This window comes from Streptomyces sp. NPDC047917 (genome assembly GCF_043204345.1).
GTDB lineage: Bacteria > Actinomycetota > Actinomycetes > Streptomycetales > Streptomycetaceae > Streptomyces > Streptomyces sanglieri.
The window spans coordinates 715,742-772,746 of record NZ_JBIDCA010000001.1 but is presented as its reverse complement, the minus strand read 5'-3'; the positions used below and the strand labels follow the sequence as shown (position 1 = coordinate 772,746).

45 protein-coding genes, 1 tRNA gene and 1 pseudogene (1 of these 47 cut by a window edge) are annotated in these 57,005 nt (G+C 72.0%); 13 read left to right on the top strand and 34 right to left on the bottom strand.

Annotated elements, in window-relative coordinates:
• Nucleotides 1-9: 9 nt before the first annotated feature.
• Nucleotides 10-375: a YbjQ family protein gene (locus ACGF8B_RS03420; protein WP_342284300.1), complete on the top strand. Its 366-nt coding sequence runs from the start codon at nt 10-12 to the stop codon at nt 373-375.
• Between the two features lie 60 nt (nt 376-435).
• On the opposite strand, the gene ACGF8B_RS03415 is transcribed toward ACGF8B_RS03420, so the two are convergent.
• Nucleotides 436-1,194 (bottom strand): MerR family transcriptional regulator, encoded by a 759-nt coding sequence (locus ACGF8B_RS03415; protein WP_392734302.1) that lies wholly within the window; start codon nt 1,192-1,194, stop codon nt 436-438.
• A gap of 136 nt (nt 1,195-1,330) precedes the next feature.
• Here ACGF8B_RS03415 and ACGF8B_RS03410 point away from each other — a divergent pair, with 136 nt between their 5' ends.
• From ACGF8B_RS03410 to ACGF8B_RS03400, 3 genes are all read left to right on the top strand, one after another.
• Nucleotides 1,331-2,617: an ion channel protein gene (locus tag ACGF8B_RS03410; protein WP_392734300.1), complete on the top strand. Its 1,287-nt coding sequence runs from the start codon at nt 1,331-1,333 to the stop codon at nt 2,615-2,617.
• A 125-nt stretch (nt 2,618-2,742) separates the two neighbouring features.
• Nucleotides 2,743-3,366: an NAD(P)H:quinone oxidoreductase gene (wrbA, locus tag ACGF8B_RS03405; protein ID WP_392734299.1), complete on the top strand. Its 624-nt coding sequence runs from the start codon at nt 2,743-2,745 to the stop codon at nt 3,364-3,366.
• A 13-nt stretch (nt 3,367-3,379) separates the two neighbouring features.
• Nucleotides 3,380-4,804, top strand: a complete 1,425-nt coding sequence (locus ACGF8B_RS03400; protein ID WP_392734297.1) for a glutamate decarboxylase — start codon at nt 3,380-3,382, stop codon at nt 4,802-4,804.
• Nucleotides 4,805-4,827: 23 nt separating this feature from the next.
• On the opposite strand, the gene ACGF8B_RS03395 is transcribed toward ACGF8B_RS03400, so the two are convergent.
• From ACGF8B_RS03395 to ACGF8B_RS03380, 4 genes are all read right to left on the bottom strand, one after another.
• Nucleotides 4,828-5,448 (bottom strand): PadR family transcriptional regulator, encoded by a 621-nt coding sequence (locus tag ACGF8B_RS03395; protein ID WP_392734472.1) that lies wholly within the window; start codon nt 5,446-5,448, stop codon nt 4,828-4,830.
• A gap of 18 nt (nt 5,449-5,466) precedes the next feature.
• Nucleotides 5,467-6,018, bottom strand: a complete 552-nt coding sequence (locus ACGF8B_RS03390) for a DinB family protein (protein ID WP_392734295.1) — start codon at nt 6,016-6,018, stop codon at nt 5,467-5,469.
• 100 nt (nt 6,019-6,118) lie between these two features.
• Complete coding sequence (locus tag ACGF8B_RS03385) at nt 6,119-7,576, bottom strand: aldehyde dehydrogenase family protein (RefSeq protein ID WP_392734293.1); 1,458 nt, start codon at nt 7,574-7,576, stop codon at nt 6,119-6,121.
• A gap of 54 nt (nt 7,577-7,630) precedes the next feature.
• The gene (locus ACGF8B_RS03380) at nt 7,631-8,512 is read right to left on the bottom strand and encodes a helix-turn-helix transcriptional regulator (protein ID WP_259927850.1); all 882 of its coding nucleotides are present in this window, start codon (nt 8,510-8,512) and stop codon (nt 7,631-7,633) included.
• A gap of 308 nt (nt 8,513-8,820) precedes the next feature.
• On the opposite strand from ACGF8B_RS03380, the gene ACGF8B_RS03375 reads away from it, so the two are divergent.
• On the top strand, nt 8,821-9,339 hold the full coding sequence (locus ACGF8B_RS03375; protein WP_392734290.1) for an ATP-binding protein: 519 nt from the start codon (nt 8,821-8,823) through the stop codon (nt 9,337-9,339).
• Between the two features lie 60 nt (nt 9,340-9,399).
• Here the strand turns inward: ACGF8B_RS03375 and ACGF8B_RS03370 are convergent, their stop codons facing one another.
• Nucleotides 9,400-9,642, bottom strand: a complete 243-nt coding sequence (locus ACGF8B_RS03370; protein ID WP_037690973.1) for a DUF397 domain-containing protein — start codon at nt 9,640-9,642, stop codon at nt 9,400-9,402.
• A gap of 253 nt (nt 9,643-9,895) precedes the next feature.
• On the opposite strand from ACGF8B_RS03370, the gene ACGF8B_RS03365 reads away from it, so the two are divergent.
• Nucleotides 9,896-10,396: a hypothetical protein gene (locus ACGF8B_RS03365; RefSeq protein ID WP_392734288.1), complete on the top strand. Its 501-nt coding sequence runs from the start codon at nt 9,896-9,898 to the stop codon at nt 10,394-10,396.
• 19 nt (nt 10,397-10,415) lie between these two features.
• On the opposite strand, the gene ACGF8B_RS03360 is transcribed toward ACGF8B_RS03365, so the two are convergent.
• Nucleotides 10,416-12,596: an FUSC family protein gene (locus ACGF8B_RS03360; protein ID WP_392734286.1), complete on the bottom strand. Its 2,181-nt coding sequence runs from the start codon at nt 12,594-12,596 to the stop codon at nt 10,416-10,418.
• Nucleotides 12,597-12,876: 280 nt separating this feature from the next.
• Nucleotides 12,877-14,058, bottom strand: coding sequence for a DUF2786 domain-containing protein (locus ACGF8B_RS03355; RefSeq protein WP_392734284.1), 1,182 nt, complete (start codon nt 14,056-14,058; stop codon nt 12,877-12,879).
• 197 nt (nt 14,059-14,255) lie between these two features.
• Here ACGF8B_RS03355 and ACGF8B_RS03350 point away from each other — a divergent pair, with 197 nt between their 5' ends.
• The 4 genes from ACGF8B_RS03350 to ACGF8B_RS03335 all read left to right on the top strand — a co-directional run bounded on the left by ACGF8B_RS03350 (nt 14,256) and on the right by ACGF8B_RS03335 (nt 19,996).
• Nucleotides 14,256-15,263, top strand: coding sequence for a DUF1259 domain-containing protein (locus tag ACGF8B_RS03350; RefSeq protein ID WP_392734282.1), 1,008 nt, complete (start codon nt 14,256-14,258; stop codon nt 15,261-15,263).
• A gap of 208 nt (nt 15,264-15,471) precedes the next feature.
• Nucleotides 15,472-16,677 (top strand): cytochrome P450, encoded by a 1,206-nt coding sequence (locus ACGF8B_RS03345; protein WP_342284314.1) that lies wholly within the window; start codon nt 15,472-15,474, stop codon nt 16,675-16,677.
• Nucleotides 16,678-17,134: 457 nt separating this feature from the next.
• On the top strand, nt 17,135-18,193 hold the full coding sequence (locus ACGF8B_RS03340; RefSeq protein WP_392734279.1) for a type III polyketide synthase: 1,059 nt from the start codon (nt 17,135-17,137) through the stop codon (nt 18,191-18,193).
• A 108-nt stretch (nt 18,194-18,301) separates the two neighbouring features.
• The gene (locus ACGF8B_RS03335) at nt 18,302-19,996 is read left to right on the top strand and encodes a bifunctional 3'-5' exonuclease/DNA polymerase (RefSeq protein WP_392734278.1); all 1,695 of its coding nucleotides are present in this window, start codon (nt 18,302-18,304) and stop codon (nt 19,994-19,996) included.
• Here the strand turns inward: ACGF8B_RS03335 and ACGF8B_RS03330 are convergent.
• The 3 genes from ACGF8B_RS03330 to ACGF8B_RS03320 form a co-directional block, all read right to left on the bottom strand.
• Nucleotides 19,959-20,171 (bottom strand): hypothetical protein, encoded by a 213-nt coding sequence (locus tag ACGF8B_RS03330; RefSeq protein ID WP_392734276.1) that lies wholly within the window; start codon nt 20,169-20,171, stop codon nt 19,959-19,961. The two genes, ACGF8B_RS03335 and ACGF8B_RS03330, sit on opposite strands and share 38 nt — an antisense overlap.
• A gap of 153 nt (nt 20,172-20,324) precedes the next feature.
• On the bottom strand, nt 20,325-21,158 hold the full coding sequence (locus tag ACGF8B_RS03325; RefSeq protein WP_392734275.1) for a carbohydrate-binding protein: 834 nt from the start codon (nt 21,156-21,158) through the stop codon (nt 20,325-20,327).
• Nucleotides 21,159-21,335: 177 nt separating this feature from the next.
• Nucleotides 21,336-22,706, bottom strand: a complete 1,371-nt coding sequence (locus ACGF8B_RS03320; RefSeq protein WP_392734274.1) for an alpha-lytic protease prodomain-containing protein — start codon at nt 22,704-22,706, stop codon at nt 21,336-21,338.
• A gap of 180 nt (nt 22,707-22,886) precedes the next feature.
• Here ACGF8B_RS03320 and ACGF8B_RS03315 point away from each other — a divergent pair, with 180 nt between their 5' ends.
• A complete protein-coding gene (locus tag ACGF8B_RS03315; protein ID WP_392734272.1) occupies nt 22,887-23,567 on the top strand; it encodes a phosphotransferase in 681 nt (226 codons plus the stop codon).
• Between the two features lie 71 nt (nt 23,568-23,638).
• Here the strand turns inward: ACGF8B_RS03315 and ACGF8B_RS03310 are convergent, their stop codons facing one another.
• The 3 genes from ACGF8B_RS03310 to ACGF8B_RS03300 all read right to left on the bottom strand — a co-directional run bounded on the left by ACGF8B_RS03310 (nt 23,639) and on the right by ACGF8B_RS03300 (nt 26,101).
• Nucleotides 23,639-23,764: a hypothetical protein gene (locus ACGF8B_RS03310; RefSeq protein ID WP_392734270.1), complete on the bottom strand. Its 126-nt coding sequence runs from the start codon at nt 23,762-23,764 to the stop codon at nt 23,639-23,641.
• A gap of 247 nt (nt 23,765-24,011) precedes the next feature.
• A complete protein-coding gene (locus ACGF8B_RS03305; protein WP_392734268.1) occupies nt 24,012-25,115 on the bottom strand; it encodes a winged helix DNA-binding domain-containing protein in 1,104 nt (367 codons plus the stop codon).
• The gene (locus ACGF8B_RS03300) at nt 25,112-26,101 is read right to left on the bottom strand and encodes an MDR family NADP-dependent oxidoreductase (RefSeq protein WP_392734266.1); all 990 of its coding nucleotides are present in this window, start codon (nt 26,099-26,101) and stop codon (nt 25,112-25,114) included. Before ACGF8B_RS03300 ends, ACGF8B_RS03305 begins: the two co-directional genes overlap by 4 nt.
• A 128-nt stretch (nt 26,102-26,229) precedes the next feature.
• Here ACGF8B_RS03300 and ACGF8B_RS03295 point away from each other — a divergent pair, with 128 nt between their 5' ends.
• A complete protein-coding gene (locus ACGF8B_RS03295) occupies nt 26,230-27,207 on the top strand; it encodes a helix-turn-helix transcriptional regulator (protein WP_392734265.1) in 978 nt (325 codons plus the stop codon).
• 132 nt (nt 27,208-27,339) lie between these two features.
• Here the strand turns inward: ACGF8B_RS03295 and ACGF8B_RS03290 are convergent, their stop codons facing one another.
• From ACGF8B_RS03290 to ACGF8B_RS03220, 15 genes are all read right to left on the bottom strand, one after another.
• Entirely contained in the window at nt 27,340-30,303 is a 2,964-nt protein-coding gene (locus ACGF8B_RS03290; protein WP_392734263.1) for a hypothetical protein, read from the bottom strand.
• 2 nt (nt 30,304-30,305) lie between these two features.
• The gene (locus tag ACGF8B_RS03285) at nt 30,306-32,153 is read right to left on the bottom strand and encodes an HSP90 family protein (RefSeq protein ID WP_392734261.1); all 1,848 of its coding nucleotides are present in this window, start codon (nt 32,151-32,153) and stop codon (nt 30,306-30,308) included.
• Between the two features lie 91 nt (nt 32,154-32,244).
• Nucleotides 32,245-33,237, bottom strand: coding sequence for a hypothetical protein (locus tag ACGF8B_RS03280; protein ID WP_392734259.1), 993 nt, complete (start codon nt 33,235-33,237; stop codon nt 32,245-32,247).
• A gap of 521 nt (nt 33,238-33,758) precedes the next feature.
• Nucleotides 33,759-34,286, bottom strand: coding sequence for a hypothetical protein (locus ACGF8B_RS03275; protein WP_392734257.1), 528 nt, complete (start codon nt 34,284-34,286; stop codon nt 33,759-33,761).
• A 241-nt stretch (nt 34,287-34,527) separates the two neighbouring features.
• A tRNA-Thr gene (locus ACGF8B_RS03270) sits at nt 34,528-34,601 on the bottom strand.
• A 118-nt stretch (nt 34,602-34,719) separates the two neighbouring features.
• Nucleotides 34,720-36,264, bottom strand: a complete 1,545-nt coding sequence (locus ACGF8B_RS03265) for an alpha/beta hydrolase (RefSeq protein WP_392734255.1) — start codon at nt 36,262-36,264, stop codon at nt 34,720-34,722.
• A gap of 133 nt (nt 36,265-36,397) precedes the next feature.
• A complete protein-coding gene (locus ACGF8B_RS03260) occupies nt 36,398-37,603 on the bottom strand; it encodes a DNA polymerase III subunit delta' (RefSeq protein WP_392734253.1) in 1,206 nt (401 codons plus the stop codon).
• Nucleotides 37,604-37,882: 279 nt separating this feature from the next.
• Nucleotides 37,883-41,044 carry a dTMP kinase gene (gene tmk / locus ACGF8B_RS03255; protein WP_392734251.1) on the bottom strand — a complete coding sequence of 1,054 codons (3,162 nt, stop codon included), beginning with the start codon at nt 41,042-41,044 and terminating at the stop codon, nt 37,883-37,885.
• Between the two features lie 243 nt (nt 41,045-41,287).
• On the bottom strand, nt 41,288-44,152 hold the full coding sequence (gene topA, locus ACGF8B_RS03250) for a type I DNA topoisomerase (protein ID WP_392734249.1): 2,865 nt from the start codon (nt 44,150-44,152) through the stop codon (nt 41,288-41,290).
• Nucleotides 44,153-44,564: 412 nt separating this feature from the next.
• Nucleotides 44,565-44,762 (bottom strand): hypothetical protein, encoded by a 198-nt coding sequence (locus ACGF8B_RS03245; protein ID WP_124719537.1) that lies wholly within the window; start codon nt 44,760-44,762, stop codon nt 44,565-44,567.
• 415 nt (nt 44,763-45,177) lie between these two features.
• On the bottom strand, nt 45,178-46,692 hold the full coding sequence (locus ACGF8B_RS03240; protein WP_392734247.1) for a methyltransferase: 1,515 nt from the start codon (nt 46,690-46,692) through the stop codon (nt 45,178-45,180).
• A 196-nt stretch (nt 46,693-46,888) separates the two neighbouring features.
• Nucleotides 46,889-47,506, bottom strand: a complete 618-nt coding sequence (locus tag ACGF8B_RS03235) for a small secreted protein (RefSeq protein WP_392734245.1) — start codon at nt 47,504-47,506, stop codon at nt 46,889-46,891.
• A gap of 412 nt (nt 47,507-47,918) precedes the next feature.
• Complete coding sequence (locus ACGF8B_RS03230) at nt 47,919-50,366, bottom strand: sodium-translocating pyrophosphatase (RefSeq protein ID WP_392734244.1); 2,448 nt, start codon at nt 50,364-50,366, stop codon at nt 47,919-47,921.
• Between the two features lie 353 nt (nt 50,367-50,719).
• Nucleotides 50,720-51,202 (bottom strand): ATP-binding protein, encoded by a 483-nt coding sequence (locus ACGF8B_RS03225; RefSeq protein WP_392734241.1) that lies wholly within the window; start codon nt 51,200-51,202, stop codon nt 50,720-50,722.
• Between the two features lie 412 nt (nt 51,203-51,614).
• Nucleotides 51,615-51,968 carry an STAS domain-containing protein gene (locus ACGF8B_RS03220; RefSeq protein WP_003967428.1) on the bottom strand — a complete coding sequence of 118 codons (354 nt, stop codon included), beginning with the start codon at nt 51,966-51,968 and terminating at the stop codon, nt 51,615-51,617.
• Between the two features lie 78 nt (nt 51,969-52,046).
• Between ACGF8B_RS03220 and ACGF8B_RS03215 the strand changes: the two genes are divergently transcribed.
• Entirely contained in the window at nt 52,047-54,620 is a 2,574-nt protein-coding gene (locus ACGF8B_RS03215; protein ID WP_392734239.1) for a DEAD/DEAH box helicase, read from the top strand.
• A 43-nt stretch (nt 54,621-54,663) separates the two neighbouring features.
• On the opposite strand, the pseudogene ACGF8B_RS03210 reads toward ACGF8B_RS03215, so the two are convergent.
• The 5 genes and pseudogenes from ACGF8B_RS03210 to ACGF8B_RS03190 all read right to left on the bottom strand — a co-directional run.
• Nucleotides 54,664-54,882: pseudogene (locus ACGF8B_RS03210) on the bottom strand (Rv3654c family TadE-like protein); the annotation flags it as partial.
• Nucleotides 54,883-55,094: 212 nt separating this feature from the next.
• Nucleotides 55,095-55,523 (bottom strand): TadE family type IV pilus minor pilin, encoded by a 429-nt coding sequence (locus tag ACGF8B_RS03205; protein ID WP_392734238.1) that lies wholly within the window; start codon nt 55,521-55,523, stop codon nt 55,095-55,097.
• Nucleotides 55,510-55,725: a DUF4244 domain-containing protein gene (locus ACGF8B_RS03200; RefSeq protein ID WP_371099623.1), complete on the bottom strand. Its 216-nt coding sequence runs from the start codon at nt 55,723-55,725 to the stop codon at nt 55,510-55,512. The genes ACGF8B_RS03205 and ACGF8B_RS03200 overlap by 14 nt, the downstream gene beginning before the upstream one ends.
• A 42-nt stretch (nt 55,726-55,767) precedes the next feature.
• Nucleotides 55,768-56,580, bottom strand: a complete 813-nt coding sequence (locus ACGF8B_RS03195; RefSeq protein ID WP_392734236.1) for a type II secretion system F family protein — start codon at nt 56,578-56,580, stop codon at nt 55,768-55,770.
• A protein-coding gene (locus ACGF8B_RS03190; RefSeq protein WP_392734234.1) for a type II secretion system F family protein crosses the window boundary here: on the bottom strand, nt 56,577-57,005 show its 3' end. Its footprint extends 435 nt past the window's final position; 429 of the gene's 864 nt are visible here — the last part of the coding sequence; its start codon lies beyond the right edge, outside the window; it ends in the stop codon at nt 56,577-56,579. Before ACGF8B_RS03190 ends, ACGF8B_RS03195 begins: the two co-directional genes overlap by 4 nt.

The following is a 57,005-nucleotide window of genomic DNA, read 5'->3' as shown; positions in this document are numbered from 1 at the left end:
TGCCACACGATGGGCATTGAGGATTACGGCGGCGGGCAGACGGACCGGTCGGACGTCCTGGTCGTCACGACGAACGACGTGCCGGGCTTCCAGGTGACCCGGGTGATCGGGGAGGTGTTCGGCCTCACGGTCCGCTCCCGCCATCTGGGCAGCCAGATCGGTGCCGGGCTCAAGTCCATGATCGGCGGCGAGCTGAAGGGGCTGACCAAGACCCTGGTCCAGACCCGCAACCAGGCGATGGAACGTCTCGTCGAGCAGGCGAAGGCACGCGGTGCCAACGCGGTGCTGATGATGCGCTTCGACGTGACCGAGGCGGCCGACGTGGGCACGGAGGTGTGCGCGTACGGAACGGCGGTCGTGATCAGCAGGAGCTGAGCGGGCGGGGCCACGGGGGCGGGGGCGGTCGTCGTCCGGCCGCCCCCGCCCCCGTGGCGGTCACGCCAGGCGCCGGGCGTTGGCGTCGATCGCGTCCCGCAGATGCTCGGCCAGGCCCGGCCGCATCGAGTCGTAGAACGCCCGGAACCGCTCGTCGGACACGTACATCCCGCCGAGCCCCCGGTGCATCTCGGCGGAGCACTCGTAGAACCACTTGCCGATGTGCAGCCGGTGGGCCTCGGCCAGGTCCATCGCCCGCTCACCGGTGGCCGGCTCCCCGGCCTCCACCAGCGCGGCGTAGGCGGCGCTCCACTCGGCGACCTCCGCCTGCATCCGCTTCCAGTCGTCCTTGGTGTACCGGGCGGCCCGGCGCTGCGACTCGGCGTAGGCGTCGGTGCCGCCCCAGCGGGCTTCGGCCTCCTCGGCGTGCTCCTCGGGGTCCTTGCCCCCGAAGACCTCGAACTTCTCCTCGGGCGTGAGGTTGATGCCCATCTTCCGTGCCTCCATTGCTGTCTCGACGGCGTCGGCCATCCTTCTGAGCTCGGTGATCCGGTCGGAGAGCAGTCGGTGCTGGCGCCGCAGATGTTCCTGCGGGTCCGCTCCCGGATCGTCGAGCAGTACCGCGATCTCGTCGAGCGGGAAGCCGAGTTCCCGGTAGAACAGGATCTGCTGGAGCCGGTCGAGATCGCCGTCGTCGTAACGGCGGTGCCCGGCCCGGCTGCGCCCGCTGGGCGAGAGCAGTCCGATGCCGTCGTAGTGGTGCAGGGTGCGCACCGTGACTCCGGCGAATCCGGCGACCTGTCCCACGGGGTACTCCATGGCTCCCCGCTCCCTTCTCCGATCGGGTACGTCCTGAGCCTCGGCCCTGACGTGACGTGAGGTGCAAGTCCGAATCGGCACCACCCTCGGTGCCATCTGATGAGTTATGTTCCTTTTACGCCGTTATGGTGAGCCGGTGGCCACCGAATCCCCCGCCCTCGCCGGATCCGCCCCCGAGCCCACCCCCGTACGGCGGCTGCTGCCCGTCATCGTGCCCGCACTGGCCGTCGGGGTTCTCTGCGCCCTCGTCCTGCTCGGCATCAGCCTGCTCGCGGAGAGGCTTCAGGACGTGCTCTGGGGGACGCTCCCCGACGCGCTCTCCGTCGGCCGCTACTCCGTGCTCTGGACGGTCGTGATGCTCACCGCGAGCGGGCTGGTGGTCGGGCTGCTCGTCCGGGCGGTGCCCGGTCACGCGGGCCCCGATCCGGCGACCACCGGGCTGGTCGATCCGCCGCTGCCGCCGGGGGTGGTCCCGGGGCTGCTGCTGGTCACGGTCCTGACCCTGGCGGGCGGGGTCAGCCTCGGTCCGGAGAACCCGATCACGGCCGCCAACATCGCGCTGGCCTGCTGGCTCGGCCGCCGCTTCCTGCCCGGCACACCGGCGGCGATGTGGCTCTCGCTCGCCGCGGCCGGCACCATCGGGGCACTCTTCGGCACCCCGGTCGCCGCCGCGCTGATCCTGTCCGAGATCCTCGCCTCCCGCGCCGAACCGGGCGCGCTCTGGGACCGCCTCTTCGGCCCGCTCGCGGCGGGCACCGCGGGTGCGCTCACCATGACCCTGCTGGCCCATCCGAGCTTCGACCTGTCACTGCCGCCCTACACCCGCACGAACTGGGACGACCTGCTCTCCTCCGTCGTCGTCGCGCTCGCCGGGGCGGTGCTCGGCCTGCTGGCGGTGTACGCCTTCCCGTATGTGCACCGGTGCTTGTGGGCGCTGAGGCACCCGGTCCTGGCGCTGACCGCCGGCGGGCTGCTGCTCGGCCTGCTGGGCGCGCTGGGCGGCCGTCTCACCCTGTTCAAGGGGCTCGACGAGGTGAAGGAGCTGGCCGCCGACCCGAGCGGGTGGCCGGCCGGGCAGTTCGCGGTCATGGCCGTGGTGAAGACGGCCGCGCTGGTGATCGCGGCGAGCTGCGGTTTCCGGGGCGGTCGGATCTTCCCCGCCGTCTTCGTGGGCGTCGCGCTGGGGCTCTGCGCCCATGCCCTGGTCACCTCGGTGCCGGTGGCACTGGCGGTGACCTGCGGGGTGCTGGGGGTGCTGCTGGCCATCACCCGGCAGGGCTGGCTGAGCCTGTTCACCGCGGCGGTGCTGGTGGGCGACGCGGCGGTACTGCCGCTGCTGTGCGTCGCCTCGCTGCCCGTGTGGCTGCTGGTGACCGGGCGGCCGCAGATGCAGCTGCGCGAGGACGGTACGCCGCTGAAGTGAGCCGGGGTGCCGTCGAAGTGAGCCGGAGTGCCGTCCGACGCGCCGGATGCCCACCCCTTCCGTATCGTCGCAACCGTATGGATTCGTCCGGATTCATTCCGTCAGGTCCGTCGGAGGTTCGCGCCATGCCCACGCCCGTCAACGTCGCCGTCATCTACTACTCGTCGACCGGAACCGTCGCCACGATCGCCAAGGCCGTCGCGCAGTACGCCGAGAAGGCCGGTGCCGAGGTGCGGCTGCGCAAGGCCGGTGAGCTGGCCCCGCAGGCGGCCATCGACTCCAACCCGGCCTGGGCGGCCAACGCGAGGGCCACCGCCGACATCGCCGAGGCCTCGCCCGACGACATGATCTGGGCGGACGCCGTGATCCTCGGATCGCCGACCCGGTTCGGCAACGTCACCTCCCAGCTCAAGCAGTTCCTCGACACCCTCGGCGGCCTCTGGCAGGCGGGCCACCTCGCGGACAAGGTCTACAGCGGCTTCACCTCCACCAGCACCGCGCACGGCGGCCAGGAGTCCACGCTGCTCGCGCTCTACAACACGATCCACCACTTCGGCGGCATCCTGGTCGCCCCCGGCTACACGGACCCGTCGAAGTTCGTCGACGGCAATCCGTACGGCACCTCGCACGTGGCCGGCCAGGGCGACATCCCGGTCGGCGAGCAGACCCTGACCGCCGCCCGGGTCCAGGCCGAGCGGGTCGTGAAGTTCACCCGGGCCATCAAGGACGGCCTGGCCGCCGAGCACTGAAAGGGCCGCCCCGATGCCACTCCACAAGGGCTCGCCCCAGAGCACCGAACCCTCCGACCCCCGCCGCCGGCTCGCCCTCAACCCGTTCTACGGGGAGGCCGACCCGGCCGCGGGCATGGAGTCGGCGCCGCCCCGGCACCGGCTGCCCGACGGGCCGATGCCGCCGTCGACCGCGTACGGCCTGGTCCATGACGAGCTGATGCTCGACGGCAACTCACGGCTCAACCTCGCCACCTTCGTCACCACCTGGATGGAGCCCCAGGCCGGGATCCTGATGGGCGAGTGCCGCGACAAGAACATGATCGACAAGGACGAGTACCCGCGCACCGCCGAGCTGGAGCGGCGCTGTGTGGCGATGCTCGCCGACCTCTGGAACGCCCCCGATCCCTCGGCCGTCGTGGGCTGTTCGACGACCGGTTCCAGCGAGGCCTGCATGCTCGCCGGAATGGCGCTGAAGCGCCGCTGGGCGGCCAGGAACGCCGACCGCTATCCCGCGTCAGCCCGGCCTAACCTGGTCATGGGCATCAATGTGCAGGTCTGCTGGGACAAGTTCTGCAACTTCTGGGAGGTCGAGCCGAGGCTGGTCCCGATGGAGGGCGACCGCTTCCATCTCGACCCGCAGGCCGCGGCCGACCTCTGCGACGAGAACACCATCGGTGTCGTCGGCATCCTCGGCTCCACCTTCGACGGCTCCTACGAGCCGATCGCGGAGCTGTGCGCGGCACTGGACGCCCTCCAGGAACGCACCGGCCTGGACATCCCCGTCCACGTGGACGGGGCCTCCGGGGCGATGGTGGCGCCGTTCCTGGACGAGGACCTGTCCTGGGACTTCCGCCAGCCGAGGGTGTCCTCCATCAACACCTCCGGGCACAAGTACGGCCTGGTCTACCCGGGCGTCGGCTGGGTGCTGTGGCGTTCGCCCGCCGAACTGCCCGAGGAGCTGGTGTTCCGGGTCAACTACCTGGGCGGCGACATGCCGACCTTCGCGCTGAACTTCTCCCGGCCGGGCGCGCAGGTGGTGGCGCAGTACTACACCTTCCTGCGGCTGGGCCGGGAGGGCTACCGGGCCGTCCAGCAGGCGTCCCGGGACGTGGCCTGCGGGCTCGCGAAGCGGATCGGGGCGATCGGCGACTTCCGGCTCCTCACCCGGGGCGACCAGCTGCCCGTCCTCGCGCTGACGACCGCACCGGACGTGACGGCCTTCGACGTCTTCGACGTGTCACGACGGCTGCGGGAACAGGGCTGGCGCGTACCGGCGTACACCTTCCCGGCCAACCGGCAGGACCTGGCGGTGCTGCGGGTGGTGTGCCGCAACGGCTTCTCCTCGGACCTCGCCGAACTGCTGCTGGAGGACCTGGACCTGATCCTTCCCGACCTGCGCCGCCAGGCTCACCCGCTGAGCCACGACCGGGAGATGGCCACCTCGTTCCACCACTGAGGCGCCGGCCGGCCGGCCGGGGCTCAGCGACCCGTCGCGTAGGGGTTCTCCTGCCCCTCGGCGAGCACTCCGACGAAGGGTTCGCCCTCCCCCGCGAAGGTGTACGCCCCGCCCTCGATGCGGGCGATCAGTCCGCGCGTCCACTCGGCCCCGGCGTCCGCCGAGTGGACCCACATGTTCATGATCTCGCCGATGTGGCCGATCGACTCGGGCCCGTCCTGAGGCGTGTAGTACTCCGTGACCGTGGCCCGCCAGGCCGCGAGACCGGCGACCCGCTCCTTGAGCAGCGCGACCGCCTCGGCCCGCTCCAGGTCGACGATCCCGCCGAGCGCCGCCGACAGCACGTCCGGCTTCTGGTCGTACGAGGTCAGCGCCGCGCGCAGCAGCGTGAAGTACTCCTCGTCGCCCCGCCCGGTGATCTCGTACTCGGTACGGGGCGGGCCGCCCGCCGTGCTCGGGGCGGTCTCGTGGGCGAGCAGCAGTCCCTGCTTCGCCATCTGCTTCAGTGCGTGATAGACCGACCCCGGCTTGGCGTTGGACCACTCGTGCGCGCCCCAGTACTCCAGGTCGTTGCGGACCTGATAGCCGTGCGCCCGGCCGTGCTGGCGCACGGCGCAGAGGACCAGCAGCCGGATCGCGGACATCTCACGCACCCCTTCTACTCAACTTTGATTAGAGTAGCCCTTCGCCTCGGCGATCAGCTCGAACGCGGTCCGGCCGTCCAGGGACTCCCGGATGATGTCGGCGTGCCCGGCGTGCCGGGCGATCTCCTCGACGAGATGGGCCAGCAGCCACCGCATCGAACACCGCTCCCCCTTCGGGAACCAGGGAGCCTCGGGCAGCGGGAAGGTGTCGCTCATGTCGGGCACCGAGCGGATGAACTTCTCGGTCTCGGCCGCGATGCCGTCCCAGAACTCCAGCATCTGCGCCACGGTCTCGTCGCCGACGAGCCGGAAGCTGTCCGCCCAGGTCTCCTCGACGCGGGCGCCCTCGTTCGGCTGCTGCTGAGCCATCCGCAGCCAGTTCAGCTCGGTCTCGGCCACGTGCTTGAGCAGCCCGGAGAGCGAGAGTTGGCTGACACTGGGGCGGCTCGCCGCCTGCTCCTCGGTCAGTCCGATCAGGGAGCGCCGGATCGCCCCGCGCTGGGCCTCGACGAAGGAGAGGAGCATGCCGCGCTCGTCGCCGGAGGTTTCCGAGGGAACGTGAGTGACCATGATGACCGCCTCGATGCTTTGTGCCGGTTCTGCCTGACACCGAACAAGCTACGGCCCGATGCGGTCAGCTTCTGTCCTCGATGACGAGGAGGCACGGAAATCAGAAGGGGAAGGCGGTCCGGCCGTGCTGGACCGAGATCCACCGCTGGGTGGTGAAGGCCTCGACGGTCGCCTCGCCGTTCAGCCGGCCGAGGCCGGAGGACTTCTCGCCGCCGAACGCCACCAGCGGATCGTCCTGCACGGTCGAGCCGTTGACGTGGAACATCCCGCTGACGATCCGCCGCGCGAACCGCACCCCGCGTTCGGTGCTGCCGGTGTGCACCGCACCGCTCAGCCCGTACGGGGTGTCGTTGGCGATCCGTACGGCCTCGTCCTCGCCGTCGAACGTCAGCAGCAGCGCCACCGGGCCGAATATCTCCTGGGACAGCAGCGGTGAGCCGTCGGGGAGCCCGGTGAGCACGGTCGGCTCCACGAGGTTGCCGCGGGTCCGGCCCCGGACGAGCGCGGTGGCCCCCTCGGCGATCGCCTGGTCGACCAGCGCGGTCAGGGCGTCGGCCTGGAAGGTGCTGATGACCGGGCCGATCCGGGTCTCCGGATCGCGCGGGTCACCGGTCTTCAGCGCGGCCACCGCGGCGGTGAACCTCTCGGTGAACTCCCGCTCGACACGGCGGTCCACCAGGATCCGGTTGGCGGCCATGCAGACCTGCCCCTGGTAGACGAAGCGGCTGTGCACCGCGGCGTCGACCGCGTAGTCGATGTCCGCGTCCTCCAGCACCACCAGGGCGCTGTTGCCGCTGAGTTCGAGGATCGTCCGCTTGAAGTGCCCGGCCGCGACCGCACCGACATGGCGGCCGACCCGGTCCGAGCCGGCGAACGAGATCACCCGGGGCACGGGATGCTCGATGAACGCGTCGCCGATCTCGGCGACATCGGTGATCACGACGTTGAGGAGTCCGGCGGGCAGTCCGGCGTCCTCGAAGATCTTCGCGATCAGGGTGCCGCCGGATATCGGGGCGTTCTGGTTGGGCTTGACGACGACCGCGTTGCCGAGCGCGAGAGCCGGTGCGACGGACTTCATCGCCACCAGGAACGGGAAGTTGAACGGGCTGATCACACCGATGACGCCGACGGGCAGCCGGTAGAGGCGGTTCTCCTTGCCGTCCGCAAGGGCGGGCAGCAGGCTGCCGGGCGGGCGCAGCGCCTGACGGATCGCGTCGCGCAGGAATTCCCCGGCGACCCGGACCTCGTACTCCGCCTTGACCCGGGTGCAGCCGATTTCGTCGATGATCGCCTCGACGATGTCGTCGTGCAGTTCCCCGGTGACGCGCAGCGCGCGTTCCAGGATTTCGCGACGCTCGTACGCTCCGGTGGTGGCCCAGGCGCGCTGGGCACGTTCGGCGGCGCGGTAGGCCAGGTCGACCTCCCGCGCGGTGGCAATGGTGATCGCGGCGAGTTTCTCCCCGTCGAAGGGATTGAAATCGATGATGTCCCACGAGCCGGTTCCGGTCCGCCACTCACCGTCGATGTATTGGTCGGCCAGCTCGTAGAAGAAGGACATGCAGATCCCTTGACTCAGGTGCAACTCCCGTCGAACCGTCATCGTACTGACGAATCAGGTGAGTTGGAGTAGACCACGGAGCAGATCGCGGCTCTCCTCGGGCCCCGGGCTGTCCTCGTGGAGCCGCACCATGGCCTTTTCGTACTGCGCGACTTCTTCGGCCTTGTCCAGATAGAGCGCACTTGTCAGCTGCTCCAAATAGACAATGTCCGACAGATCGGATTCAGGGAATCGCAGCATCGTAAAAGAACCGCTCTCGCCGGCATGCCCGCCGAAACTGAAGGGCATGACCTGGAGAGTGACGTTGGGCTGTTCCGACATTTCGATCAGATGCCGCAATTGCCCGCGCATCACTTCGCGGTCGCCGTACGGCCGGCGCAGCGCCGCCTCGTCCAGTACGGCGTGGAGATGGGGGGCACGTTCGGAGACGAGGGCCTTCTGACGCTCCAGCCGCAGCGCCACCCGGCGGTCGATCTCGACGGCGGGCGCGGCGCCCATGCCCCGGGTGACGACCGCGTGCGCGTACGCCTCGGTCTGCAACAGCCCGTGGACGAACTGGACTTCGTACACCCGGATGAGCGATGCCGCTCCCTCCAGTCCGATGTATGTCTGGAACCAGCCGGGCAGCACATCGCCGTAACTGTGCCACCAGCCCGCCACGTTGGCCTCACGGGCCAGGCCGAGCAGGGCATCGCGCTCCGCCTCGTCCGTGACTCCGTAGAGCGTGAGCAGATCCTCGACGTCCCTGGCCTTGAAGCTCACCCGTCCCAACTCCATGCGGCTGATCTTCGATTCGGAGGCCCGGATGGAGTAGCCGGCCGCCTCACGGGTGATGCCGCGCGAGTCGCGCAGCCGCCTGAGCTGCGAGCCCAGCAGGATGCGCCGCACCACAGATCCACTCGACTCGCCTGCCGCCACTGGCCCGGTCCTCCCCATCGCTTCCCTGGCATCGGGGCTCCCCCCTGAACCCCAAGTGCCGGATTCTGCCACCAAAACGCTTCAGCCCGTACTCATTCGATTACGGAAATGAGAAGCCTTCCAGAAAGCTGTGAAAATACGCGCAGGAAGAAATGACCAAGAACCGGCACGGGTTCGGACAGGTCAGGCGCGTGCACGTGCATCTGCCCTTGCATCTGCCCTACGCATTGGGAACCATGGGGCTCGCGCACCTGCGTGCTCGTTCGTGTTGTGCCGCTGTACCCCCCGCAGTTCTGATACAGCCGCGAATCCCGGGAGTGCCTCGCATGGGGACGAATGGATCGACGATGCTCGCGCCGTTACGGCAGGGGCTTCCCCCCATCGATCCCTCAGGCGTCTCCGGATCGGCCACCTGCACACTGCCCGCCCGCTACGAAGCCGTGGGCGGGGCAAGGCGGTTCACCCGGACGACGCTGACCGGATGGGGGCTCGCCGACCGGTTCGACGACGTCGCACTGGTGGTCTCCGAACTCGTCACCAACGCCCTGCGGCACGCCCTGCCCTCGGACGGCGCCGGGCCGGAGTCCCAGGACCCCCCGGTACGGCTGCATCTGATGCGCTGGAGTTCGCGGCTGGTGTGTGCGGTGCGCGACCCCAGCCAGGAGAGCCCGATCGCCTCCGAGGCACCGGACTGCGCGGAATCCGGCCGCGGCCTCTTCCTCGTGGAGTCCTTCAGCGACTCGTGGGGCTGGCATCCCTCGCCGGTGGCCGAGGGCCCGAACGCGCCGGCGTCGTCGCGCGGCAAGGTGGTCTGGGCACTGTTCCGGCTCACCGACGGCATCTGATCCGTCCGGCCGCGACGAGCGGCCGGCGGTCCGGGCCGGACACCGGCCCGCGGGGAGCGCTCAGCCGCCCGCTATGAGGTGGTCGAACTCCCCGTCCTTCACACCGAGCAGCAGTGCCTCTATCTCGGCCGGCGTATAGACCAGCGCCGGCCCGTCGGGGTGGCGCGAATTCCGCATCGCCACATCTCCGTCGGGCAGTTTCGCGAACTCCACGCAGGAACCCTGGGAGTTGCTGTGTCTGCTCTTCTGCCAGACGACTCCGCGAAGCTCTGTGGCCGCCATGCCGTTGTACACGTGGTGCACAGGACGCTCCCCGAGTTGCAAGGTGCAAGTGTCAACTGTCTCGGATCATAGCTCTGTTCAAATTTCCCTGCATGCGCAGATGCATGCGCGGATGCACGTGCACGCGGGGTGTTCCCGTGATTACAGCTTTACTCCGTATGTACAGACGCAGCGGACGCCGTTTCGGCTGCGTCTACCCCGGGTCGGGCTCTCCATCCCGCCGGAACCCGCTGATAACTTGGCCCGGTCTTTCGTCAACGAGGGGGAATTACAGATGCACAGGCTCGTACGGACCGGCGTGGTGATCGCTGCCGGAATCCTCTCCGCCGCGGCACTGACCGGCTGCGGCAGCGACAGCGAGAAGAGCGACACACCGAGCGGATCCACCGCTTCGGACCAGCCCGGCGGATCGTCCGGCGAGTCGTCCGGCGACGACAACGGGTCCGCGACGAACGCGGCGGCGCTGGAAGGCGGTTGGGCCGGGAGGACCGGTGGCAAGGCGGTCGTCCTGTCGGTGTCGTCGGGCAAGGCCGCGCTCGTCACCGAACAGCACGCCTGCACGGGCACCGTGCAGGGCACGGGCAAGGTGACGCTCACGCTGAAGTGTGTCGACGGCGGCGACGACCGCACCGCGGGGACCATCGAGTCCAACGACGGGAAGACCGTCGTGGTCTCCTGGGCCGGCGGGATCGAGGACACCCTGGCCAAGACCGACCCGGGCGCCCTGCCGTCCGGTCTGCCGGACCTGGCCGACCTGCCGACCACGGCTCCCTGACGCCCGGCGCCCGGTCCGGTCAACCCGCCTCCTTCTCGGGTGGGTTGTCCGCCCCGGGCGCCGCCTTCGGCTTCGGCTTCGGTTTTCCGTCCAGTCCCCGGGAGAACTCCTCCAGGGCTTCGAGGAGCAGATGGGCCCCTTCCCGCACGAAGGGGTCCGTCCGCCCCTCGTCCGCGAGCTGCCGCGCGTCCCACTCCGCCAGCGCCTCGCGCACCTCGGTCCAGTCCGGCACCTTCCGCTCCCGCACCGCCTTCGCCCCCTGCTCGGTGGCCCGGCGCAGCGCCTCGGCCAGGTGCGCCGCGTCCGGTTCGGGGGTGGCGTTGCCGCCCGGCAGGTGGGCCTCCAGGAGCATCGCGGCCCGGCCCAGCTGGGCCAGCGCGTGCTGGGTTTCGTCGGCGGCGGCGCGGGACAGGCCCCGGTTGCGCACCGGTTCGTGCTGGGCGGTGGCCAGCGCCTCCTGCCAGGCGACCCGGGCCTCACGGGTGTCGAGCAGCGCGGAGCGCACGTCGTCGTGGCCGCGCTCGGCCGGTTCGGCGTACTGGTCGACGACCGAGGCCGCGTACCGCCCGTCCGCCTTCAGCCAGTCGCCGAGCCTGCCGCGCAGCCTCGGGGTCTCCCAGGCCGGGTACAGGGCGTACGAGGTCATCGCGAGCAGGCCGCCCGCGAGGGTGAGGACGACCCGTTCGAGCACGGTCTGCGACCAGTCGTCGCCCGCCATCCCGAGCAGGAAGACGACGTACGCCGAGACGCAGGCCTGGCCGACCACGTACCCCGTGCCCATCAGCAGGTACATCAGCAGGGCGCAGAACACGGAGAGCACCGCGGCCGTGGTCACTCCGGGATGGGCGGTCTGGACGATCGCGGTGGCGAGCGAGACGCCGACGATCGTGCCGCCGAACCGGGCCACCGACCGCCCGTAGGTCTGGGAGAACTCCGGTCGCATCACCATGACGGCGGCCATCGGAGCCCAGTAGCCGTGGCCAAACGGCAGCGCGGTGCCGATGAGATAGCCGACGGCCGCGACGACGGACACCCGGACGGCGTGCCGCAGGATCGGTGACCCCGGGCGCAGCTCCGCGCGCATCGCCCTGCCGACGACGGGGACCAGCCGGAGCAGGGTGGGACGGCGGCGGTGCGGGGCGGGGGGTGTCCCGTCCGAGGGGGCCTTGATGGCCTCGGCGGCCTCCTCCGCCCTGGCGTCCTGTTCCTTCGTCCCCTCGCCCTCGGCCGTCTCGATGACGTCGGAGAGCAGGGCGCCGAGCCGGTCGGCGGCCCGGCGCGGCGGGCCGGTGAGCAGCGTTCCGGTGTCCGGGGTCTTCAGCGTGGCGACGGCGGACGGGGCCAGCTCGACCGGGTCGCCGTGCCGGATCGCGCGGGCCGCCGAGTCGAGCACCGATCCGGCGGCGGCGAGCAGCTCACGGACCCTCTCCCGCTCCGGTCCCTCGTCCGGCACTCCCAGGGACGGATCGGCGAGCGAGGCGAGCACCGGTCTGATCCGTTCCGCGACCCCTCGGGAGCCCCGCAGTTCGGGCGGCCGGCGGCGGGCCTGGCGCGGGGTGACCGCCGCCGCGCTGCGGGCCGTCATCAGCGGTACCGGGTCGAAGGGGGCGAGCGGGTCGTGGCGCAGCCGCCGGGCGTAGTCGGCCTCGGCGGCCAGCGCGTCGGCGAGGGCGTCGCGCTGGGCGCCCCATCTGCGTACCGGGAACAGGACGATCAGTGCCGCCTGCACGATCCCGCCGAAGAGGATCATCACGGCGTGCACGGCCGAGTTGGCGACGGAGGTGGGCAGGGTGACCGTGACCAGCATGATCGCCACGTTGGACGCCGCGATGATGCCGGCGGTCGGGCCCGCCGCCCAGGCCAGTCCCGCGACGAACGTCCAGAGGACCAGCAGGGCGAGGAACAGCGGCAGCCGGGAGCCGGTGAGATAGCCGAGGAACGTCGACACGGCGAGGCTCGCCCCGGAGACCAGGGCGAGTACGGGCCGGGGGCGCCAGCTGCGCTGGAAGGTGGCGATGGCCGCCTGGAACGCGCCGAACGCGGAGCTCGCCGCGACCACCGGGCCGAAGAACGCGAGGCTGACCCCGATGACCAGGGCGAGTCCGGCCGCACCTCGGACCGCGATGAGCGGTTCGAGACGGCGCCGCTCGATCGACAGCCCCGAGCGGGCGGTCTCCTTAAGCGCCCGGAGCCAGCTCATGCCGAGAGCCTAACCGGAATTCCCGATTGGCCCGAGTTGTCGGGAGTGGGACATGGCCGGGGCGGGAGGCCGTCCCGGCCGCGGTCCAAGGGCTGTCCCGCAATTCCTGGTGGAACAGTGCGCGGCGTCGGATGCGGTGCATCGCAAGGCGTAGGGACGCCTGAATACTGGATGTATTCGGGCGTTCCGACAACGCGGCGAGGTGCCGTAGCTGTCGTCGTGCGCCCGCCAGGAATTGCGGGACAGCCCTTGGGGTCGCCCCGCGGTACTCGCCGATCCCTCAGCGGTCGCCCCGGCCGCCCCGGAGCTCCGGGCCGTTGCCGCCCGTCCGGGCCCGGTCCGCCGCCGCCGTGCCGTGGGTCCATCCGTCCAGGTCGGTGGCGCCCCGGACCCGGGTGGTCGTGGTCTCGGGGAACATCCGTTCGGCGGTGTCCGTGACAGCCATGTCGCGGGCGGCGAGGACCGGGAGCAGCGCGGGGTCGCCGGGCCCCACCGGTCCGGTCCCGGCCCCGGCGGCGGTGACGCGGGCGGTGTCGGCGGCGAGCCTGCTGCCCAGCCGCTGGGCGTACGCCATCAGGAACGACTGCCGGAACGTCTTGGTCCGCCGGCGTCCGCCGGCCCGCTGGCCCGCCTCCGCCTTGGCCATCGCCACCGTGCCCTGGACCAGCAGGGAGGTGTACAGCAGCTCCACGGCGTCCAGGTCCGGCTCGAAGCCGACCACCGTGGAGAAGCCGAGGTCGCTGTTCCACACCGCGCGGCAGCGGTTCGCGGCGGCGACCGCGTCGAGCAGGATCGCCTTCGCCGTCTCGTACGGCGCGTCCACCCCGATCCGGCACGCCCCCGGCGCCTCCTTGCTGTGCGTACGGGCGGCGAGCAGGGCCTCGTCGATGGAGTGCCGGGCCATCAGCTCCTGCGCCTTGGTGGTGAGGGCCTCCGCCTCCTCGGGGAAGCCGGTCGCCTCCGCCTTGGCGAGCAGGGCGCGGATCCGGGTCAGCATCCGGGGCTCGTCGTGCGCCGGCGGCAGGTGGAGCCCGTGCGGGGAGGCGCCGGGCGGCGGCCCGACCGGCTCGATCGACGGGAGCCGCAGCAGCAGCCGGTACAGGCCGAGCACGGCGGACGCGTAGGAGAAGCGGTCCGGCCGGTTGCGGGGCGGCGCGGCGGGGAGCGCGTCGAGCTGGCCCTGCCAGCGGGGCGGCAGCCGCTCGTACCGGGCGGTCTCCGAGACGATCAGCCCGGCGGCGAGTCCGGCCGCCGTCTCGTCCAGGTCGCGGCGGACCAGGCGTACGACATCGGCGGGCTGCCAGCCGCGCTCCCAGGACCGGCGGACGAACTCCTCACCGCGCCGGAACAGTTCCGCGTCGGCCGCCGGGCCGGCGGCGAGCAGGGAGGCGCCGGTGTCGAGACCGGCGTCGCCGTCCGAGTAGAGGGCCGCCGCGAATGCCTGGTCGATCACCGGTTCCATGAGGTCAGGGTAGGCAGGGTGGTGCGGCGGGGTACGACCGGCCGGACCCCAGGGACGGACGGTCCCGACCGGGCCCGGCCGGAAGGCGCGCTTAGTCCATCCAGGCCCACCCGCTGACGATGTATCCGCTTTCATCCTTTCATCATGATTTCGCATGCTTTCATCTCGCCATGAAGGCGACCAATGGAGGCGATCGGATGATGACCGGAGACCGGCAGCAGGACCCGCGCGGCGCACGGGCGATCACGTCACGGCGGCGCGTGCTGACAGCCGCCGCGCTCGCGCCGGTACTGACCGCGACGAGCCCCGCCCCCGCCCGCGGCCTGTCCACCGGGACGACCGGGGCGGGGCACGGAAAGCGGGTGAAGCCGGTACCGACGGAGCTGGGCCACTGGGCGGGCGTCGCGAAGGCGCTGGGCCGCGAGGGCAACATGCTGCGCGGCACGATGTACCACACGGGCTTCCCCCGGCGGGATCTGCTGGTGGTCTCCGACGGCGTCGTCGTCACCCCGGGGCTGGCACTGGGCACACACGTGGCCTTCGTCCGCTACGCCGACGGCAGCACGATGGTCATGGGCGACGTGGTGGTCACCGAGGACGAGCTCCAGCACGTGATCGACGCGTGGCAGGCGCACGGGATCGAGCAGACCGCGCTCCACAAGCACCTGCTCGCCCAGACCCCCGACCTCTGGTGGGCCCATGTCCACGGGCACGGCCACGACGCGGTGGCCCTGGCCCGCGGGCTGCGCGCGGGATTCGACCGCACCGGCACCCCGCCCGCGGTGGCCCCGGACCGGTCGACCCCGGTCGACCTGGACATCGCCCGGATGGAGGCGGCGCTGGGCGCGAAGGGCTCCGTCGAGGACGGGCTCTACAAGATCCTCTTCGTGCGCCGCGAGACCGTCGCGGACGGCCATCTGATCCTGCCGCCCGGCCTGGGCTCGACCAGCGCGTTCAACTTCCAGCCGGTCGGCGGCGGCCGGGCCGCGCTCAGCGGCGACTGCGTCATGCGCGCCGACGAGGTCCCGCACGTACTGAAGGCGCTGCGGAGCGGCGGGATCAAGCTCGTCGAACTGCACAACCACCATCTGTCGGAGGACCCCCGCCTGTTCTTCACCCACTTCTGGGCGGTGGACGACGGCGTGCGGCTCGCCCGTGCGCTGCGCCGCGCGGTGGACGCCACCGACGTCGTACCGGGCGGCTGAGACCGGTCACGGACCGGCGGTCACCGCCCGTCCCGCCGGCCGCCGGACCGGATTGCGCCGGTCCAGCGACCGGCATCGTCCGATCCGTTCTGCATATGGACCAATCGGCCCGGGACGGCGCGTGGCCCAGAGGACGACCGGGCACCCATGTCCCGTCCAGGCCCGCGATTTCGTGAACCACCCGTCAGATCCCCCTCTGGAGCTCCGCATGGAACCAGTAGCCGGCGCACGGCACTGCCCGTTCGACTACGCCGAGGCCCTCGAATTCGACCCGGTGCTCAGGCACTTGATGACCGAAGAGCCCGTCTCCCGCATCCGCCTCCCGCACGGCGACGGCGAGGCATGGCTCGTCACCGGTTACGACGACGTGCGTACGGTGACCACCGACCGGCGCTTCAGCCGTACCGCCATCATCGGCCGGAACTTCCCGCGCATGACCCCCGAACCGATCGTGCAGGACGAGGCGATCAACGTGATGGACCCGCCGGGAAGCAGCCGGCTGCGCAGCCTGATCTCCAAGGGCTTCGCCCCCCGCCACCTGGAGCGCATGCGGGTGCGCACCCAGCACGTGGTCGACGAGCTGCTGGACCGGATGGAGGAGCACGGCGCCCCGGCCGACCTGTTCGAGCATCTGGCCGCCCCGCTGCCCCTGACCACCATCTGCGAGGTCCTCGACATCCCGGAGGCCGACCGCGCCCAACTGCGCGCCCACGCCCGGACGATGATGGACACCACCGTGGAGAACAAGCCCGCCGCGGTACGCGCCAAGGCCGATCTCCGCTCCTACTTCGAGACGTTGACCGCCGAGCGGCGCGCCGACCCGGGCGACGACCTGATCAGTGCGCTGGCCACCGCCCGCGACGGGGACGAGATCCTCAACGACCAGGAACTGACCGTCATGGCCATGGTCCTGCTCATCACGGGCCAGGACACCACCACGTACGAGATCGGGAACATCGCCTACACGCTGCTCACCAGGCCCGACGAGCTCGCCATGGTCCGCGACCGCCCCGAGATGCTCCCGCAGGCCATCGAGGAGCTGCTGCGCTTCATCCCCTTCCGCAAGGGCGTCGGCATCCCCCGGGTCGCCCTGGAGGACGTGGAGCTGAGCGGCGTACGGATCCGGGAAGGGGACATCGTGCACGTCTCCTATCTGACGGCCAACCGCGACGGCCGGAAGTTCGACCGCCCCGACGAGCTGGACCTGGAGCGGCAGGGACCGTCCCACATGACCTTCGGGTGGGGCGGGCACCACTGCCTCGGTGCCCCGCTCGCGGCCACGGAGCTCCAGATCGCCATCGGGACGCTGCTGAAGCGCTTCCCCGCGCTGAAACTGGCGGCTCCGGCCGAGGAGGTGCGCTGGAACAGGACGTCGATCTGGCGCTATCCCCTCGAACTGCCCGTCACCTGGTGACCGGGCGCTCCGACAGCCGTCATCGATGATGCGTCGGCCCCCGGCCGGCGGCAACCGGGACCGTTCCGGGCCGCCGGCCGGGGGCCGGCCCCGTTCCGGCCTCTTCCGGGCCCCGACCGGCGCCGGGCGCCCTCCGCGGCGCCCTCCGCGGCGCCCGCGCAGCGCCCCCGGCGGGTGCTCGGCGTGCGGCCCCGACCCGCCTGCCGTACCGTGATTCCGACGGCCACCCAAGCCGTGGCGGATCCACTTCCGCCCACGCACGGCTAGAACGTCAGTCTTCGACGGTCGGCCCGTCCGCGCCCGTTCCAGGGGTACCTGACCCGGCGCCGGAATCCACCAGTGAATCCACATCCGCGCAACGTCGCGCGTGCGGAACCGTGGTGGCCGCCTCCGGCCGGGAAGCCCCGGAACCCTTCGGGCCCGGCCGTGTTGGACCATGCCCGCTAGGAGGAGTTCCATGGCGGTTCTCTGCAAGCCGGCCATCGCGGTTCCCGAGTACGTCATCACCAACGAGGAAACCCTCGACCTGGCTCAACGGTTGCACGGCGACCACCCGCAGATCGACCTGGTCCTTCGTCTCATCGAACACACCGGGGTGCAGAAGCGGCACCTGATCCAGCCGATCGACAAGGTCTTGCAGCATCCGGGCTTCGACGCCCGCAGCGTCACCTACGAGGAACACACCAAGGCCCGGGTGCCCGAGGTGGTGCGCCGCGCGCTCGACCAGGCCGAACTGGAGCCGAGGCAGATCGACTTGATCGTCTACGTCTCCTGCACCGGCTTCATGATGCCGCCGCCGACCGCGTGGCTCATCGGCGAGATGGGCTTCAGGCCGGAGACCCGGCAGCTGCCGATCGCCCAGCTCGGCTGCGCCGCGGGCGGCGCGGCGGTCAACCGGGCCCACGACTTCTGCACCGCGTACCCCGACGGCAATGTGCTGATCGTGGCCTGCGAGTTCTGCTCGCTCTGCTACCAGCCCACCGACCTGGGTGTCGGATCGCTGCTGTCCAACGGGCTGTTCGGCGACGGCATAGCCGCCGTCGTGCTCCGGGGCAACGGCGGCACCGGGGTCCGTCTGGAACGCAACGGCTCGTACGTCATCCCGGCCACCGAGGACTGGATCTCCTACGCGGTCCGGTCCACCGGGTTCCACTTCCAGCTCGACAAGCGGGTGCCCGGCACCATGGAGCCCCTCGCACCGGCCCTGGAGGCGGTGGCCGAGGAGAACCAGTGGAACGCCGGAAAGATGGACTTCTACATCATCCACGCGGGCGGCCCGCGCATCCTGGACGACCTGAGCCACTTCCTGGACGTGCCGCCCGAGGCGTTCCGCTTCAGCCGGGCCACGCTCACCGAGTACGGCAACATAGCCAGCGCCGTGGTGCTCGATGCCCTCGGCCGCATGTTCGACGAGGCATCGGCCCTCGACGGCCACCGGGGTCTGATGGCCGGCTTCGGCCCCGGCATCACCGCCGAGATCTCGCTGGGCACCTGGACGAGCGAGTCCGAGTCCTGACACTTTCCGGTCCCCCGGTCCCGGAGCCCGCCAGGCATCTGCGGGCCGGGGGGACACGCACCGCCCGCCCACCGTCCGCTGTCAGTGCCGGGTGCCAGACTCGAAGGCATGACCGAACGGTGGGCCCTGGCCATGACGGAGACCGGCGGCGCCCTCCTCGCCCCGCTGGGCCCCACCGGCCTGCCCGCCGCCCCCGTCGTGGCCGAACCCGACCTGGTCGCGGCGGTCCGCTCCCGCCCCGGCGTCACCCGCTGGGTGTGGCGGTCCAGCGCCGAGATCTACCCGCGGCTGCTCGCGGCCGGCGTCCCCGTGGACCGCTGTTACGACATCGAGGTCGCCGAATCCATCCTCCTCGCCCACGAGGGGCGGCTCGGTGAGCCCCGCTCCGCGGCCGCCGCCCACGCCCGCCTGCGCGGCGCCCCCGTACCCCCCGACCCTCCGGCCCGCTCCGCCGAGCCGGGCTCGCAGTCCTCGCTCTTCGAGCCCAGCTCCGGCACCCGGCTCCCCTTCGAGGACCTGCTCCAGGTGTACGCCGACCAGCTCCGCAGGCACGACGCCGCCGCGCACCCGGGCAGGATGCGTCTGCTCACGGCCGCCGAGTCGGCCGGCATGCTGGTCGCCGCCGAGATGAACAGATCCGGTCTGCCCTGGCGCGCCGACGTCCACCGGCAGGTCCTGGACGAGCTGCTCGGCGAGCGCTACGCGGGTGGCGGCGAGCCCCGCAGACTGGCCGAGCTGGCCGACGAGGTGTCCGCGGCCTTCGGCAGACGGGTCCGCCCCGACCTCCCCGCCGACGTGGTGAAGGCGTTCGCGCAGGCCGGCATCAAGGTGAAGTCCACCCGCCGCTGGGAGCTGGAGGAGCTGGACCACCCGGCGGTGGAGCCCCTCGTCCAGTACAAGAAGCTGTACCGGATCTGGACGGCGCACGGCTGGAGCTGGCTCCAGGACTGGGTGCGCGACGGCCGCTTCCGCCCCGAGTACCTGCCGGGCGGCACGGTCAGCGGCCGCTGGACGACCAATGGTGGCGGGGCGCTCCAGATCCCCAAGGTGATACGGCGGGCCGTCGTCGCCGACGAGGGCTGGCGCCTGGTCGTCGCGGACGCCGACCAGATGGAGCCCCGGGTGCTCGCGGCGATCTCCCGCGACCGCGGCCTGATGGAGGTGGCGGGCCACGACGGCGATCTGTACACGGCACTGTCGGACCGGGCGTTCCACGGCGACCGGGACCATGCCAAGCTCGCGCTGCTGGGCGCCGTCTACGGCCAGACCTCGGGCGACGGCCTGAAGAATCTGGCCGCCCTGCGCCGGAGGTTCCCGCTGGCCGTGGCCTATGTCGACGATGCCGCGAAGGCCGGCGAGGACGGCCGTCTCGTGCGGACCTGGCTGGGCCGGACCAGCCCTCCCGCCGTCGGGAGCGGGGCCGACGAGGAGGCCGGCATCCCGCAGGAGAGTGCCGGCCTGCCCTTGGCCGACGGCGGGTTCACCCCCGGTTACGCGTCGTCGAACGCCCGCGCGCGGGGCCGCTTCACGCGCAATTTCGTGGTGCAGGGCAGCGCGGCCGACTGGGCGCTGCTGCTCCTGGCCGCACTGCGCCGGTCGCTGGGCGCGGCGGGTCTGCGGGCGGAGCTGGTCTTCTTCCAGCACGACGAGGTGATCGTGCACTGCCCCCGGGAGGAGGCGGAGACCGTCGTGGAGGCGATCCGGGCGGCCGGTGAGCTGGCCGGGCGGACCGCCTTCGGTGAGACACCGGTGCGTTTCCCGTTCACTACGGCGGTGGTGGAGCGTTATTCGGACGCGAAGTAGTGCCCGGGGCGGACCCCGGTGCGGTGCCCGGGCCCTCGCCGAACCCCGCGAGCCCGTGGTCGTAGTGCGCCGGACGCAGATGCTGATGCCGGTGCCGGGCGTTGAGCAGATGGATGACGAACGCTGCGATCGCGATCATCGCGAGGACGACCACGACCGTGACCAGGGTGTCCATGCGATACCGGCCCCCTTCGATGCGCAGGCCGACACGAGCGGCTCACCGGGAGCCGTACGCCTCCAGGCTACTCCGCTGTCCGGAGCGCGCCCCCGGGGAGGAGTCCCCGGGAGCGCGCCCGCGCAGCGGCGTACCCCCCACTGAGCTGCCTGTCTACCCGCGTTCCCACAGCGCGGGGACGTTCGGCGGTTCCCAGCCGGCCATGGCCGAGTGCGCCTGCAGACAGCGATACGTGGCGCCGCCGTACGTGACGCGGTCTCCCGCGCTGTAGAGCGTCCCGGCCGCCCAGGTGGAGCCGGGCGGGTCGGTCGGCGGATCGGTGGGCGGAACGGTCGGCCCCTGGTCGACGTCGAGGACGAAGTCGAACGTCCCCTCCCGCCCCGAGCCGATCTCCCGGACGTTCATCAGGAGCGCCGGGTCGAAGATCGAGTCGGTGTTGTTGCGCGGTTCGTCGGGGAAGTACAGCTGGGTGGTCAGGATGCCCGAGCCGGGTGCCTGGACCTTCACATGGATGTGACGCGTGCGCCCCGGGTACAGCCCCGGCACGATCGTGGTCAGGCTGAAGGCCCCGGCCTGGTCGGTGAACTGGTGCCCGCGGAAGGCGAATCCGCTCATGTCGTACGCGCCGTTGGTGTCGGCCTGCCAGAAGTCCAGCAGCGCTCCGGGGACGGGCTTGCAGCTCCGCCCGAAGACATAGCCGCTCACGGTCAGCGGGACGCCGGGCGTGCCCGCGGTCACCAGGCTCGTACGGAGCGGGGAGTTGGGCTTGAAGTAGGGCCCCTCGATCTGCTCGTGGGTCGGGCCGTCGCCGTCGTCGCAGTTCGGCGTGGGCGCCAGCGGCCGGCCACTGGTGCCGGCGTCGCGGGCCAGCGCGACGCCGCCGCCCGCGAGCAGCGGGACGGCTCCGGCCACGAGCGCGGCCTTGAGCAGTGTCTTGCGGCTGATCCGGCGGTCGTCGCCGGGGCCTTCGGTCGGTTCTGGGGTCATGGCTGATTCCTCGGGTGGGGGAAGGGCACGTGCATGACACGGAGCAGGAGCGGGAGGTGCGCGCCGCCCGGCCGGGAGGCGTGGAGTTGGGCCGGGCGGGCGCGGTCATCGGCGGCGGCCCCGTCGGGGCCGCCGGACCGGCCGGTCGGCGGAACCGGCCGGGGTGCGGGCCGGCCGTCAGACGCGCTGCCAGAGGGCCGGGACGTCCGGCGGCGTCCAGCCGGGCTGCGCCTGGTGCGGCTGGAGGCAGCGGTAGCTGTCGGAGCCGTAGGTCACGATGTCGCCCGACGCGTACGTCGTACCGGCCGCCCAGGTGCCGCCCGGCTCGGTCGGCGGGTCGGTGGGGTCGGGCGGGGTGCCGTTGGTGACCAGGGTGAGTCCGTACGCCTGGAGCGCCGGGTTCACCGGCTGGAAGTACGTCGTACCGCCCTGGGAGCAGTTGCCGGAGCCGCCGGAGGTGACGCCCTGCGCCTGGCTGCCCGAGATGAACGAGCCGCCGGAGTCACCGGGTTCGGCGCACACATTGGTGCGGGTGACACCGGAGACGGTGCCCTCCTGGTAGGTGACGCTGGTGTTGCGCTGCTGGACCGTCCCGCAGTGCCAGCCGGTCGTCGAGCCGGAGCGGCAGACCGACGCCCCCTCCAGCGCCTCGGTGGACCCGGTGACCGTCACATCGCCGTTGCCGTAGCCGTTCACCAGGGCGCGCGGCGTCCAGCCGGTGTTGGTGGCGACCCAGGAGTAGTCGCGGCCGGGGAAGGTGGAGCCCTGGAAGGAGCCCTGGGCCTGCTGGTTGTACCCGCTGGTACTGACCCCGGGCGTCCCGCAGTGACCGGCGCTGACGAAACCGGACTGGCTGCTGCCGCGCTTGACGGGGAAGCCTATGGAGCAGCGCCCCGAGCCGTTCATGTAGTACGCGTCACCGCCCCGGAGATCGGTGAGCGTACGGGGCCGCTCCGCGGACCGGCGTACCGTCACCACGTCGCGCGCCACACCCGCCTCGGCGAGGAGCCCGTCGGCGGCCGAGGCGCGGGCGGCCTGTACGACGACCCGGTTGGTGGCCACGTCGACGTACCAGACGGGCACCCCCTCGGGGGCCCGGCGCAGCGCGACGCGGTCCAGCGCGGCCTTGGCGGAGTCGAGTTCGGCCTGGCTGTGCTCGACGACCACGGGCCTGGCACCGGCCTCCCGGATCCGGGCGGCGTCCGAGGCGTCGGTGGTGGCCACGGTCAGGGCCGCGTCGTCGCCGCTCACCCGGGCCCCGGCGAAGTCCGCGCCGAGGGAGTGCTTCAGCCCGGCGGCGACGGCCGCCGCCCGGGCCTCGTGGCCGATCCGGCTGCGCGCCTGGTCGGCGGTCAGTCCGAGGTCGCGCCGCATGGCCTTCAGCAGACCGGGCGAGAGCTGCCCGGTCTCCGTGGCGGTGGGGGTGCGGAACTGCGAAGCCGGATCGGCGGATGCACTGCCGGTCAGGCCGGCCAGCGCGAGCGCACCGACGGCCACGGTGGCGGTACACGCGGCCAGGGCACGTCTGCGGAGCACGGAGCTCTCCACGGAACTCTCCTTGACTTCGGGGGAATTGCCGTCAAGGTAGCCGCGTACACGTCATCCCCAGGAGATCCCGTTCACCCCCTCACTTCGCGTTATGGGGCCCTGGCCGGCCGCGACGCCTCGCTGCTCCGTGGTCGCGCCGGGGAGGTCCACATACGCCGCCGATCCCCGTAGGTTCGCCCCATGCGAATAGGTGAGCTACTGGGTTCCGGCCGATCCGCCGATGTGTACGCGCTGGACGACAAGTGGGTGCTGCGCCACTACCGCGACGGCATGGACGCCACTCACGAGTGGGTGGTCATGTCCTACCTCGGCGCACACGGTTTCCCGGTCCCCCGCCTCGGCCCCCGGGACTCGGAGACGCCCCCCTGCGACCTGGTGCTGCAACGCCTGACCGGCCCGACGATGCGGGAAGCCCTGCTGACCGGCGAGGTGTCGGCGGCCGAAGCGGCAGCCGTGCTGGCCGGGCTGCTCGCCGAACTCCACACCGTTCCGGCCCGGCTGTCCCCGGATCCCGAGGACCGGATCCTCCACCTGGACCTGCATCCGGACAACGTGATGCTGACGGACCGGGGAGCGGTGGTGATCGACTGGAGCAACACCAGGGAGGGCGTTCCGGCCGCGGACCGGGCGATGACGTCCCTGATCCTGGCCCAGGCGGCGGTCGACCCCGGATTTCCGGCGCCGGCGGAAGCCCGTGCCCTGCTGACCGAGCTGCTGCCGCACTTCTCCGCCTCCGGCGGCATCCCCGCCCGCCACCTCACCGAGGCCGTCGCGCACCGCGCGGCCGACCCGGCGACGGGCCCGCAGGAGATGGCGCTGATCGACCGGGCGGCCTCCCTGGTCGTGGACCTGACCGCCTGAGCCGCCCCGCCCCCTTCTCTCCCCCTCCGCGCGTCCCCTCCCCCTCCGCGCGTCCCCTTTCCCTTCTCGCGTTACCGCCCGGCGGGCTGGGCCGGCAGCGTATAGACGTGCTGCGGGGTCACGACGCGGGTGATCGCCTCGCCGAAGAGGGTGCTCGGTTCCGAACCCCGGTAGTCGGTGTCGGTGTTGAGGAACACGTCATGGGCCGGCTCCCGTCACGGGAGAACAGAACTCCACCAGCGGCGTAGGCCCGGAGCGCCGGTGGCGCACGGACGGGGAACGCCGCCGGGATCCGGACGCGGCCCCGCGTCCGCGCACGGTTGCGGCCCTGGGGCCGCGCACAGTCGTGGCCCCGCGTCCGCGTCGCACAGTCGTGGCCCCGCGTCCGCGTCGCACGGCCGTGGCCCTGAGGCCGCGCACGGTCGCGCCGCGGCACCGGACCGCTCAGGACGACCGGCTCACCACCGCACCGCCCACGAACGGCAGCAGCCGTTCCGCCTCCTGCTCCAGGGCCGCCCGGTCGGGACCGGCGAGTGGGCGGAGCGGGGCCAGCCGCAGTGTGCCGGCGTCCAGGGACCATGTTCCGTGGACCCGGCCGTCGACCAGGAAGGCGGGGCGCACCCGGGCCTGGCCGGGCATCACGTGCTTGCGGTCCTCGTCGCTGATGACGCGGGTGCGGTCGGCATGGCCGAGCAGGACGTTGTCGAAGGCAGGCAGCAGCCGCACCGGGGCGGGGGTCCCGGGATCGGGCAGCTCCGCACCGGCCAGGTCGAACAGTTCCCGGCCGTCCGGGTCGCGGTAGCGGCGCAGTTCGCCGCGCATCTCCGCGACGACCTCGCCGAGGCGGGTCAGCCCGCACCAGGCCTGGACGTCCTTCACCCCGGCCGGGCCGAAGGCGGCCAGATAGCGGCGGATCAGCTCCTTCGCCGACTCCCTGGCGGCGGCCGCCGACTCGATGACCGCCATCGGGCGGCCCAGCCAGGCGTCGGCGGGCGTGACGGAGACCGCCGACCGGTTGCCCCAGGAGCCCCACGCGCCGGTGGCCGCGCCATGGACGAGGGGGGTGCTCAGCTCCGCCTGGCCGGCCAGGATCCGCCCGTCACGTCCCGGGTGGCGTTCGGCCAGCCGCCGGGCCAGCTCCTTGCGTGGCAGGGTTCCGCCCGCGAGCAGGCCGAGCACGTCGGACACCAGGGCCGCCGGGTCCAGGCCGGTGCTGTTCCGGGTGAAGTGCGGCGAGGCCGCGGTGCGGTCGAGCACGGCTTGCAGCAGCGGCCGCAGCCGGCGGAAGTCGTCGGCCGCGGCGAGGTGCTGGGTGGAGCGGAGCAGGCCGGACCGGACCACCCGCCGGTCCTCCAGCAGTGCGGTGAGCAGGGGCTGCGTAAAGCCGTTGATCCTGCTCCACAGCCCCACGTAGGCCCAGTTGGGCTCCTGCGCCTGGAGCGCGACCAGCCGCCCGATCACCTCCAGCGGGGCGCGATCGGTGCGGGCCAGCAGGAACTGACGGTCCAGCAGTGCCCGGTTCAGCGCCCGGAGGGACAGGGTGGTCACGACAGCCGCACCGACACATTGCCCCGGTGGGCCCCCTGGAGCAGGGCGAGGAACGCCGCAGGCACGTCCTCGATCCCGCCCTCGACGACCGTCTGCGGGTAGACGAACCGGCCCTCGGCCAGCCAGCTGCCGAAGTGCTCCTGCCAGGCCGCGATCTGACCGGGCGTGTGGTAGCAGGAGAACGGCAGCAGCTCCACGTCCCTGGCCCCGGCCGCCGCGGGGTCGGGGATCGGGAAGCGCTCCGCTGCGTCGCCGAGCTGGCTCGACAGCGAGCCGCACAGCGCGAAGCGCGCCCCCGGCCGGGCCACCCGCAACGCCGCCTCGTACTGCGCACCGCCCACGACGTCGAAGAAGACCGAGATGCCGTCGGGCGCGAGCTCCCTCAGCCGGTCGGCCGGGGAACCGTCGTGGTAGTCGAACGCGGCGTCGTAGCCGAGCTCGTTCACCAGGTAGTCGACCTTCGCCGGGCTTCCGGCGCTGCCGATCACCCGCGCAGCGCCGAGGCACCTGGCGATCTGCCCGGCCAGCGAGCCGACCCCGCCCGCCGCGCCGGAGACGAACACCACGTCGCCCTCGCCCACGGCCGCCACGTCGGCCATTCCGTAGTACGCGGTCGGCCCCTGCCCGAGGTGGTGGCCGGGGTCGGGGAAGAGTCCGCGGTCGAGCTTGACGTACCCGGAGGCCGGGCCCGCCGAGTACTCGCTCCAGCCGCTCATCGACCGGACCAGGTCACCGACCGCGAGCTCGGGGCTGTCGGACCGGACGACGGTGCCGATGGCGGCGACGCCCACCCGCTGTCCGGGCTGCCAGGCGGGCACCGGGATGGTGCAGTCGGCCCGCATCAGCTCCAGGTACGTCGCGGCGAGCCCCACCTGGTCGGTCCGCACCAGGACCTCGCCCGCCACCTCCGTCTCGGCGACGGTGAAGTGGCCGGGTGTGGGGATGCCGGTGATCTGTCCGGCCAGCTGGATCTCACGGGTGATCATTTCTTGGTCCTCACATCGTTCCGGTTCGGCCTTCGAGACCGACCGCATCGGTCCGGTTCGGCCTTCGGGATCGACTCTAGGGAGGCTTCCGGCCACTTTCCGGCCGGAAGTCGCGAGAGGATCCCGGCATGGCGAACACCAGCTCACGGACGCTCAGACTGCTCTCGCTGCTGCAGACCCACCGCCACTGGCCGGGCCTGGAACTGGCCGGCCGGCTCGGAGTGTCCGAGCGGACCCTGCGTCGCGACATCGACCGGCTGCGCGAGCTCGGCTACCCGGTCAGCGCGGCCCGGGGCACGGACGGCGGCTACCAGCTCGCGCCCGGCGCCGTACTGCCACCGCTGCTGCTGGACGACGAGGAGGCGGTGGCTCTCGCGGTCGGCATCGGCGACGCCGCGCAGAGCGGGATCGCGGGGATGGAGGAGGCATCCCTGCGGGCACTGACCAAGGTGGTACGGGTCCTGCCGCCCCGGCTGCGGGCCAGGGTGGACGCCCTGCGCGCGGTGACCGTTTCCGCCTCCGCGTCCGGGCCGGCCGTCGCGGCGGGCGTGCTCACCGCGATCGCCCAGGCGTGCCGGGACGAGGAACGGCTGCGGTTCGGCTATGCGTCCAGGGGCTCGGCAGCGGCCGAGCGCGAGGTCGAACCGCACCGCGTCGTCGCCACCGGCGGCCGCTGGTACCTGGTCGCCTACGACCTGCGCCGGCACGACTGGCGCAGCTTCCGCCTCGACCGGCTGACGGGTCCGAAGGCGACCGGCACCCGCTTCCGCCCCCGCCCGCTCCCGGCCGAGGACGCCGCGGCCTTCGTCCGGGCGGCGAGCGGCGCCCCGGCCCCGTACACGGTCGAGGCCCTGGTCCACGCGCCCGCCGCGCGGGTCCGGCAGGCGGTCGGCCAGTGGGGCACGGTCGAAGCGCTCGCCCCGGACAGCTGCCGCCTCACCATGACCTCCACCTCCCTCGACTGGCCGGCCCAGGCGCTGGGCAACGTGGGCGCGGAATTCGAGGTGCTGGGGCCGCCGGAGTTCACCGCGCACGTCCAGGACTGGGGCGCCCGCTTCCTCCGTGCCACCGGCAAGGCAGGGAAGGACCCCAGGTCAGAGGGCTGACCTGGGGTCCTTCGCGGTACCGTCCCGGGCTGCGGGCACGGGAGCCGCGCTCTACGCATACGGGCTGAGCGTACGAACTACGCGTACGGGGCGGTGCACGTGGCCCCGCACCGCGTCACTCCTCGCGCCGCGTCACTCCCCGTCGCGCAGCCGGTTCGCCAGGGAGGACAGCGGCTCGGCCTCCTCGGTGTGGCCCAGGGCGGTCAGTCGGGAGACCGCCGCGTCGAGGCGGTTGAGGGCGGGGGCGGGGCGTTCCAGGTAGATGCCTTCCACAGCAGCCGTGAGACGGACGCACTCGGCCCACTCACCGGCGTGGTCCCCGCCCTTCTCCGGCGTCGGCTCGCCGAGCAGGGCGAGGGCCTTCTCCAGTGCGGCGAGGGCGTCCTCGTACTCACCCGCGTAGGCATTGACCCGCCCGTGCTCGTAGGCCAGGGCGGTGTCCAGGGAACGGCCCTGGGCCTCGTACGCGGCGGCGCGGGCCTCGTCGGCGATCCGGCCGACGTCGGCGAGGTTGGCGAGGGCGTCGGCCAGACCCTCGGGGCCCTGCCGCTCCGCCTGGAGACGGGCGAGTTCGCGCAGACAACCGCTGAGCTGCTCGTAGCGCGGAACGCGGGTGTGGGCGGCGAGCGCCTGCTCCGCGGCCTCGCGCGCCCGGCCGAACTCACCGGACTCACCGAGGAGTACGGCCGTCTCCGCGGCGATCATGACGTGGCTCCCCGGGTCGTCGTCCCAGCGTGCCGACTCGGCCGCGAGCGCGACGAACTCCGTCGTGGCGGCCTTGAGGTCCTCCCCCGCGTGCAGCGCGCGGGCCCGGGTCAGGCGCAGCTGGGCGACGAGCCGGTCGTCCACTTCTCCGGCGGCGACGTCCCGTTCGGCCAGGAGCGAGTCGAGCAGCGCGATGCAGTCCTCGACGCGGCCCAGGTCGAGGCAGAGCTGAGCGGCACTGCTGTAAGCGCAGTACGCGTCCGTCCGGCTGCCCCGGCGCAGCTCCAGCTCCGCCGAGCGCGTCAGGTGCCGCAGTGCCTCGTCGGGGCGGCCGAGGTGCATGCAGACCTCCGCCAGATCGGCGTGGAGGCGGGCGGTGTCGACCACGTCGGCCGGCCAGTCGGCGGCCAGTCGCAGCCCCTCGGCCAGGTCGGCCTGCGCGGCCTGCACGTCCCGGAGGCCGAGCTGGAGCCGGCCGCGCAGCGCGAGCGTACGGGGCAGGTGCCAGGCGGGGCCGTGCGCCTTCAGCCGGTCGAGGACCTCGTCGGTCACGGTGACCGCGGCGGGCAGGTCGCCGGAGAGGGCATGGGTGGTGCCCCGCAGCAGCATGGCACCGGAGATCTGCCCGCCGAGATCGTGCCGGGTGGCGAACGCGAGCAGCAGGTCGGCCTCGGCGAGAACCGGCGCGACGTGCGCCTCGTCCCCCGACGTCTGCAACCGCATGCCCAGCGCGGTCGCCCGCAACCGCAGCAGGCGGGCCTCCTGGTGCGGGGCGAGGCCGGACGCCTCCTCGTGCAGGCGAACCATGTCCGCGTGAGCGGCGGCCAACGCGGCGACCTTCACCCCGGCCCCGGCGGCACCGTCAGCCCCATCGGTACCGCCCGCCTCCTCGGCCCCCTCCGCAGTGGCGAGCAGGGCGCAAGCACGCGCGACGGCCGCGTCACCCGAAGCTCCGGCGTCCTCGTACAGGCCCGCGGCCTCCTCGTGGAGAGCCGCGGCCTCGGCGAACTCGTCCTTCTCGCCCGTCCGGCTCGCCTCGTCGCTCAGCAGGTCCGCCCGCAGCTGTGCGAGCGGGCCGACGGCCGGGTCGTCGGGGTGGGCGTAGTCGCGGGAGGTGGCGAGCGTGCGCAGCTTCGCCCAGCACGCCCGCGCGTCCGGGTGCCCCTGCTCGTCCAGCGTCCGGGCCCGGAGGATGAGTTCGGGCAGCGATTCCGGGACCTCGGCGGCCGTACGGGCGGCGGGCGCGGCGACCGGGGCGGCCGGGGCCACTTCGTCGAGGCCACGGGTGCGCAGGGTAAGTTCCAGCGCGTCCACCAGCGGGGCGCGGTCGAGGCGGGCCCTGCGGCGGTCGGCGTGGGCCGTCGTTCCGTTGCGGGCGTCGAAGCGGGCGGCCAGGTCGTCGGCGCGGCCCCGCACCTCGGCGCGCAGGCCGGCCACCGTCCAGGCGCGGCCCGCGTACCCGGCGGCGGGCAGCTCGCCGTGTCCCAGGGACTCGACGCGCTGGAGGAGCACCTCCGCACCGGTGAGGAAGTCGAACAGGTCCAGCGGCGAGTCCACCTCGCCGAACAGATTCCGGTTCTCGGCGAGCAGTTCCAGACCGCGCGCCTCATTGCCGGTCAGCGCGCAGAACTCCAGGTGCCGGCCGACCTCCCCGGACATCGAGGGGTTGCGGCGGCAGTTCCGGTAACCGGCCAGGTGCAGTTCGCGGGCCCGGTCCACGAGGCCGCTGCGCAGCAGGGGCAGCAGCGCGTACGAGACGGAACGGGCCGGCTCCTCCTGGCAGGACTCCTTCCCGGCCAGAACGGTTTCCCACTCGTTCAGCGCCCGCTCGTCGTCGCCCGCCGCGAGGTGGTGGAGGGCGCGCTCGCAGATCTCGCATGCCTCGCAGTCGCTGAGCCGGGTCCGGGAGCGGCCCGCCCACAGCTCGTAGGCGAGGGTGGTGCCCTCACCGGTGTGGGCGGCGAGCTGGTACGCCTGCCCGTAGTAGGGCTGGAGGCCCAGTCCGGCCTTCTCGTACCGGTCGCGCATCTCCGTCAGCCACTGATTCAGGCTGGAAAGGGGTATCTCGGGCAGCACGCGCAGCGCGTTGGCCACCCACTTGAACCGCCAGAACAGCGTGTGCCGCCGACGTTCGTCGAATACGTCGGGCTGCTCGTCGAACAGGTTGAGCAGTCGGGCGAAGACGACGGGCGACTTCCGGGGCTCGGAGCCGTAGGTGTACGCCTCCTGGAGTTCGAAGAGTGCGTGGACGAGCGGGACGGGCTCGGCGAACTGCTCGGCGGCGTCCACCAGTTCCTCGGCGGCGACCGTGCGGGTGCGGCCGTAGGGGCGCCGGTCGTTCTCCTCCAGCGCCTGGTACAGCTCGTCGGTGTTCCGGGGTGTGGTCGGCATCGTCAGCTGTCCTTGCGGAGGGCGTGGGCGAGAAGGTCGAGGAAGGAGCGGTTGATGAGGCTCGATTCGGCGGGCCTGAGCGGGCGGCGGGACAGCAGCGCGGCCTGCCCGTAGAGGGCTTCGGCGCTGGTACGGGCCAGCTCCGGCTCCTCGATGGTGACGGCGGCGCGGACCAGCGGGTTCAGCTGGTTGAGGATCAGCTGGGCCCGCGGGGCCTCCTGGCGCAGGGCGCCGAGGATGTCGCCCCACACGCCGCCCTCCTGCTCACGGGCGAGCTGGGAGCGGGTGCGCTCGTGCCGGGCCTCGCGGCTGTCGACGAGAAGGGCGGGGGCGGAGGCGGGCTGGAAGGTGCGCAGCGCGACATCGCAGTCGAAGACCGCGAGGGCGTCGCGGGCCAGGGCGAGGTAGGCCACGGCGGCCAGTTCGGTCTCGCGGTCGACGGGGTCGAGGTGGGCGGTGAGGGTCGCCGGGTCGAGGTCGGCGACGCTGACCTCGGACCTGATCTCGGGCAGCCGGTGGACCAGCTCACGGTCGTACGTGTAGCCGCCGTTGACGACGCCGAGTCCGGCGGCCGAGGCGATCGCCGCGACCTGCCGGAACTCCTCCACGCTCGACGTCACGAGCACGGTGCGGTGGGTGCGCGCGAACTCGTCGAGAGTGGTGTGCCCGTCGGTGGTCTCGAACGGCAGCCAGGGCAGCAGCATCCGCAGGATCTCGTCGTCGTGCACCGCGAGCGACTTCACGGCCAGGTGGTGGGCCTGGAGGAACCGGCCGAGCAGGTCCGGATCGCTGGCGGCGGCCCGGGCTATCCACTCGCGCAGCCGGTCGGCGAGGGAGTCGCGGACGGCGGCGAGCGTGTCGTCCTCGTACAGGGACTCGCGGGAAGCCGTCGGGCGCAGGCTCTCGGCGTCGATGACACAGCGGACGAAGAACGCCCACTCGGGCAGGAGTTCCTCGGCCTGCTCGGACAGCAGCATGCCCTTGACGTGCACGCGATGGCCGTGGCGGCGCCCGGCCGGCACCGCCTCGGGCAGCACGCACGCGATGCCCTTCAGGCCGACGGCAGGCAGGTCCAGCTCGATGGTGTCCAGCGGCGTGAACCCGAAGACCCCCTCCCCGTACGCGGCCAGCGCCCGGGACCGGGATCCCGGGGTGGGGTACGTACGGGCCCAGGGTGCGGGCTCCGGATTGACGGCCACGCCCTGACCGCCCGTGCCGTCGTCGAAGGTCACCGGGTGGCGCAGCAGGGAGCCGAAGTGCCGGGCCAGCGCGTGCACCTGTGCCGGCCGGGTCCACTCGCCGGTGTCGGCGCGCGGCGTCAGCGTGACGGTGGTACCGGGGCGGGGGCGGGCGGACGCGGGCAGGGTGCGCACGGTGTAGCTGCCGTCGCCGCGCCCCCGCCATTCCACGGCGGGGGCGTCGGGGGTGCGGGCGGAGCGGCTCAGGACGTGGATCTCGTCCGCGACCAGGAAGCAGGAGAGCAGCCCGATGCCGAACTGGCCGATGAAGTCGGCTCGTTGCTCGGCGATCCGCTCGGCGCGCTTGCTGCTGCGGCCGATCGTGGCGAGGAAGCTGTGTACGTCGGCCTCGGTGAGACCGACCCCGTCGTCCTCGACGCGTACCACCGAACCGTCGGCGTACAGGCGGATCCCGAAGGCGTCGGCGGGGGCGTCCGGGGCGAGTCCGCGTCGGGCGGTCAGCGCGTCCACCGCGTTCTGCAGGAGTTCGCGGAGGTAGACGCGTGGGCTGGAGTAGAGGTGGTGGGAGAGGAGGTCGACGAGGCCGCGCAGATCCACCTGGAAGGTGCGGTCGGCGCCGGCCGGGTTCGCGGCGGGGTCGGGCAGAGTCATCGGGCAGTCCGGGGTGGAAGGGACAACGGGTGGCGGGGTACGGCGGCAAGTGGCTCCGGCATCGGCCGGAACCGGGACCGGCGTGCGGCGCTCAGGCGCGGCGCTGGTGGCGGGCGAACTGCTTCTCGGGCTCGGCGAAGTAGGACCAGGGCCATTCGGTACGGGCGCCGTCGAGCGCCTGGAAGACGCGCCGGACCGTGTGGCGCTCACCGGCCAGCGAAAGGGCCATGGCGAACATGTTGAAGTCCTGCTGCCAGCCCGGCCGGCGTACGTAGGCGGGGTGGAGGATGCTGCGATCGGCCGCGTTGCGCAACTCGGCCTGGATCTCGGGGGTTTCGAGGCACCCCGCATGTTCCGACTCGACCCATTCCTCGATGTGCGCCATGGCGATCACACAGCCGATCCGGTGCCCCTGCGGAGCACGGGCGAACGCGTCGCGGGCGAATGCCAGGGCCTGGCCCGGCTCACCGCTCCAGCGGGGCTGCAACTGCGAAACCCAGTCGATGTGGACTTCCGGGTCCAGCGGATCGCGGCGCAGGGCGGCGTCGAGCCGGGTCCTGTTGACGACCGGGCCCAGCGACATGCCCCGGCCGGAGGTGAGCAGGTAACGCCACGGCGTGATCCACTCCGGCCGCAGCTCGGCGGCCTCGAACAGCTGCTCCTCTGCGAGGTCGAGCCGCTCGTGGAAGACCCGCCACTGTTCCTGCGTGACGTTCGCCGCGCGCGCGGACGTACGCGCCTCCCAGCCCCAGACGACGTGGCGCGCCCCGGATATCAGCAGGGCGGTGGCCCGGTGCTCCTTGTCCTCCTCGACGGCGCGGACGATCCAGTCCTGCACACCGTCCAGGTCCGCCAACTGGCCCAGGACCTTGTGGTCGTGGCCGAGATCGAAGGGGACCAGCGCCGCCTTGACCGCCTCCCAGTCACCCGCGTCGGCCGCCTCCACCAGCGCGAGCACCCGCGCGTCCCCGAGCGCGCGCAGCGTGTACGCCCCGTTCCTCCGCCGCCGCGGAACGGGCAGGGCATGCGGATCCGCCGCCGGCCTCTCCCCGCCCCCGTCCCCGCCGAACAGCCTGCCGAACATACCGAGCCCTCCCCTGGTCCCGCGCGATCGTCCGGTGCAGCATAAGCGGCCCCACCGACATCGCTTCCACAGAGTTTTCACGGATGCTTCACGCCACGGTCCCGAAGTCCGTCCCTGACGAGGGCGGGTGCACCCGCCGTCCGCAGAGGTCCGGCCCGTACGGCCGTCAGGAACACGGGCGGCCGTCAAGCTCCGAACCACGTAGGCCCAGGCCGGACGGTGTCCGACCCGGGCCTTTCCGGAGCCGCCTCCGGGATCCGGACCCGAGCCCCACGCCTGCCGAGTTACGAGTTGTCGCATCTCGGTCCTCGCAGGTCCGCACGCGTGCATCCGGCCCCTCACACCGCTGGTCGGCGCATGTGGTGGCCTGCCGGCGGACAGTCTCTTCGCGGACGTGCGCGGGCGGGTGCGGGCTTGAGCGCCTGCTCGGCCGGTGCACGCTCCTCGACGCCTTCGCCCCTCTGGCCCGCAGCCTTCCCGCACTGTTCAACCGACCGGGCGCCGACGTGGGCCCGAGGGCCTCAATGAGCCGGCGCCGGGGGCAGACAGCCCGTCTCCGGGACGTGGCCGTTGACGTCCGACCAGACGCGCTCCGCGGTGACGGCACCGGTGACGCAGGCGGTCCTGCCGATCCAGATTCCGTACACGCTGCCCCGAACAGGGTCTTCGTCTCCTGATGCGGACCGCTCCGCCACCTCCAGGCGGGCGGGAGCGGCCAGGGGCGCAAGGGCCTCCCGCACCTCGGCGGGCCGGGTCCGATGCTGACGCCGCAGATCCTCCAGGGCCCGAGTGATGTCCTTGACCTTCTCCCGGGCCCGTTTCTCGTCCGCCGGGTCCGGACGGTCCGGGCGTCGCGCCCGGCTGTTGTCTCCGTAGAAAGGCGGCACGTCCGGGCCGGCCGTGCCGCTGCTCGGGGTTCCGTGCTCGGAGGCGCTGGACGAATCGTTGCCGTTGAGATTGGAGAAGAGATCGTCCGCGTCTTTCCCGCAGCTCGTCAGAGCGAGGACGCAGAGCACCGCGACTACGGCCGTGCCAGTGCGACGGGTCATGGCCCCAGTCTCCCTTCGCGGGCGCGATGGGGGAGTGAGTACGCGTACTCAACCGTGGCGCGAGACCGGGCCCGCCCACACCGTCACCAGCAGCCCGGAGCGGTCACGGCCGATGCCGGTCGTCGATGCCGGCGGCAGTTCTTCCGGCCGCCGGCGCTCGCCCGGCCCGCGCCCGACGCCGCCGCATCCGGAAAAAGCAAAAGCCCCAGGTCACGGCGAGTGAGTCCTGAGGCTTCCACAGAGCCGCCTTCGGGATTCGAACCCGAGACCTACGCATTACGAGTGCGTTGCTCTGGCCAACTGAGCTAAGGCGGCACGCCCTGTCGCACCATGGTGCGATCAGCAGCGTCGCCAAGTCTACACAGTTTCCGGGGGTGCTCCGTACCAGCCTCGCGCCGGACTGTTTTCGCAGGTCAGCAGCTTTGCGGGGTGGTCAGGAGCACTTCTTGTCCTCTGCCGGCGGGGTGCCCTCCAGGAGGTAGGTGTTGATCGCCGAGTCGATGCAGTCGCTGCCGCGGCCGTACGCCGTGTGGCCGTCGCCCCGGTAGGTGAGGAGGGTGCCGGAGGAGAGCTGGCCGGCCAGGGACTGGGCCCACTTGTACGGGGTGGCCGGGTCGCGGGTCGTGCCGACCACCACGATCGGGGCCGCGCCCTTCGCCTCGATGCGGTGCGCGGTGCCGGTGGGCGGGACCGGCCAGCGGGCGCAGTTCAGGGCGGCCCAGGCGAAGGCCCTGCCAAAGACCGGGGATGCCTTTTCGAAGCTGGGGACGGCCCGGGTGACGGCCTCGGCGTCGGCGAAGGCGGGCGGCTGGTCCAGGCAGTTCACGGCGGCGTTGGCGAACATGAGGTTGGCGTACGTGCCGTTCGGCCGGCGCTCGTAGTAGCTGTCCGACAGGGCCAGGAGGCCGGAGCCGTCGCCCTTCTGCGCGGCGGTGAGGGCCTCGCGGAGCTGGGGCCAGGCCGACTCGTCGTACATGGCGGCGATGACCCCGGTCGTCCCCAGCGATTCGGTGAGCCGGCGGGACTCGCCGGTGGCGATCGGCCGGGCGTCGAGGTCGGCGAAGAGCCGTTTCAGCCGGGTGGCGGCATCGGCGGTCGAGGTGGTGCCGAGCGGGCAGTCCGCCTTCTTCACGCAGTCGGCTGCGAAGGCCTGGAACGCGGTCTCGAAGCCCGCCGTCTGGTCGCGGTTCAGCGCGACGGCGTCGAGCGACGGGTCCATCGCGCCGTCCAGGACCAGCCGGCCGACCCGGGCCGGGAAGAGCCCCGCGTACGTCGCGCCGAGGAAGGTGCCGTACGACGCCCCGACGTAGTGCAGCCGCTCGTCACCGAGCAGGGCTCGCAGCATGTCCATGTCGCGGGCGGTCTCGACGGTGGAGACATGGGGCAGGATCTCGCCGGAGCGCTTCTCGCAGCCGTTCGCGAACTGCTTGAACGCGTCGCCCAGGTCGGTGACCTCGGCCGCGTCGTCCGGGGTCTGGTCGACCTGGGTGTACGCGTCCATCTGCGGACCGGTGAGGCACACGACGGGCTCGCTGCGGGCCACTCCGCGCGGGTCGATGGCGACCATGTCGTACCGGGCCCGGACCTGGGCCGGGTAGCCGACGGCCGCGTAGCTCTGGAGATATTCGATGGCCGACCCGCCGGGTCCGCCCGGGTTCACCAGGAGGGAGCCGATCCGCTTGCCGGGGCCGGTGGCCTTCTTGCGGGCGACGGCCAGTTCGATCTCGCCACCGTCCGGCTTCTTGTAGTCCAGCGGCGCCTTCATCGTGCTGCACTGGAACCCCTCGACGCCGCAGTCCCGCCAATTCAGTTGCTGCGCGTAGTACGACGTGAGCCCGGCGGGGACCGCCGCCCCGGACGACGCGGGCGAGGCGGACGGCGAGGCGCTCGTCGAACTGCCGCTGCTGCAGCCGGAGATGAGAAGGCCGGCGGTGCCGAGCGTGGTGGCGAGAATCCGGAGCGAGCGCCTGGTGTTCATCCCCGGAGCGTAGTCGCCATGTGACGACTCGCCCCGATTCGCTCCCCGTACGGGTGAACGCACGATCATGAATGAGCGATCGTGAACGGGGTGATTCGGGTGTGTGGGTGGGGTTGGCGGGTCGGCCCCGGAATCAGCCCGCGCGCAGGGCCATCGTCATCGCCTCCACCGCGAGCAGCGGCGCCACGTTTCGGTCCAGCGCCCGGCGGCAGGCGATCACCGCCTCTATCCGGCGCAGGGTGCGCTCGGGCGTGGAGGAACGGGCGACGCGGTCGAGCGCGTCCTGGGCGTCCGCGTTGGCGATGGCGATCCCCGAGCCCAGCTGGATGGCCAGTACGTCACGGTAGAAGCCGGTCAGATCGGTGAGCGCCAGATCGAGGCTGTCGCGCTGCGTACGCGTCTTGCGGCGCTTCTGCCGGTCCTCCAGCTCCTTCATCACGCCCGCGGTACCCCGTGGCAGCCGTCCCCCGGCGACGGCGCCGAGCGCGGCCTTCATCTCCTCGGTCTCCTTGACGTCGACCTCCTCGGAGACCTGCTTGGCGTCGTCGGTGGCGGTGTCGATCAGCTCCTGGGCGGCCTTGAGACAGCCCCCGATGTCCTCGACCCGCAACGGGAGCTTGAGCACGGCGGCGCGGCGCGAGCGGGCCCGCTCGTCGGTGGCGAGGCGGCGGGCCCTGCCGATGTGGCCCTGCGTGGCCCGGGCGGCGGACGCGGCCCGCTCCGGGTCGATGCCGTCCCGCCTGATCAGGACGTCGGCGACCGCGTCGACCGGGGGCGTGCGCAGGGTGAGGTGGCGGCAGCGGGAGCGGATGGTGGGCAGCACGTCTTCGAGGGAGGGTGCGCAGAGCAGCCACACCGTGCGGGGCGCGGGCTCCTCGACCGCCTTCAGCAGTACGTTCCCGGCACCCTCGGTGAGCCGGTCGGCGTCCTCCAGGACGATGACCTGCCAGCGGCCGACGGCCGGGGAGAGCTGGGCGCGGCGGACCAGCTCGCGGGTCTCCTTCACACCGATGGAGAGCAGGTCCGTACGGACCACCTCCACGTCGGCGTGCGTACCGATGAGGCTGGTGTGGCAGCCGTCGCAGAAACCGCAGCCGGGTGCTCCGCCCAGGGCGCGGTCGGGGCTGGTGCACTGGAGGGCGGCGGCGAAGGCCCGGGCGGCGGTGGAACGGCCCGAGCCCGGGGGACCCGTGAACAGCCAGGCGTGGGTCATCTTCGACCCCGGCGGGACCGGTTTTCCCGCCGAATGCGCGGTGACCAGCGCATCGGCGTCCCGGGCGGCGGCGCCGAGCTGCTCCTGCACCCGGTCCTGGCCGACCAGGTCGTCCCATACGGTCATGGGTCGCCGCCCTTCCTGCACGTCGCTGCTCGTTGTTGCCGGTGCTGCTTGCTTGCACCCGGTCACTGCCCGCTGAAGCCGGTCACTGCTTGCTGTTGCCGGTTGCTGCCGGCTGTAGCCGGTCACTGCCTGCTTGTCGCTGCTCGTCGGTCCGGATGCCCCGATCCGACTCCCATTGTGGGGGACGGGTCTGACAATCCCGGCAACAAGCGCCCCGGCCGTCCGGACCCGCTGCCAGGACGGGCCGCCGGGGCGGGGCTCCCCGGCGGCCGGCACGGATCAGCGGCGCGGGCGGCGTCCCCGGCCCGAGCGGCCCGGGCCCCCGTCGTCCTGCTGGTCGCCGTGGTCGCCCAGCAGCTCGTCCGCCAGCGTCGGCAGATCGTCCAGCGGGGTCTCCTCGGCCCAGTCGGGACGGGGCCGCCGACCGGCGGAGCGCTCCTGCTCCGCATGCTGCCGGCCGTCCCAGCCGCCGACCTGCGGAAGCTCGCGGGTGCGCTCGTTCTCGCTCTCCGGAGCGGAGCCCGCCGGGCGCTCGTCGCGGAACATGCCCCGCGGAATCCGGTCCGCCGGATCCGTGTCCCGTACCGGAGGAAGCACCGTCGTCTCGTCGGCGGCACCCGCCGCACCCGTGCCACCGGACCGGCCGGAGCCGCCCCGAAGGTCGTGGATCTTGGGGATCATCGTCGTCTCCTCCTCGTCCGAGGAGGAGGGAGAGGACGGCGACGCGGACGAGGACGAGCCGTCCGGCGCGGGCACCTGCTGCGTCACGTCGTTCGGATTGACGATCGGCGTCGGCACCGTGATCTCGTTCTCCGGCACGGAGGCCGCCGCGGCGGCCTCCGCCCGGGCCTTCTCCGCCGCCGCGGCGGCCTCGGCCTCGGCCTTGCGCCTGGCCTCCTCGGCGCGCAGCAGTGCTTCCTCCGCCTTGCGCTGCTTCTCCAGCCGCTGGGCCTCGGCCTCCTTGCGCAGCCGCGCCTCCTCCTCGGCCTGCCTGCGCAGCCTGGCCTGCTCGGCCTCGCGGGCCGCCTCCTCGGCCTCCCGCCGGACCCGCTCCTCCTCGGCCACCCGGCGCGCTTCCTCGGCCCGCTGCCGGGCCTCCTCCGCCTGGCGTTCGGCCTCGCGCCGGCGCGCTTCCTCCAGCTCGCGGGCCTTGCGCTCCTCCTCCTCGGCACGGAGCTTGGCGAGCTGTTCCTGCCGCTCGCGCTCCAGCCGCTCCTCCTCGGCCTTGCGGGCGGCCTCTTCCTCGGCCTTGCGCCTGGCCTCCTCCTCGGCGGCCTTGCGCGCCTCCTCCTGGGCCTTGATCTCGGCCTCGGAGAGGGGCAGGAGCTGGTCGAGCCGGTGACGTACGACCGTGGTGATCGACTCCGGGTCCTGGCCCGCGTCCACGACCAGGTAGCGGGTCGGGTCGGCGGCGGCCAGGGTCAGGAAGCCGGACCGCACCCGGGCGTGGAACTCCGGCGGCTCGGACTCCAGCCGGTCGGGGGCCTCGGTGAACCGTTCCCGCGCGGTCTCCGGGTCGACGTCCAGCAGCACCGTCAGATGCGGAACGAGCCCGCTCGTCGCCCAGCGCGAGATCCGGGCGATCTCGGTCGGCGAGAGGTCGCGGCCCGCGCCCTGGTAGGCGACGGACGAGTCGATGTAGCGGTCGGAGATGACGATCGCGCCGCGCTCCAGCGCCGGGCGGACGACCGAGTCGATGTGCTCGGCGCGGTCGGCGGCGTACAGCAGCGCCTCGGCCCGGTTGGACAGCCCGGCCGACGAGACGTCGAGCAGGATCGAGCGCAGCCGCTTGCCGACCGGTGTCGCGCCCGGCTCGCGGGTGACGACGACCTCGTGGCCCTTGGCGCGGATCCAGTCGGCGAGCGCCTCGACCTGGGTGGACTTGCCCGCGCCGTCGCCGCCCTCCAGGGCGATGAAGAAACCGGTCGCGGCGGGGGCGACCGCCGGGTCGCCGCCGCGCAGCGCCTCGCGCAGATCGCGGCGCAGCGGTACGCCGGAGCGGTCGTCCGTCCTGGCCAGGACGATCACGGCGACCGGCAGCAGCAGCGCGCCGATCAGCATCAGGGCGAAGGCCGCACCACCGTGCTCGAAGACGAAGTCGCCCGAGCCCAGCCGGTGGGCGCCGATCGCGGCGGCCAGCAGCGGGCCCGCGAGCGCGCCGAGCGCGATGAGGACCCGTACGACGGCCTGGAGGTGCTCGGTGGTCCTGGCCCGGCGGAACTCCTCGGTCTCCTGGTCGGCCAGGACATGACCGGTGTAGGCGGCGACGCCCGCGGCGTATCCGGCCAGCACCGCGATCATCAGCACGGTCGCCGTGTCCGGCACCAGGCCCATGGCGAGCAGCGCGAGACCGGTGACGGCGGTCGCCAGCGAGAGCAGCCGGCGCCGCGACAGGGTCGGCAGCACCTTCCCCGCGGTCCGGATGCCGACGCCGGTGGCGCCGGTCAGGCCGAGGACCAGCAGGGCGAAGGTGGCCGGTCCGCCGCCCAGGTCGGCGGCGTGCAGCACCGACACGGCGGCGGCCGCGGCGATGGCCCCGGCGACCGCGGCCGATGCGCCGACGACCAGCGGGACGGATCCGGTGCGGCCCTTGTCGGGTCCGCCGTCCACCGACGGGCGCCGCAGGCCCTCCAGCGGCGAGCGCGGGCGCGGAGTCTGCGTACCGGGCAGTTCCAGGAAGTACAGGGTGGAGATCGACGCCGAGAACAGCCCGGCCGCGACGTACGAGCCGAGGGCCGCCTGGTGGATCGAGAACCATTCCAGGCCCGAGCCCAGCAAGTTGCCGACGAGGGTGGCGACCAGCAGGGCGACCGCCGCGGCCGGGATCGCGGCGAAGTCGGTGCGTACGGAGAGCCGGCGCAGTGCGTCGAGGTGGTCGGGCAGCGGGCGCACCGCGGCGCCCTCGGGGGGCGGGGCGGGCAGCAGCGCGGGGGCGGCGCCGTCCTTGGCGACCGTCCACAGGCGTTCGGCCGCGCCGGTGACGAAGACGGTGATCAGGATCATCATGAGTGCCCGCTCGGGCATCCAGTCGATCCACAGGGGCGCGACGACCAGCAGCGCGAGCCGCAGTCCGTCCGTCCCAATCATCAGCCACCGCCGGTCCAGCGGTCCGCCGGGCGCGGTGAGCGTCGTCAGCGGCCCCAGGAGTACGGCTCCGAAGAGCAGGGTGGCAAGGATCCGGGCACCGAACACCGCGGCGACGGCAAAGGCCGCACCTCGGTACCCGGCTCCGAATGAGCCCTCAAGGACCGCCGCTTGCAGCGACATCAGCACCAGCACGAGAAGGGCGAGTGCATCGCCGGTACTGCCGACGAGCTGTGCGCTCCACAACCGCTTCAGCGGGGGAACACGCAACAGGGCTCGTACGGCGCGCTCGCGTGAGTCTGCGGCAAGTGTGTCGGAGGTGGGGCTCACGACCGTTGGCTGCTCGGCTCGCGTCATCCGCCCAGCCTATCCGGAGCCATGGGGTCCCCGGAGGCCCCGTCCGAACATATGGGCGCCCGGACCTTCCCGGCGCTACCCTGCCCCCCGGTCCGAGCCCCGGTCACGAGCCATCGCGCGCCATCACTCGCCCACGTACACCCGCGTACGCCCTTGCATGCCCCTGTACGTGCAAACGCCGGAGGGGCCCGGAACTGCCCGGCCCCCTCCGGCATGCTCGACACATACGGCCGGCGCGTACGGTCAGTCCTCCGCAGACGCCGCGGACGCCGTCTTCTTGGCGGCCGTCGCCTTCTTGGCGGCGGTCGTGGTCTTCTTCGCGGCCGTCGTCTTCTTCGCCGCGGTCTTCTTGGCGGTCGCCGTGGTCTTCTTGGCGGCCGTCTTCTTCGCGGTCGCCTTCTTGGCCGGGGCCTTCTTCGCCGTCTTCTTCTTGGCGGGCCCCTTGGCACGCTTCTCGGCGAGCAGCTCGTAGCCGCGCTCCGGCGTGATGTCCTCGACGCTGTCGGCGGTCCGCAGCGTGGCGTTGGTCTCGCCGTCGGTGACGTAGGCGCCGAAGCGGCCGTCCTTGACCACGACCGGGGCCCCGCTCACCGGGTCCGTGCCCAGCTCCTTCAGCGGCGGCTTGGCCGCGGCCCGGCCGCGCTGCTTGGGCTGGGCGTAGATCGCGAGGGCCTCTTCGAGCGTGATGTCGAAGAGCTGGTCCTCGGAGGTGAGCGAACGCGAGTCCGTGCCCTTCTTCAGGTACGGGCCGTAGCGGCCGTTCTGCGCGGTGATCTCGACACCCTCGGCGTCCTCGCCGACGACCCGCGGCAGCGACATCAGCTTGAGCGCGTCGGCCAGCGTCACCGTGTCCAGGGACATGGTCTTGAAGAGCGAGGCGGTCCGCGGCTTCACCGCGTTCTTGCCGGTCTTCGGGGTGCCCTCGGGCAGTACCTCGGTGACGTACGGACCGTAGCGCCCGTCCTTGGCGATGATCTGGTTCCCGGAGACCGGGTCCGCACCGAGCTCGAAGTCGCCGCTCGGCTTGGCCAGCAGCTCCTCCGCGTACTCGACGGACAGCTCGTCGGGCGCCAGGTCCTCCGGCACGTCCGCGCGCTGGTGGCCCTCGGCGTCCTTCTCACCGCGCTCGATGTACGGGCCGTAGCGGCCGACCCGGAGCTTGATGTCGTTGCCGACGGGGAACGAGGAGATCTCGCGGGCGTCGATCGCGCCGAGGTCGGTGACGAGCTCCTTCAGACCGCCGAGGTGGTCGCCGTCGCCGTTGCCCGCGTCGGAGGCCGCCCCCGCACCGGCCGTGTCGTCGTCGCCCGCGCCGAAGTAGAAGCGCTTGAGCCACGGCACGGACTGGGCCTCACCGCGTGCGATGCGGTCGAGGTCGTCCTCCATCTTCGCGGTGAAGTCGTAGTCGACGAGCCGGCCGAAGTGCTTCTCCAGCAGGTTGACCACGGCGAAGGAGAGGAACGACGGGACGAGCGCCGTGCCCTTCTTGAAGACGTAGCCGCGGTCCAGGATCGTGCCGATGATCGACGCGTACGTCGACGGGCGGCCGATCTCGCGCTCTTCCAGCTCCTTGACCAGCGAGGCCTCGGTGTAACGGGCCGGCGGCTTGGTGGCGTGGCCGTCGACCGAGATCTCCTCGGCGGACAGCGCGTCGCCCTCGGCGACCTGCGGCAGGCGCCGCTCGCGGTCGTCCAGCTCGGCGTTCGGGTCGTCGGCGCCCTCGACGTACGCCTTCATGAAGCCGTGGAAGGTGATCGTCTTGCCGGACGCGGAGAACTCGGCGTCCCGGCCGTCGCTCGCCCGGCCACCGATCTTGACCGTGACCGAGTTGCCGACCGCGTCCTTCATCTGGGAGGCGACGGTCCGCTTCCAGATCAGCTCGTAGAGCCGGAACTGGTCGCCGGTCAGGCCGGTCTCGGCGGGGGTGCGGAAGCGGTCGCCGGAGGGGCGGATCGCCTCGTGCGCCTCCTGCGCGTTCTTGACCTTCCCGGCGTACGTGCGCGGCTTGTCCGGCAGGTAGTCGGCACCGTACAGCTGCGTGACCTGCGCCCGGGCCGCGGAGACCGCAGTGTCCGAGAGGGTCGTGGAGTCGGTACGCATGTAGGTGATGAAGCCGTTCTCGTACAGCTTCTGCGCGACCTGCATGGTGGCCTTGGCCCCGAAGCCCAGCTTGCGGCTCGCCTCCTGCTGGAGGGTCGTCGTGCGGAAGGGGGCGTACGGGGAGCGGCGGTACGGCTTCGACTCGACGGACCGGACGGCGAACGAGGAGTCGGCGAGTGCGGCGGCCAGGGCGCGGGCGTTCGACTCGTCCAGGTGCAGCGTCTGGCCGGAGGCGGACTTCAGCTGTCCGTCCGGACCGAAGTCACGGCCCTGGGCGATGCGCCGGCCGTCGACCGCGCTGAGGCGGGCGGTGAGGTTCGACGGGTCGGAGGCGTCACCGGTGCGGCCGGTGGCGAAGGTGCCGGTGAGGTCCCAGTACTCGGCGGAGCGGAAGGCGATGCGCTCGCGCTCGCGCTCGACGACGAGCCGGGTCGCCACGGACTGGACACGGCCGGCCGACAGGCGCGGCATGACCTTCTTCCAGAGGACCGGCGAGACCTCGTAGCCGTAGAGGCGGTCGAGGATACGGCGGGTCTCCTGGGCGTCGACCATGCGCTGGTTGAGCTCGCGCGGGTTGGCCACGGCCGCCCGGATCGCGTCCTTGGTGATCTCGTGGAAGACCATCCGGTGGACCGGGACCTTGGGCTTCAGGACTTCCTGAAGGTGCCACGCGATGGCTTCGCCCTCGCGGTCCTCATCGGTGGCGAGGAAAAGTTCATCGGACTCGGCCAGCAGCTGCTTGAGCTTCCTGACCTGCGCCTTCTTGTCCGCGTTGACGACATAGACGGGCTGGAAGTCATGCTCGACGTCGACGCCGAGCCGGCGGACCTCGCCGGTGTACTCGTCCGGAACCTCTGCGGCGCCGTTCGGCAGGTCGCGGATGTGCCCGACGCTCGCCTCGACGACGTATCCGGGGCCGAGGTAGCCCTTGATCGTCTTCGCCTTGGCAGGCGACTCGACGATGACGAGTCGGCGGCCGCCCTGTGCGGTCTCGCTGGTCGGGGACAACTTCGCTCTTCTCTCCGGTCGACGCTCGGTGGGCATCCGGGCAGCGCGATGACGCTGCCGAAGGTGCTGTCGCTGCGGAGTGTGACGGTACAACCCGCCCCCGTGTCAAACGGCAAAAGCCCGCAACGGCCACTCGAACGGTAACCCGACTTCCGCCATTCCTGCCGCCCGGACCGCCCGGTCCGCCGTGTGCGCGGTCCCTGCCTGCGGGTTTCCGGGTGCTGTGGCGGCGCCGCGGGCGTCGATGGCGGGCTCCGTACGGTCCGGGCGTGTTCCCCGCCACTGTCCGCCCCGCGCCGCCGGTTTCCCGGCAGGACCGCCGGGGCGGGCGGCTGATCGGGCCGGGCCCATGGGGCGCGGATCCGACCGGGACTGTGAGCAGTGGATCAGGGCAGCGGATCAGGGCAGCGGATCAGATACGGGTGAAGCACCACACACCGAGGACGAGAAAAAGTACGCCGAACACAGTGGCGAGCGCGGCGGAGGCGACGGGGCTCACGCCGTGCGCCACCGGCGCGCGATGCAGCACACGCGCCCCCGTCCACAGCAGCAGTGCGGCACCGAACAGCGCGAACGCCGATCCGGCGAAGATCGCTGGTCCGCTCTCCATGCCGTACGCCTCCCTGTCCCTGCCCGGGCCGGGGCGTGTGCCGTCCGGCCAGGGGGGAGGCTGCCACCTCAGGGCATCGGCCATGCGAACCCCGGGTGAATGGCCGGTTCCGCCCGCTTCCCGGTGCCGCCGCCCGGAGCCCTGTCGGGTTCCTGGGTGCCGCCGCCCGGAGCCCCGTCGGGTTCCTGGCCGCGTCCCATCCGGAATCCGCCCTCTCCGCGACGCACCGCCGACGGCGAGCCCGAATCCGCTGCTCGCGGGGCCCCTCCTTACCTACGGCGGTACGTACCCGACCGGAACGGGAACGGAGACCCGGGCGCGGCTGGACGGGGCCGAACGGACAATCGGGCCGGCAATCGGGGCGCCAATCGGGCGAGCGACCGGGCGAGCGGAGGCGCGCCGACCGGGCCGGCGATCAGCCCGCCGGAGGCGCCGGCTCCAGGAAGCCCTCCTCGACCAGCAGCCGGATCGCCTGCGGCGTCCGGTCGCGCAGCAGCACCGGGTCCTCGTTCATCAACTGGGCGATCGCGTCCAGGATCCGTCCCGCGGGCAGCGTCCCGTCGCACACCCCCGCGAAGCCGGCGCCCACGGCATCGACCTTCGTCGCGCGCCGCATGCCCCGGTTCTGACGGAGCACCACGTGTTCCGGATCCTCCGCGCCGGGCAGGCCGACCTGCTCCTGCACCACCTCGGCTGCCAAAGTGAAGTGCCCGGCCAGAAGCGCCGCGTCGTCCTGCTCGCGGAGGTAGTCCTGCCGGGCGAAGTGGGCCTCGACGGCCGGTCCGAGCGGCTGCTCCACCGCGTGCGGCCACTCCTCGATCACGACCGACGCATTGCCCGCGGCGGCTGCGGCGGACTTGCGCAGGGTGATCCAGCCGAAGCCGACACCCCTGGTCCTACGGGCCTCGAACTCGTCCAGCCAGGCGTCGTACCGCGCGGTGTACTCGGCGGGGTCCGTGCGGTGGTCCCCGCTGTCGCGCAGCCACAGCTCCGCGTACTGGGTGACGTCCTGGACCTCGCGCTGCACGATCCAGGCATCGCAGCCGAACGGAACCCAGGAGCTCAGCCGGCTCTGCCAGTCCTCGCCCTCGACGTGCTGCCAGTTGGCGAGGAAGTGGGCGTATCCGCCCTCGTTCAGCCGGTCGCCCGTCTGCTGCACCAGCGTCCGGCACAGGTCGTCACCGCCCATGCCGCCGTCGCGGTAGGTGAGCCGGGCGCCGGGCGAGATGACGAACGGGGGGTTGGAGACGATCAGGTCGTACGTCTCGGTGCCGACCGGTTCGTACAACGAGCCCTGACGCAGCTCGGCCGGGGCGACTCCGGACAGCGCGAGGGTCAGCCGGGTGAAGTCCAGCGCACGCGGGTTGAGGTCGGTGGCCGTGACCCGGGAGGCGTGCTGCGAGGCGTGCAGCGCCTGGATTCCGGAGCCGGTGCCGACATCCAGCGCGGAAGCGACCGGCGTGCGGACGGTGATCCCGGCGAGCGTGGTGGACGCCCCGCCGACACCCAGGACCACACCCTCCTCGCGCGATCCGATGCCGCCCGCGCCGCCGACGGCGCAGCCCAGGTCGGAGACGATGTACCAGTCCTGCCCCTCGGGCCCGCTGTACGGCCGTACGTCGACCGTGGCCCGCACCTCGTCGCCGACGCGGGTCACCCAGCCGTCCTCGGCGCACTCGGACAGCGGGAGCGCGGCGGCGGCCCGCTCGTACGGCACCGGCTGCTGGAGCAGGAAGAGCCGCACCAGCGTGTCGAGCGGAGCGTCGCCCCGGGTGGCACGGAGCGCCGGGACCGTCTCGCTGCGGGCGAGCGCGGCGTAGGCGGGCGCACCGAGCAGGTCGAGGAGCCCGTCCGCGGTGAAGGCGGCGGCGATCAGGGCTTCGCGGAGCCGGGGCGAACGGTCGGGCACGGGGAGGCTGGTCGTACTCACCCACCCATTGTGGCCGCTGCCACCGACAACGGCAGCGGCCCGGCGCCCATCGGGGCGGCCGGGCCGCTGTACCGCACGTCAGCCGCGCTGCACGTCGGCCGGCGCTCCAGCACGTCGGCCACGCGTCACAACAGCCGCATGTCGCGGCACCGGCGCGCGACAACAGCCGCGTATCACCGGAGCCGCTGCCGCCCGGTCACGCCTTCTTGCTGGGCGAGGCGGCCGGTTCCTTGGACGGCTCGGTGGGGGCCTTCGGCGGCGTCGAGGCCGTCGGCTTCTGGCAGCCCTTCTGCTTGGCCATCGCCGTGCCGACCTCGCCGGACTGAAGCTTCTTCAGCGCCTCGTCACCACTGGTGCTGATCTTGTTCAGCTCGTCCGCGATGCCCTTGAGACCGTCGGCGAACTTCGCCTGGTCCTTCGTCTCCAGCGCGTCGACCTTCTTCTGGAGGTTCCCGTACGCCGCCGAGGAGGCGTTGAGTTCCTTCACGGCCTCCTTGTGCGTGGCCTCACCGCCGTCGACCGGCGGCGCACCCGCGGAGTCGACGGCCGTGCCCAGTGCCTTGTACGCCTGCGAGATCTGCTGGAAGGCGGCCGAGTCGGTCTTCTGGACGTCGGCGGGCTTGCTGTTGTCCGCGGTCTGCTGCTGGATGGCGGCGTTGGCGTTCGCGATCTTCTGGAGCTGGGGCTGGACCTGGTCGCAGACCTTCTTCGCCCAGTCGTTCACCTTGTCGCTGTTGTCGTCACTGCTGCAGCCCGACAGCGTAAGTACCAGTACCGCACCGCCGGACAGTGCGGCCGCAAGCTTCTTGTTCACCGGATCGGTCCCTTCCAAGGCTCTCGGCCCCGGAACTTACACGGCGAGCGCCCTCCGGCCGGGCGCCGGGCGTCCGATGAGTAGCCTTTTGAAGCCATTTGCACCAAGGGAAATGAGGGAGATGCCACTCACCCGCACAGCCCTCGCCACTCGGGAACACGCGCACAGACAAACACACGAACGGCGTACGGATCGACGCCGGGACGGGCACCCGCGCGAAAATGCGTGCGGGCGGACGACGCATCAGAATGCGTCGCCCGCCCGGTCATTGAACCGAGGCCGGTTACGTGCCACGGTCCACCCGGTCCGCCCACCCAACCGGGGACAGGACTACGTTCCGCCCACCGGACCGGGGACGGACCAGCCGAGCCGGGGGCGGACTACGGGTCACCGCCCGGCCCCGGCCGCTGGTTCACGAAACGGCTGCCTGGCCGGGCGACTTGGCCGGCGCGTCCCCGCCTCCGTCCCCGTCGCCGGAATCCTCGTCGCCCACCGCGATTCCACGCCGCTTGGACACATGGACCGCGCCGACGATGACCGCGACGGCGAGCGCCGCCACCACCGCGCGCACTCCGGCGCTCGCGTCCTGCCCGTAGCTGAACTGCACCACCGCCGGAGCGATGAGCAGGGCGACCAGGTTCATCACCTTGAGCAGGGGGTTGATGGCCGGCCCGGCCGTGTCCTTGAAGGGGTCGCCGACCGTGTCGCCGATGACGGTCGCGGCATGGGCCTCGCTGCCCTTGCCACCGTGGTGACCGTCCTCGACGAGTTTCTTGGCGTTGTCCCACGCGCCACCGGAGTTGGCGAGGAAGACCGCCATCAGGGTGCCGGTCCCGATGGCACCTGCGAGATAGGAGCCGAGCGCTCCGACGCCGAGCGTGAACCCGACGGCGATCGGCGCCAGAACGGCCAGCAGACCGGGCGTGGCGAGCTCGCGCAGGGCGTCCTTGGTGCAGATGTCGACCACACGCCCGTACTCCGGCTTCTCCTTGTGGTCCATGATCCCGGGGTGCTCGCGGAACTGCCGCCGCACCTCGTAGACCACGGCCCCGGCGGACCGCGACACGGCGTTGATCGCCAGCCCGGAGAAGAGGAAGACGACCGCGGCACCGAGGATCAGGCCCACCAGGTTGTTGGGCTGCGAGATGTCCAGACTGAGCGTCATCTCACCGGCCTTGGCACCCACGTCGTCGACCGCCGTGGCGATCGCGTCACGGTACGAGCCGAAGAGCGCCGACGCCGCCAGAACCGCGGTGGCGATGGCGATGCCCTTGGTGATGGCCTTGGTGGTGTTGCCGATGGCGTCCAGGTCGGTGAGGACCTGCGCGCCGGCGCCCGAGACATCACCGGACATCTCGGCGATGCCCTGTGCGTTGTCCGAGACCGGGCCGAAGGTGTCCATGGCGACGATGACACCGACGGTGGTGAGCAGCCCGGTCCCCGCCAGGGCCACCGCGAAGAGTGCCAGCATGATCGACGTACCGCCGAGCAGGAACGCCCCGTAGACGCCCAGACCGATCAGCAGCGCCGTGTAGACGGCGGACTCCAGACCGATGGAGATGCCGGCGAGCACGACGGTGGCCGGGCCGGTCAGCGAGGACTTGCCGATGTCCCTGACGGGGCGCCTGCTCGTCTCGGTGAAGTACCCGGTCAGCTGCTGGATCAGGGCGGCCAGCACGATGCCGATGGCGACGGCGACCAGGGCGAAGATCCGCGGGTCACCACCGTGCGAGGTGATGGCGCCGTCGGTGACACCGTCCAGATCCGCGTACGAGGACGGCAGGTAGACGAACACGCCCACGGCCACCAGCACCAGCGAGATCACCGCGGAGATGAAGAATCCGCGGTTGATCGCGGACATTCCGCTGCGGTCGGTGCGCCGAGGGGCTACCGCGAAGATTCCGATCATCGCGGTGACCACGCCGATCGCCGGAACGATCAGCGGAAAGGCCAGTCCGGCGTCGCCGAAGGCGGCCTTGCCGAGGATGAGCGCGGCGACGAGTGTCACGGCGTACGACTCGAAGAGGTCGGCCGCCATTCCGGCGCAGTCACCGACGTTGTCGCCCACGTTGTCGGCGATGGTGGCGGCGTTGCGCGGATCGTCCTCCGGGATGCCCTGCTCGACCTTGCCGACGAGGTCGGCGCCGACGTCCGCGGCCTTGGTGAAGATGCCGCCGCCGACCCTCATGAACATGGCGATCAGCGCGGCCCCGAGCCCGAAGCCCTCCAGCACCTTCGGGGCATCGGCGGCATAGGCGAGCACGACACAGGACGCGCCGAGCAGGCCGAGGCCCACGGTGATCATCCCGACCACGCCACCGGTACGAAAAGCGATCTTCATCGCTCTGTGCGAAACAGCGGTGAGATCCTTTTCCGGCTCACCTTCCGCGGGAGTCGCCTCACGTGCAGCCGCAGCCACACGGACATTACTGCGCACCGCAAGCCGCATCCCGATGTATCCGGTGGCCGCCGAGAAAAGCGCACCCACCAGGAAGAACAAGGAACGGCCTGCGCGCTGCGACCAGTTGTCGGCCGGTAGCAGCAGAAGCAGGAAGAAGACCACGACGGCAAAGACGCCGACGGTGCGCAGCTGCCGGGCCAGATAGGCATTCGCACCTTCCTGGACGGCGGCTGCGATCTCCTTCATGCGGTCGGTACCCTCGCCGGCTGCCAGCACCTGGCGCACCAGCAGCCTGGCGACAACCAGGGCGGCGAGGGCCACGACCGCGACGACGACCACGATGACGCGGTTGTCATCGGTGAGAACCGCGGCCGCCAGAGAAGTGGCCCGGCCGGAAGGTGCGGAAAATGCGGAATCTTGCGCGGGTCCTGCCAGTGGGGTGTTGAAGAACTCCGCCATACGTCCTCCTTGACGCTCAGCGCTCAAGACGTGGACGGATTGTAGGGAGCGGGAGCTGATCAAAACAGTGCGCCGTAAAATGTAATTGACCTTCGCCCGCCGATCATTAAATGATCGCACTCCCGGATGGACCTGAATGCAGTAATGGGGCGGGCACATTTTCTGTAGATCATTGATCACGCATAAATAAAAAAGGCCCTGCTCAGCAGGGCCTCGAAAGACGGATCAAGAAATGGGCCGGGGAAACCGAGGTACAGGTTCGACCGGGCCGGGGCAGGCGGATCGAGTGGGCGGCTCGGGTGGCGGACCGCCCACGAGGCATGCGGCGCCTGCGATGCCTCGGTGGAGCGGCGTCACGGCAACACGGTCGCGGGAGTCTTCGGCCAGCTCATGCGGATCACGCCGCCCTTGGCTCCCGATCTGACTTCCACATCATCGACGAGGCCGCTGATGACCGCGAGACCCATCTCGTCCTCGCCGTCGGCGTCGCTCTCGTGATCCGGCCCATCGAGTCCCGCGCCGGGCGTGGCGCCGCGTGTCGCGGCGGCTTCGACCGGTCCTCCGAGGGCGGGGTCGTCGCCGGGGCCGGGCACCTCGTCGGCGACCTCGACGGAGAAGGACTTCTCCTCCTCGATCAGGGCGACGGAGACCGGTGCGGTGATGCCATGGCTGCGGTGCAGCCCGACAGCGCGGCTGCAGGCTTCACCGACGGCGAGTCTGACCTCGTCGAGCACGGCTTCATCGACCCCTGCACGGCGCGCCACGGCGGCCGCCACGAGGCGGGCCGTCCTGACGTGTTCGGGCTGGGCGCTGAAGCGGAGTTCAACGGTGGCCATGCGATCCCCCTCAGACGTACGGGCGTGCATCCCAGGGGCCCGGGCGTGCTGCCCGGCGTCCCTGCTCTTCTTCCAGATCCGGCGTTGAACCACCGGCACCGACGGGCCGACGGACTCCCGTCCGGCAGCCGGACCGCCCGCGAGCGGTCCAATCACCGAGCGACCGACAGCCGCACGAACGGAACGGAACGAGACCGAACCGCCCGAACGGGCGCGGCCGACAGCCCGTCGGACGACGGACCACCGACCGTCCGATCGGCCTGCCTCACGGCAGTCGGCCGTCGGGCACGCGCGCGTCGCACCGGCCGCCTGGCGGGCTGCCGGTGCGCCGGCCGCGTGCCGAGCCGGCCCTGGGCCGATCCGACCTGCGGACCGGCCTCGGACCGACTGCCGGTCGGTAGCCAGCCGGTCGTCAGTCGGTGGCCGCAACGGCCTCGTCGACCGTGGTGTGAATCGGGAACACCTTGGTCAGGCCGGTGATCCGGAAGATCTTGAGAATGCGCTCCTGGTTGCAGACCAGGCGCAGCGAGCCCTCATGGGCCCGGACACGCTTCAGGCCACCCACGAGCACGCCGAGGCCGGTGGAGTCGAGGAAATCGACGCCTTCCATGTCGACAACCAGGTGGTAGCTGCCGTCATTCACCAACTCGACCAACTGCTCGCGCAGCTTGGGCGCGGTATACACATCAATCTCGCCACCGACCTCGACGACCGTACGGTCGCCACCAGGGCCGGACACATTGCGAGTCGACAAGGACAGGTCCACGGATCCTCCAGCACCTTGCTATCGAGCGGTCGCCCCTCGGTCTCCCCGGCGGAGCCAGGGAACGGATCGCCAGCCGCGATGGCATTCAATCACTTACCAGCAGCCATGCACGACGCCTTGGGGCCATTGTCCGTCACGCCAGTGACACACTCGGTGCCGATGGCCAAGAATCACCGCCCCAGTCGACCACCCGGGAACAGCGACACCAGCCACTCTCCCGCCATGGTCCTCGACCGGCTCGCCGCAGTGGCGGGCCGGTCCGCGCGCATCACTCATACGGAGCACTTGCCCCCGCGTGCGGGAACCCATGCCATCTGGCCCGATCGCATCCGGCCGGAAGTTGTCGCCGCGATCCGGAAGGCCGGAATCGAACATCCGTGGGCGCACCAGTCGGCTGCCGCCGAGCACGCCCTGGACGGCGAATCCGTGGTCATCGCCACCGGCACCGCGTCCGGCAAGTCCCTCGCCTACCTCGCCCCGGTCCTCAGCGCCCTGCTGGACGGCTCCGAGGCCCCGAACGGCCGTGGGGCCACCGCCCTGTACCTGGCGCCCACGAAGGCCCTGGCGGCCGACCAGAGGCGTGCCGTGAAGCAGCTCGCGGCACCGCTCGGCAACGCCATCAGGCCCGCGGTCTACGATGGTGACACCCCGGTCGAGGAACGCGAGTGGGTGCGCCAGTACGCCAACTACGTCCTGACCAACCCCGACATGCTGCACCGCGGGATACTCCCGTCCCATCCCCGCTGGTCCTCCTTCCTGCGTGCCCTGCGCTTCGTCGTCATCGACGAGTGCCACACCTACCGCGGCGTCTTCGGCTCCCACGTCGCCCAGGTCGTACGCCGGCTCCGCCGCCTGTGCGCCCGTTACGGCGCCGACCCGGTCTTCCTCCTCGCCTCCGCCACCGCGGCGGAACCATCCGTCGCGGCCGGCCGCCTCACCGGCCTCCCGGTCAAGGAGGTCGCCGACGACTCCTCGCCGCGCGGCGAGCTGGTCTTCGCGCTGTGGGAGCCGCCCCTGACCGAGCTGCACGGCGAGAAGGGCGCCCCCGTCCGCCGCACCGCCACCGCCGAGACCGCCGACCTCCTCACCGATCTCACCGTCCAGGGCGTCCGCTCGGTCGCCTTCGTACGTTCCCGGCGTGGCGCGGAGCTGATCTCCGTCATCGCGAAGGAGCGCCTCGCCGAGGTGGACCGCTCGCTGCCGGGCCGGGTCGCCGCCTACCGCGGGGGCTACCTCCCCGAGGAACGCCGAGCCCTGGAGCGCGCCCTGCATTCCGGGGAACTGCTCGGACTGGCCGCCACCACCGCCCTCGAACTCGGCATCGACGTCTCCGGCCTGGATGCCGTCGTCATCGCCGGCTATCCCGGTACCAGGGCGTCGCTGTGGCAGCAGGCGGGCCGCGCCGGGCGCTCCGGCCAGGGCGCCCTGGCCGTCCTGGTGGCCCGCGACGATCCGCTGGACACCTTCCTCGTCCACCATCCCGAGGCGCTGTTCCAGCAGCCTGTGGAGTCGACCGTCCTGGATCCGGACAATCCGTACGTCCTCGCCCCCCATCTGTGCGCCGCCGCCGCTGAGCTCCCCCTCACCGCGCCCGACCTGGAGCTGTTCGGCCCGGCCGTGGCGGATCTGCTGCCGCAACTGGAGGCCGCGAAGCTGCTCCGCAAGCGGGCATCGGGCTGGCACTGGACCCGCCGCGAGCGCGCCGCCGATCTCACCGACATCCGTGGTGAGGGGGGCCGCCCCGTCCAGATCGTCGAGGAGGGCACTGGCCGGCTGCTGGGCACCGTCGACGATTCGGCCGCGCACACCGCCGTCCACGAGGGTGCCGTCCACCTCCACCAGGGCCGCACCTACCTGGTCCGGAAACTGGACCTGGAGGATTCGGTGGCCCTGGTCGAGGAAGCCGTCCCGCCGTACTCGACCACCGCCCGCGACACCACCTCCATCGCCGTCCTGGAGACCGACACCGAGATCCCATGGGGCGACGGGCGGCTCTGCTACGGCTCCGTGGAGGTCACCAGTCAGGTCGTCTCCTTCCTGCGCCGAAGGCTGATCACCGGCGAGGTCCTCGGCGAGACCAAACTGGACCTGCCGCCCCGCACCCTGCGTACCCGCGCCGTCTGGTGGACGGTCACCGAGGACCAGCTCGACGCCGCCCGCATCAACCCGGAGATCCTGGGCGGCGCTCTGCACGCCGCGGAGCACGCGTCGATCGGGATGCTGCCGCTCTTCGCCACCTGCGACCGGTGGGACATCGGTGGCGTCGCCGTGCCCCTGCACCCGGACACCCTGCTGCCCACGGTCTTCGTGTACGACGGCCACCCGGGCGGTGCCGGATTCGCCGAACGGGCCTTCCACACCGCCCGTGCCTGGCTGACCGCGACCCGCCAGGCGATCGCGTCCTGCGAGTGCGAGGCCGGCTGCCCTTCCTGCGTCCAGTCCCCCAAGTGCGGCAACGGCAACGAACCCCTGCACAAACGCGGTGCCGTACGGCTCCTCACCGAACTCCTCCGATACGCACCCCCGTCTCCCGGGGAGCCGAGCTCTGCACAGCCTCCGCATCCGGATCGGGCCCCGGAGGGAGAGCCGGGGGCGGAGGCAACGGCTCCGGAGAGCCGGCGGCAGCCGCCGGAGGACCGGCCCGGGACCTGACCGCCGGTGCGTAGGGCCCGAAACTCACCCGGGCCGTCACATCGGCGATCTCCCCGCTCACCGCGCACCGGATCACCACGGCTCCCTGCGCCGCGGCCACCTTCCCAGCCGCGTCACACGCCTCCCCAGGGCTCTGCAGGGCCCGGTCTGCCGCTGCCAGGGCCGCCAGGTCCGCCGCACCACCCGCCCTGTGCCGGACGGCCACCACCTGCCCGAGCGCCAGCACGACCGCGAACACCGCACACAACGTGGCCGTGGTCATGGCCACCCACACCGTGGCCAGCCCCCTGTCCCCGTCTCCGCGGCCTTTGCCACTGCCACTGCCTTTGCTGCTGCCCCTGGCCCTGCCCAGCCACGCGAGGGCAGCCGCACGCCCTCCCTCACCAGTCCCGTCGCTCCCGCCCTTCCCGTCGGTCCCGCGAGTCCCGCGAGTCCCGCGAGTCCTGCCCGTCCTGCCCGTCCTGCCCGTCCCGCTCATTGCGTCGCCCCCACCATGTCCTCGGCCATTGCCGCTGCCTCCGCGTGAAGCGTCAGGGACAGCGGGCCCGGCCCCGGTATCGGCGCCGCCACCCGTACCCTCCACAGCTCCCCGGTCCGTTCCATCGCGACTTCGGCCCCGCCGGGTGCCGCCGAACGAGTCACCTCCAGCACCTGCGCCTCCGGCTCGGAGCGGGCTGCCGCCCTCGCCCCGGCCCTCGCCGCGTCCACGCAGCGGATCTGGGCGGAGGCGGCCATCAGCGCCCAGACCAGCGCCAGGGCGAAGATCGCCAGCACCGGAACCGCCATGGCCGCTTCCGCGGTCACCGCGCCGCGATCCGACGCTCGGGCGTCCGGTCTCCCGTCCGCGATGCGGAAACGGCCTCCGGCGCACACTCCGGGAAGACCGCTCTCAGAACTTCGCATCGAGCGCGTCCTTCAGCAGTGACTGCAATGCGGACATGACCGGCTGGCTGGTGACCACCTTGTAGAGCACCGCCGCGAACGCACAGGCCGCGATCGTCCCCACCGCGTATTCGGACGTCGTCATTCCACTGTCCTGCCGGACCCGACGTGCCATGCCCCGCACCCAGGTCCTGATTCGCTGCACCATTCCGACCCCCGCCATTTCTTAATTCATACTGAATGGATACGTACTTGCCTTTTTCGGTCATGCGGTCTGAAGCAGTCCGGTCGCCAGACCGATCACCACAGGTGCCACTCCGACCGCCAGGAAGGCGGGCAGAAAGCAGAGCCCGACCGGACCGGTGATCAGCACGCCTGCCCGCTGGGCGCGGGCCACGGCAGCACTCGCGCGTTCGGCCCGCATCGCCTCGGCCAGCCGAGCTACCGGCTCCGCCGCCGGAGCCCCGGTCGACCCCGCCCGCTCCAGGCACCGGGCCAGCGCACTCGCACCCGGTATCTCTCCGAACCGCCCCCAGGCCACCGCAGGTTCGCCACCGAGGCGGATCTCCGCGGCGGTCCGTGCCAGGCACCTGCCGACCGGCCCGCCGACCGACTCCCCCACCGCCTCGGCCGCCTCCCGGGGCCCGGCTCCGGCGGAGATGCAGGCCGCCAACAGATCGGCCGCCAACGGAAGCCGGCGTGCGGCCTCCGCCATCTCCGCGAGCCCTGCTCCTGGTTCGGGCCTGTTTCGGCCCAGCTGCCACCGCCGAGCGCCGTACGCGCCCACCAGCCCCGTCACGAACCCCGGCAGGCCGCCGACCAGGACAAAGCCCACCGCGACCACGCCGAGCGGCGCGATCCACTCCTTCACCCGGACACCGAACGCCGTACCTCCGCGCCCTCCCCTGCGCCCATGCCGGCGTTCCGACCCGCCCATCGCCAGCAGCGCCGCGCCCCGGCGGCGTACCGCCCGCCTGCGTCGGAGCCCGGCCAGGGCGAGAGCCGGACACGCGACCGCGCTCAGCACCGCGCACACTGCCGCCATCCGATGAGCGGCTTCGCCGACGACTCCGCTCATGCCGCTTCCCCCGCCCGCACGATCCGGGCCGCCCAGCAGAGCCCGGCCACCTCCAGCAGCCCGCCCGTCACCAGACAGGCCAGCCCGGCCGGCGTGTGCAGCAACACCCGCAGCGGATCGGCCCCGAGCGCCGCGCCCAGCCCCAGGCCCACCACCGGAAGCAGCGCCAGCACAGCCACCGTCGACCAGGCGCCCGCCAGTTGGGCCCGCAACTCCTCCCGTCTGCGCCGCTCGGCCCGCAACGCGTCCTCCAGGCGGTCCAGACCCGCCGCCAACCCGGCACCGCCGTCGACCGCCACCCGCCAACAGGCCGCCACCCCGGCGAGCCCGTCCAGCCCCGGCTCCCGCGCCGCCTGCGTCAGCACCCCCGGCACATCGCCCCCGAACCTCGCCGCGGCGACCACGCCGGCCTCGGCCGCCCCCAT

What these genes read in the sequence shown, in the direction of transcription:
- ACGF8B_RS03420 (WP_342284300.1), top strand. Translation starts at nt 10, where the DNA reads ATGGGCATTGAGGATTACGGCGGCGGGCAGACGGACCGGTCGGACGTC.
- ACGF8B_RS03415 (WP_392734302.1), bottom strand. Translation starts at nt 1,194, where the DNA reads ATGGAGTACCCCGTGGGACAGGTCGCCGGATTCGCCGGAGTCACGGTG.
- wrbA (WP_392734299.1), top strand. Translation starts at nt 2,743, where the DNA reads ATGCCCACGCCCGTCAACGTCGCCGTCATCTACTACTCGTCGACCGGA.
- ACGF8B_RS03400 (WP_392734297.1), top strand. Translation starts at nt 3,380, where the DNA reads ATGCCACTCCACAAGGGCTCGCCCCAGAGCACCGAACCCTCCGACCCC.
- ACGF8B_RS03395 (WP_392734472.1), bottom strand. Translation starts at nt 5,448, where the DNA reads ATGTCCGCGATCCGGCTGCTGGTCCTCTGCGCCGTGCGCCAGCACGGC.
- ACGF8B_RS03390 (WP_392734295.1), bottom strand. Translation starts at nt 6,018, where the DNA reads ATGGTCACTCACGTTCCCTCGGAAACCTCCGGCGACGAGCGCGGCATG.
- ACGF8B_RS03385 (WP_392734293.1), bottom strand. Translation starts at nt 7,576, where the DNA reads ATGTCCTTCTTCTACGAGCTGGCCGACCAATACATCGACGGTGAGTGG.
- ACGF8B_RS03380 (WP_259927850.1), bottom strand. Translation starts at nt 8,512, where the DNA reads ATGGGGAGGACCGGGCCAGTGGCGGCAGGCGAGTCGAGTGGATCTGTG.
- ACGF8B_RS03375 (WP_392734290.1), top strand. Translation starts at nt 8,821, where the DNA reads ATGGGGACGAATGGATCGACGATGCTCGCGCCGTTACGGCAGGGGCTT.
- ACGF8B_RS03365 (WP_392734288.1), top strand. Translation starts at nt 9,896, where the DNA reads ATGCACAGGCTCGTACGGACCGGCGTGGTGATCGCTGCCGGAATCCTC.
- ACGF8B_RS03360 (WP_392734286.1), bottom strand. Translation starts at nt 12,596, where the DNA reads ATGAGCTGGCTCCGGGCGCTTAAGGAGACCGCCCGCTCGGGGCTGTCG.
- ACGF8B_RS03355 (WP_392734284.1), bottom strand. Translation starts at nt 14,058, where the DNA reads ATGGAACCGGTGATCGACCAGGCATTCGCGGCGGCCCTCTACTCGGAC.
- ACGF8B_RS03350 (WP_392734282.1), top strand. Translation starts at nt 14,256, where the DNA reads ATGATGACCGGAGACCGGCAGCAGGACCCGCGCGGCGCACGGGCGATC.
- ACGF8B_RS03345 (WP_342284314.1), top strand. Translation starts at nt 15,472, where the DNA reads ATGGAACCAGTAGCCGGCGCACGGCACTGCCCGTTCGACTACGCCGAG.
- ACGF8B_RS03340 (WP_392734279.1), top strand. Translation starts at nt 17,135, where the DNA reads ATGGCGGTTCTCTGCAAGCCGGCCATCGCGGTTCCCGAGTACGTCATC.
- ACGF8B_RS03335 (WP_392734278.1), top strand. Translation starts at nt 18,302, where the DNA reads ATGACCGAACGGTGGGCCCTGGCCATGACGGAGACCGGCGGCGCCCTC.
- ACGF8B_RS03330 (WP_392734276.1), bottom strand. Translation starts at nt 20,171, where the DNA reads ATGGACACCCTGGTCACGGTCGTGGTCGTCCTCGCGATGATCGCGATC.
- ACGF8B_RS03325 (WP_392734275.1), bottom strand. Translation starts at nt 21,158, where the DNA reads ATGACCCCAGAACCGACCGAAGGCCCCGGCGACGACCGCCGGATCAGC.
- ACGF8B_RS03315 (WP_392734272.1), top strand. Translation starts at nt 22,887, where the DNA reads ATGCGAATAGGTGAGCTACTGGGTTCCGGCCGATCCGCCGATGTGTAC.
- ACGF8B_RS03300 (WP_392734266.1), bottom strand. Translation starts at nt 26,101, where the DNA reads ATGATCACCCGTGAGATCCAGCTGGCCGGACAGATCACCGGCATCCCC.
- ACGF8B_RS03295 (WP_392734265.1), top strand. Translation starts at nt 26,230, where the DNA reads ATGGCGAACACCAGCTCACGGACGCTCAGACTGCTCTCGCTGCTGCAG.
- ACGF8B_RS03290 (WP_392734263.1), bottom strand. Translation starts at nt 30,303, where the DNA reads ATGCCGACCACACCCCGGAACACCGACGAGCTGTACCAGGCGCTGGAG.
- ACGF8B_RS03285 (WP_392734261.1), bottom strand. Translation starts at nt 32,153, where the DNA reads ATGACTCTGCCCGACCCCGCCGCGAACCCGGCCGGCGCCGACCGCACC.
- ACGF8B_RS03280 (WP_392734259.1), bottom strand. Translation starts at nt 33,237, where the DNA reads ATGTTCGGCAGGCTGTTCGGCGGGGACGGGGGCGGGGAGAGGCCGGCG.
- ACGF8B_RS03275 (WP_392734257.1), bottom strand. Translation starts at nt 34,286, where the DNA reads ATGACCCGTCGCACTGGCACGGCCGTAGTCGCGGTGCTCTGCGTCCTC.
- ACGF8B_RS03265 (WP_392734255.1), bottom strand. Translation starts at nt 36,264, where the DNA reads ATGAACACCAGGCGCTCGCTCCGGATTCTCGCCACCACGCTCGGCACC.
- ACGF8B_RS03260 (WP_392734253.1), bottom strand. Translation starts at nt 37,603, where the DNA reads ATGACCGTATGGGACGACCTGGTCGGCCAGGACCGGGTGCAGGAGCAG.
- tmk (WP_392734251.1), bottom strand. Translation starts at nt 41,044, where the DNA reads ATGACGCGAGCCGAGCAGCCAACGGTCGTGAGCCCCACCTCCGACACA.
- ACGF8B_RS03245 (WP_124719537.1), bottom strand. Translation starts at nt 44,762, where the DNA reads ATGGAGAGCGGACCAGCGATCTTCGCCGGATCGGCGTTCGCGCTGTTC.
- ACGF8B_RS03230 (WP_392734244.1), bottom strand. Translation starts at nt 50,366, where the DNA reads ATGGCGGAGTTCTTCAACACCCCACTGGCAGGACCCGCGCAAGATTCC.
- ACGF8B_RS03225 (WP_392734241.1), bottom strand. Translation starts at nt 51,202, where the DNA reads ATGGCCACCGTTGAACTCCGCTTCAGCGCCCAGCCCGAACACGTCAGG.
- ACGF8B_RS03215 (WP_392734239.1), top strand. Translation starts at nt 52,047, where the DNA reads ATGGCATTCAATCACTTACCAGCAGCCATGCACGACGCCTTGGGGCCA.
- ACGF8B_RS03205 (WP_392734238.1), bottom strand. Translation starts at nt 55,523, where the DNA reads ATGCGAAGTTCTGAGAGCGGTCTTCCCGGAGTGTGCGCCGGAGGCCGT.
- ACGF8B_RS03200 (WP_371099623.1), bottom strand. Translation starts at nt 55,725, where the DNA reads ATGGCGGGGGTCGGAATGGTGCAGCGAATCAGGACCTGGGTGCGGGGC.
- ACGF8B_RS03195 (WP_392734236.1), bottom strand. Translation starts at nt 56,580, where the DNA reads ATGAGCGGAGTCGTCGGCGAAGCCGCTCATCGGATGGCGGCAGTGTGC.